This is a genomic window from Pannonibacter sp. XCT-53, from assembly GCF_009915765.1.
GTDB lineage: Bacteria > Pseudomonadota > Alphaproteobacteria > Rhizobiales > Stappiaceae > Pannonibacter > Pannonibacter tanglangensis.
Genome location: NZ_JAABLQ010000001.1, coordinates 2945817 through 3003487, shown reverse-complemented (window position 1 = coordinate 3003487; position 57671 = coordinate 2945817). Strand labels below are relative to the sequence as shown.

The 57671-nt window shown below is 67.6% G+C and carries 48 protein-coding genes and 1 pseudogene (1 of these 49 only partly in view); 26 read left to right on the top strand and 23 right to left on the bottom strand.

Features of this window, described 5'->3' with window-relative positions; genetic code table 11:
• Positions 1-20: 20 nt before the first annotated feature.
• The gene (locus tag GWI72_RS13330) at positions 21-1079 is read right to left on the bottom strand and encodes a Rieske 2Fe-2S domain-containing protein (RefSeq protein WP_161676677.1); all 1059 of its coding nucleotides are present in this window, start codon (positions 1077-1079) and stop codon (positions 21-23) included.
• A 140-nt stretch (positions 1080-1219) separates the two neighbouring features.
• Complete coding sequence (locus GWI72_RS13325) at positions 1220-1864, bottom strand: hypothetical protein (RefSeq protein ID WP_161708891.1); 645 nt, start codon at positions 1862-1864, stop codon at positions 1220-1222.
• Positions 1865-2274: 410 nt separating this feature from the next.
• Here GWI72_RS13325 and GWI72_RS13320 point away from each other — a divergent pair, with 410 nt between their 5' ends.
• The 5 genes from GWI72_RS13320 to mepA all read left to right on the top strand — a co-directional run bounded on the left by GWI72_RS13320 (position 2275) and on the right by mepA (position 6863).
• Positions 2275-3072 carry a class II glutamine amidotransferase gene (locus GWI72_RS13320; RefSeq protein ID WP_161708890.1) on the top strand — a complete coding sequence of 266 codons (798 nt, stop codon included), beginning with the start codon at positions 2275-2277 and terminating at the stop codon, positions 3070-3072.
• A gap of 32 nt (positions 3073-3104) precedes the next feature.
• Positions 3105-3677 carry a helix-turn-helix domain-containing protein gene (locus tag GWI72_RS13315; RefSeq protein WP_161708889.1) on the top strand — a complete coding sequence of 191 codons (573 nt, stop codon included), beginning with the start codon at positions 3105-3107 and terminating at the stop codon, positions 3675-3677.
• A 148-nt stretch (positions 3678-3825) separates the two neighbouring features.
• Positions 3826-4380: a GNAT family N-acetyltransferase gene (locus GWI72_RS13310; protein ID WP_161708888.1), complete on the top strand. Its 555-nt coding sequence runs from the start codon at positions 3826-3828 to the stop codon at positions 4378-4380.
• A 161-nt stretch (positions 4381-4541) separates the two neighbouring features.
• The gene (locus GWI72_RS13305) at positions 4542-5618 is read left to right on the top strand and encodes a patatin-like phospholipase family protein (RefSeq protein WP_161676672.1); all 1077 of its coding nucleotides are present in this window, start codon (positions 4542-4544) and stop codon (positions 5616-5618) included.
• A gap of 267 nt (positions 5619-5885) precedes the next feature.
• Positions 5886-6863, top strand: a complete 978-nt coding sequence (gene mepA, locus GWI72_RS13300) for a penicillin-insensitive murein endopeptidase (RefSeq protein ID WP_179956072.1) — start codon at positions 5886-5888, stop codon at positions 6861-6863.
• 5 nt (positions 6864-6868) lie between these two features.
• Here mepA and GWI72_RS13295 read toward each other — a convergent pair whose 3' ends face one another.
• Entirely contained in the window at positions 6869-7396 is a 528-nt protein-coding gene (locus GWI72_RS13295) for a GNAT family N-acetyltransferase (protein ID WP_161676671.1), read from the bottom strand.
• A gap of 168 nt (positions 7397-7564) precedes the next feature.
• Between GWI72_RS13295 and lepA the strand changes: the two genes are divergently transcribed.
• The gene (lepA, locus tag GWI72_RS13290) at positions 7565-9370 is read left to right on the top strand and encodes a translation elongation factor 4 (protein WP_161676670.1); all 1806 of its coding nucleotides are present in this window, start codon (positions 7565-7567) and stop codon (positions 9368-9370) included.
• Between the two features lie 106 nt (positions 9371-9476).
• On the opposite strand, the gene GWI72_RS13285 is transcribed toward lepA, so the two are convergent.
• Positions 9477-9677, bottom strand: a complete 201-nt coding sequence (locus tag GWI72_RS13285; protein WP_161676669.1) for a cold-shock protein — start codon at positions 9675-9677, stop codon at positions 9477-9479.
• Between the two features lie 352 nt (positions 9678-10029).
• Here GWI72_RS13285 and GWI72_RS13280 point away from each other — a divergent pair, with 352 nt between their 5' ends.
• Positions 10030-10665, top strand: coding sequence for a peroxiredoxin (locus GWI72_RS13280; RefSeq protein ID WP_161676668.1), 636 nt, complete (start codon positions 10030-10032; stop codon positions 10663-10665).
• A 20-nt stretch (positions 10666-10685) separates the two neighbouring features.
• On the opposite strand, the gene GWI72_RS13275 is transcribed toward GWI72_RS13280, so the two are convergent.
• From GWI72_RS13275 to GWI72_RS13265, 3 genes are read right to left on the bottom strand one after another with little or no spacing between them, the layout of a single operon-like run.
• Positions 10686-11552, bottom strand: coding sequence for an SDR family oxidoreductase (locus GWI72_RS13275; RefSeq protein WP_161708887.1), 867 nt, complete (start codon positions 11550-11552; stop codon positions 10686-10688).
• Positions 11553-11591: 39 nt separating this feature from the next.
• Complete coding sequence (locus GWI72_RS13270; RefSeq protein ID WP_161676666.1) at positions 11592-12428, bottom strand: TrmH family RNA methyltransferase; 837 nt, start codon at positions 12426-12428, stop codon at positions 11592-11594.
• The gene (locus GWI72_RS13265; RefSeq protein WP_348272675.1) at positions 12425-13393 is read right to left on the bottom strand and encodes a class I SAM-dependent methyltransferase; all 969 of its coding nucleotides are present in this window, start codon (positions 13391-13393) and stop codon (positions 12425-12427) included. Before GWI72_RS13265 ends, GWI72_RS13270 begins: the two co-directional genes overlap by 4 nt.
• A 221-nt stretch (positions 13394-13614) precedes the next feature.
• Here GWI72_RS13265 and GWI72_RS13260 point away from each other — a divergent pair, with 221 nt between their 5' ends.
• The 5 genes and pseudogenes from GWI72_RS13260 (at position 13615) to GWI72_RS13240 (ending at position 19661) form a co-directional block, all read left to right on the top strand.
• Positions 13615-14577: a GAF domain-containing protein gene (locus tag GWI72_RS13260; protein ID WP_161676665.1), complete on the top strand. Its 963-nt coding sequence runs from the start codon at positions 13615-13617 to the stop codon at positions 14575-14577.
• A 436-nt stretch (positions 14578-15013) separates the two neighbouring features.
• Positions 15014-15450: pseudogene (locus GWI72_RS20185) on the top strand (SRPBCC family protein); the annotation flags it as partial.
• Positions 15451-15793: 343 nt separating this feature from the next.
• Positions 15794-16282 carry a (2Fe-2S)-binding protein gene (locus GWI72_RS13250; protein ID WP_161708886.1) on the top strand — a complete coding sequence of 163 codons (489 nt, stop codon included), beginning with the start codon at positions 15794-15796 and terminating at the stop codon, positions 16280-16282.
• A gap of 132 nt (positions 16283-16414) precedes the next feature.
• Positions 16415-18778, top strand: coding sequence for a xanthine dehydrogenase family protein molybdopterin-binding subunit (locus GWI72_RS13245; protein WP_161676662.1), 2364 nt, complete (start codon positions 16415-16417; stop codon positions 18776-18778).
• Positions 18779-18863: 85 nt separating this feature from the next.
• Positions 18864-19661, top strand: coding sequence for an FAD binding domain-containing protein (locus GWI72_RS13240; protein ID WP_161676661.1), 798 nt, complete (start codon positions 18864-18866; stop codon positions 19659-19661).
• 253 nt (positions 19662-19914) lie between these two features.
• Here GWI72_RS13240 and GWI72_RS13235 read toward each other — a convergent pair whose 3' ends face one another.
• The 5 genes from GWI72_RS13235 to GWI72_RS13215 all read right to left on the bottom strand — a co-directional run bounded on the left by GWI72_RS13235 (position 19915) and on the right by GWI72_RS13215 (position 29213).
• Complete coding sequence (locus tag GWI72_RS13235) at positions 19915-22344, bottom strand: methyl-accepting chemotaxis protein (RefSeq protein WP_161708885.1); 2430 nt, start codon at positions 22342-22344, stop codon at positions 19915-19917.
• Between the two features lie 287 nt (positions 22345-22631).
• On the bottom strand, positions 22632-24329 hold the full coding sequence (locus GWI72_RS13230) for a cache domain-containing protein (protein WP_161708884.1): 1698 nt from the start codon (positions 24327-24329) through the stop codon (positions 22632-22634).
• A gap of 212 nt (positions 24330-24541) precedes the next feature.
• Complete coding sequence (locus tag GWI72_RS13225; protein ID WP_161708883.1) at positions 24542-26257, bottom strand: methyl-accepting chemotaxis protein; 1716 nt, start codon at positions 26255-26257, stop codon at positions 24542-24544.
• A gap of 287 nt (positions 26258-26544) precedes the next feature.
• Positions 26545-28260, bottom strand: coding sequence for a methyl-accepting chemotaxis protein (locus tag GWI72_RS13220; protein WP_161708882.1), 1716 nt, complete (start codon positions 28258-28260; stop codon positions 26545-26547).
• A 176-nt stretch (positions 28261-28436) separates the two neighbouring features.
• Entirely contained in the window at positions 28437-29213 is a 777-nt protein-coding gene (locus GWI72_RS13215) for an SDR family NAD(P)-dependent oxidoreductase (protein ID WP_161676656.1), read from the bottom strand.
• A gap of 151 nt (positions 29214-29364) precedes the next feature.
• On the opposite strand from GWI72_RS13215, the gene GWI72_RS13210 reads away from it, so the two are divergent.
• Together GWI72_RS13210 and bfr are read left to right on the top strand one after the other, a co-directional pair.
• On the top strand, positions 29365-29562 hold the full coding sequence (locus GWI72_RS13210; protein ID WP_161676655.1) for a (2Fe-2S)-binding protein: 198 nt from the start codon (positions 29365-29367) through the stop codon (positions 29560-29562).
• A gap of 71 nt (positions 29563-29633) precedes the next feature.
• Positions 29634-30119 carry a bacterioferritin gene (gene bfr, locus GWI72_RS13205; protein ID WP_161676654.1) on the top strand — a complete coding sequence of 162 codons (486 nt, stop codon included), beginning with the start codon at positions 29634-29636 and terminating at the stop codon, positions 30117-30119.
• A gap of 3 nt (positions 30120-30122) precedes the next feature.
• Here the strand turns inward: bfr and GWI72_RS13200 are convergent, their stop codons facing one another.
• The 4 genes from GWI72_RS13200 to GWI72_RS13185 form a co-directional block, all read right to left on the bottom strand.
• Complete coding sequence (locus GWI72_RS13200; RefSeq protein ID WP_161708881.1) at positions 30123-30821, bottom strand: ATP-binding cassette domain-containing protein; 699 nt, start codon at positions 30819-30821, stop codon at positions 30123-30125.
• Positions 30821-32536, bottom strand: a complete 1716-nt coding sequence (locus GWI72_RS13195; protein ID WP_161708880.1) for an ABC transporter permease subunit — start codon at positions 32534-32536, stop codon at positions 30821-30823. The genes GWI72_RS13200 and GWI72_RS13195 overlap by 1 nt, the downstream gene beginning before the upstream one ends.
• Positions 32533-33762 carry an ABC transporter substrate-binding protein gene (locus GWI72_RS13190; RefSeq protein WP_244314240.1) on the bottom strand — a complete coding sequence of 410 codons (1230 nt, stop codon included), beginning with the start codon at positions 33760-33762 and terminating at the stop codon, positions 32533-32535. Before GWI72_RS13190 ends, GWI72_RS13195 begins: the two co-directional genes overlap by 4 nt.
• Positions 33763-33865: 103 nt before the next feature.
• Positions 33866-34339 (bottom strand): Lrp/AsnC ligand binding domain-containing protein, encoded by a 474-nt coding sequence (locus GWI72_RS13185; RefSeq protein ID WP_161676650.1) that lies wholly within the window; start codon positions 34337-34339, stop codon positions 33866-33868.
• Between the two features lie 129 nt (positions 34340-34468).
• On the opposite strand from GWI72_RS13185, the gene putA reads away from it, so the two are divergent.
• Positions 34469-37597: a bifunctional proline dehydrogenase/L-glutamate gamma-semialdehyde dehydrogenase PutA gene (gene putA, locus GWI72_RS13180; protein ID WP_161708878.1), complete on the top strand. Its 3129-nt coding sequence runs from the start codon at positions 34469-34471 to the stop codon at positions 37595-37597.
• A gap of 232 nt (positions 37598-37829) precedes the next feature.
• Here putA and GWI72_RS13175 read toward each other — a convergent pair whose 3' ends face one another.
• The 6 genes from GWI72_RS13175 to GWI72_RS13150 all read right to left on the bottom strand — a co-directional run bounded on the left by GWI72_RS13175 (position 37830) and on the right by GWI72_RS13150 (position 44908).
• Positions 37830-38684, bottom strand: a complete 855-nt coding sequence (locus GWI72_RS13175) for a DUF1186 domain-containing protein (RefSeq protein ID WP_161708877.1) — start codon at positions 38682-38684, stop codon at positions 37830-37832.
• Positions 38685-38937: 253 nt separating this feature from the next.
• Positions 38938-41409, bottom strand: coding sequence for an ATP-dependent helicase HrpB (gene hrpB, locus GWI72_RS13170; RefSeq protein WP_161708876.1), 2472 nt, complete (start codon positions 41407-41409; stop codon positions 38938-38940).
• Between the two features lie 30 nt (positions 41410-41439).
• Entirely contained in the window at positions 41440-42486 is a 1047-nt protein-coding gene (gene glk, locus GWI72_RS13165; protein WP_161708875.1) for a glucokinase, read from the bottom strand.
• Positions 42483-42953 carry a methylglyoxal synthase gene (locus GWI72_RS13160; protein ID WP_161676645.1) on the bottom strand — a complete coding sequence of 157 codons (471 nt, stop codon included), beginning with the start codon at positions 42951-42953 and terminating at the stop codon, positions 42483-42485. The genes glk and GWI72_RS13160 overlap by 4 nt, the downstream gene beginning before the upstream one ends.
• A gap of 140 nt (positions 42954-43093) precedes the next feature.
• Complete coding sequence (locus tag GWI72_RS13155; protein ID WP_244314239.1) at positions 43094-43981, bottom strand: DUF1194 domain-containing protein; 888 nt, start codon at positions 43979-43981, stop codon at positions 43094-43096.
• A 93-nt stretch (positions 43982-44074) separates the two neighbouring features.
• The gene (locus GWI72_RS13150; protein WP_208995849.1) at positions 44075-44908 is read right to left on the bottom strand and encodes a DUF1194 domain-containing protein; all 834 of its coding nucleotides are present in this window, start codon (positions 44906-44908) and stop codon (positions 44075-44077) included.
• A 558-nt stretch (positions 44909-45466) separates the two neighbouring features.
• Here GWI72_RS13150 and GWI72_RS13145 point away from each other — a divergent pair.
• The 11 genes from GWI72_RS13145 (at position 45467) to GWI72_RS13095 (ending at position 57400) form a co-directional block, all read left to right on the top strand.
• Positions 45467-46423 (top strand): sugar-binding transcriptional regulator, encoded by a 957-nt coding sequence (locus tag GWI72_RS13145; RefSeq protein ID WP_208995848.1) that lies wholly within the window; start codon positions 45467-45469, stop codon positions 46421-46423.
• Between the two features lie 115 nt (positions 46424-46538).
• Positions 46539-47522, top strand: a complete 984-nt coding sequence (locus GWI72_RS13140) for a BMP family lipoprotein (RefSeq protein ID WP_179956184.1) — start codon at positions 46539-46541, stop codon at positions 47520-47522.
• Positions 47523-47664: 142 nt separating this feature from the next.
• Positions 47665-49203 carry an ABC transporter ATP-binding protein gene (locus tag GWI72_RS13135; protein ID WP_161708874.1) on the top strand — a complete coding sequence of 513 codons (1539 nt, stop codon included), beginning with the start codon at positions 47665-47667 and terminating at the stop codon, positions 49201-49203.
• Between the two features lie 14 nt (positions 49204-49217).
• Positions 49218-50339: an ABC transporter permease gene (locus GWI72_RS13130; RefSeq protein WP_161676642.1), complete on the top strand. Its 1122-nt coding sequence runs from the start codon at positions 49218-49220 to the stop codon at positions 50337-50339.
• A 10-nt stretch (positions 50340-50349) separates the two neighbouring features.
• Positions 50350-51324: an ABC transporter permease gene (locus GWI72_RS13125; RefSeq protein WP_161676641.1), complete on the top strand. Its 975-nt coding sequence runs from the start codon at positions 50350-50352 to the stop codon at positions 51322-51324.
• Positions 51321-51710, top strand: coding sequence for a cytidine deaminase (cdd, locus tag GWI72_RS13120; RefSeq protein ID WP_161676640.1), 390 nt, complete (start codon positions 51321-51323; stop codon positions 51708-51710). Before GWI72_RS13125 ends, cdd begins: the two co-directional genes overlap by 4 nt.
• Before the next feature lie 45 nt (positions 51711-51755).
• On the top strand, positions 51756-52568 hold the full coding sequence (locus GWI72_RS13115) for a purine-nucleoside phosphorylase (protein WP_161708873.1): 813 nt from the start codon (positions 51756-51758) through the stop codon (positions 52566-52568).
• Entirely contained in the window at positions 52561-53343 is a 783-nt protein-coding gene (gene deoC / locus GWI72_RS13110) for a deoxyribose-phosphate aldolase (protein ID WP_161676638.1), read from the top strand. Before GWI72_RS13115 ends, deoC begins: the two co-directional genes overlap by 8 nt.
• A gap of 1 nt (position 53344) precedes the next feature.
• The gene (deoA, locus tag GWI72_RS13105) at positions 53345-54661 is read left to right on the top strand and encodes a thymidine phosphorylase (RefSeq protein ID WP_161708872.1); all 1317 of its coding nucleotides are present in this window, start codon (positions 53345-53347) and stop codon (positions 54659-54661) included.
• A gap of 384 nt (positions 54662-55045) precedes the next feature.
• Positions 55046-56272 (top strand): phosphopentomutase, encoded by a 1227-nt coding sequence (locus GWI72_RS13100; RefSeq protein ID WP_161676636.1) that lies wholly within the window; start codon positions 55046-55048, stop codon positions 56270-56272.
• A 135-nt stretch (positions 56273-56407) separates the two neighbouring features.
• On the top strand, positions 56408-57400 hold the full coding sequence (locus GWI72_RS13095) for an adenosine deaminase (protein ID WP_161708871.1): 993 nt from the start codon (positions 56408-56410) through the stop codon (positions 57398-57400).
• Between the two features lie 3 nt (positions 57401-57403).
• On the opposite strand, the gene GWI72_RS13090 is transcribed toward GWI72_RS13095, so the two are convergent.
• A protein-coding gene (locus GWI72_RS13090; RefSeq protein WP_161676634.1) for an MFS transporter crosses the window boundary here: on the bottom strand, positions 57404-57671 show its final stretch. The gene runs 977 nt beyond the window's last position; 268 of the gene's 1245 nt are visible here — the last part of the coding sequence; its start codon lies beyond the right edge, outside the window — the gene reads right to left on this strand; the stop codon is at positions 57404-57406.

The window sequence follows — 57671 nt, the reverse complement described above, 5'->3', positions numbered from 1 at the left end:
CCGCGAGCAGGACTGGCGTGTCAGCTCATCCAGCGCAGGACCCGGGCGCGGACCGGGTTCTGGAACGCGCGACCCTCAGCCTGCGAATCCGCCCATTCCCGCTTCAGCTGCATCCACCAGCGGCCCTGCGTGTCCGCGTCGTTGATCAGCATCAGCCTCGGATTGTACTCCAGTCCCTCGCGCTGCTGGATCACCACGCGCCGGTCCTGGCCGAGGAAGGTGTTCATGAGATGCCGCACCAGCGGCTTGAACGGCCGGATCCAGCCCATGCTGGCCCAGAACATCTGCCGGACCTCGGTCTCGTCCTCCGTCACCGGGGTGATGGTGGTGAGGCCGACGACGGAATGCCGGGAGCCCTTGATGTGTTCGATGCGCAAGCCGGGCAGGGCATAGCGGATTTCGGTGGTCACGTCGTCGCCCAGCAGCCGGTAGGCAATGTTCTGCGGCGGCAGCTTGTGGCGCACCATGGCCCAGCCAAGCTCCGAGGGCTCGAATTCCTTGCGCTTCGGGCGCAGCTTCGTGGCGTTCTTCTTGAACCACCATGAGGTGTGCACGAAGGCGGCGTGGGTCGGATCCATCAGGCCGAGTGCGGCATGGTCCACGGAACAGACGAAGGGCTGCATGATGTGCACGGCCGGACCCGTGTCGGCGGCAAAGTCTGGCAGCATCGGCGGACGCGGCTGGCGGCCCTCGTCGGGGCGTTCGCCGGCGGCGGAGAAATAGATCCACACCAGGCCCTGCTGCTCGATCGCCGGATAGGCACCGCAGGTGATCTTGGAATAGTCGATCACCTGATCCTCATGGGTGGAGGGGATGTCGACACAGACGCCTTCGGTGTTGAAGCGCCAGCCGTGATAGCAGCACTGCACCGTCTCGCCGTCGAAGGTGCCGTGGCGCAGCGGGATGCCGCGGTGCGGACAGATGTCGCGCAGCGCGAAGATCCGGCCCGCCTTGTCGCGGCCGATCAGCACCATGTCGCCCATCAGCTTGCGGCCGGTCATGGCGCCAGGCTTGATCTCCGACCCCAGGCAGGCGACGTACCAGAGCCCGCGCAAGAGTTCCGCCTTCAACTTGTCCACGCAGTGTTCTCCAGGACTGGCATGAGGATGGCCGATGCCGTCCGGCGCGCGTTGCGGCCGGTTGCTGCGGATTTAGCCCGTCAGGCGGGGGCGCTCAAGGGGGCAGTCCCTCCGGGTGAACCCGGAGGCGGGGCAATGCCTCAGGCGAAGCCGGAAATCAGGTTGCCGAGCTGCTTGTCGGTGCCGGCGTAAAGCGAGGACACGGACGCGCTCTGATAGCTGGAGGACACGCTGTTGCCGCTCACTTCGACGGTCATCGCGCTGGCGGAACGGGACGTCAGGCCGGTCTGGCTGTTGTAGGAGACCCGGTCGAAGGAGACGAAGGACGCGGAGATCTTCTGTCCGCCGATCTCGCCCTCGATGACGGTTTCGGTGATCGTCGCGCTTTCGTAGGCCGCCGAGGCGCCGCTGGCCCCGTCCTCCCCGAGCGCGCCGCGGATCTTGTCGGCCGTCTGCAGGTAATCCTCGATGGTGGCGAGCTTGCCGGAGCCGTCGTCCTCGTCGGTCTTCTCGCTCTTGCCCTTCTCGACCGCCTCCTGCAGCGCCGCGATCACCACCGCATCTTCCTCTGCCTTCTTGGCGGCAAGGTCGAGGATGTTGGCAGCCGGTGCTGCCGGCGCAGCGCCCCTGTCCAGAGCGCCCCTGTCCTGTGCGCCCCTGTCCAGCGCGCCCTTGCCCGTCGCGCCCGCGTCCAGCGCCCCGCCCGCCAGCTGTCCCGAAAGCGGGCCGGACTGGGCTGCAAAGAGGCTGGCGGTGGTCGTCTTGGACTGGATGGAGAGCTGCATGGGAGGGCTCCACGTCCCGCTTGCGCACCGGCTGGGGCAAATCTGGGCAGGTTCACCCTTGCCCGAATTGGTTAAGATCCCGTTAACCCTTGCCCCGCCGCGCGACAGGCGGTGACCGGGCGATGACCGGGCGGTGACGGGGGCGGTGGCCGGGCCGCGGCCGGAATGCCGGCAGTTCGCGCGCCCGGGTGTGGCCCTTCACGCGTCCACTGCGTCGCGGCGGCCGTTGCAGCTTGGGAAAAGTATCGAAGCGTTAACGATGTGATGGGACAGTTTCCGGGTATGATCCGGGATTGGCCGTGAAAACCGGATTCCATCCCATCCCGCTGTCCTTAATCTCGCCGGGATTGGAAGGATCTTTCGTCTGGAGCCTTCCGGAGGCAAGTGTCTGTCGCAGGTCTGAGTGTTCCATGTGCCGTCTGGCTGCCTATCTCGGGACTGAAATCCCGCTCGAAAACATCATCGCCAAGCCGAAGCACTCCCTGCTGGTGCAGAGCCTCGACGCGCAGGAGGCCAAGCTTCGCGTCAATGGGGACGGCTTCGGGATTGCCTGGTACGGCCACCAGACCGAGCCGGGCCTGTTCAAGGACGTCCTGCCGGCCTGGGCGGACACCAACCTGCAGAGCATCTGCCGTCTGGTGAAGGCAAGGCTGTTCTTGGCCCATGTCCGCGCCGCCACGACGGGCGCCACGTCGCGGGACAATTGCCATCCCTTCTCCTGCGGCCGCTGGGCCTTCATGCACAACGGCAACATCGGCGACTTCTGCCGCATCCGCCGCGAGATGGAGATGCTGGTGTCCGAGGACTACTACGCCTGTCGCAAGGGCACGACCGACAGCGAGCTGTTCTTCCTCCTCATGCTGACCAACGGGCTCGATGTGGATCCGCAGGCTGCCCTGCACCGCACCCTGTCCCAGGTCATCGACATCGCCCGTCGCCGCACCACGGGCGAGAAGCCGATCCGTCTCACCTGCGTCTTTACCGAGGGGACCCGGATCTTTGCCTTCCGTTTCGCCGATGACGCCCAGGCCCCGACACTCTACCTGTCGGAATGCCTCGACCACGGCGGCCGCGCCTTTGCCTCCGAGCCGCTGGAAGGGGCCTGCGCCCGCTGGCGTCCCGTGGAGCCCGACCGGCTCTACGTGCTCTCCTGCGAGGGCGCCGAGGTGCATCCCCTGAAGCTTGAGCAGCCCGTGTTTGCCGCTTGACGTTTTTCCATATCTGGGATTTATTCTCGGATATGGAAAACAAGGCATCGTCCGAGACGGCTCTCGACCACCAGATCGCCCAACGTCTGCGCCAGCTCCGCCAGGACCGTGGCTGGTCGCTCGACGAGCTGGCCCGCCAGAGTGGCGTCAGCCGCGCCACCCTGTCCCGGCTCGAGAATGCCGAGGTCAGCCCGACCGCACAGGTCCTCTCCCGCCTCTGCACGGCTCATGGCCTCACCCTGTCCCGGTTGATGCAGCTGGTCGAGGACGAGGTCGCAGCGCTCGTGTCGCGATCCTCCCAGTCCCTGTGGACCGATCCGGACAGCGGCTATCAGCGCCGGATCGTGTCTCCGCCCGCTCCGGCGCTGGCCGGCGAAGTGCTGGAGGCAAGCCTCCCGCCCGGAACGCGCATCGCCTATGACGCCCCGCCGCGTCCCGGTCTTGAGCATCACCTGGTGCTGCTGGACGGTGCGCTGTCGGTGACCGTCGACGGGCGGACCCATCCGCTCCGCCCCGGCGACTGCCTGCGCTTCCAGCTCCGGGGCCCAAACGCCTACGAGACCCCGCCGGACGCCGGCGCCCGTTACCTCTTGTTTCTCGTCTGAGCCGGTCAGCCCGGACCCGGGCCCGGGTCCCTGGTGCCGCATCCGGGCCTGACCCTGCTTGCCCGCCAGTGCCGGTCCCGACTTGCCGGTCCCGACTTGCCTGCTCCCTGCCTGCTCCCTGTCTCCCCTTGCCTGAAGGATCCTGCCCATGCCGCACCCCGCTGCAACCACCAATGCCGACGTGACCCTTGTCCAGCTGACGGAGGCGACCTTCGAGGACCATGTCGTGGGCCTCGCCGAGGTGCTGACCGCCTGTGTCGCGGACGGCGCCAGCGTGAGCTTCGTCGATCCCTTCGGCGTTGCCGACGCCTTGCGCTTCTGGCGCGGCAAGGTCTTCCCCGGCGTGGCGAGCGGCGAGGTCGACCTGCTCGTGGGTCTCTGCGCGGGCGAGGTCGCCGGTACGGTCCAGCTCGCCTGCGACACCCCGGCCAACCAGCCCCAGCGGGCGGATGTGCGCAAGCTGCTCGTGCATCCGCGGTTTCGCCGGCGTGGCCTTGCCCGCCGGCTCATGCAGGCGGTCGAGCTCCAGGCCCGCGCCCGCAACCGCACGCTCCTGACCCTCGACACCCGCACCGGTGATGCGGGCGAGCAGCTCTATCTCGATCTCGGCTACCAGGTGCTCGGGCGCATCCCGGCCTATGCGCTCGACCCGCGTCAGCAGCGGTTCGAGGATTGCACCTTTCTCTACAAGCGCCTGGCCTGACCGGCCTCCCGCCCCTGCAGGCCGGTCGCGGCGCGGGCCGTTTGCCAATCCCTAACCCTGTTCGCAGGTTCCTGCCGCCGAGGCTTGTGCCTGCCATGCCCTCGTCTCATTCCTGAAGGATGGTGCGGCCCCTTGGGCGGGGGCGATGCAGGAGGCAGGGCATGGCAACGGCAAAGCGGTTCATTCTCTCCATCGACGGCGGCGGCATGCGCGGGTTGATCCCGCTCCGGGTGCTGGAGGCGCTGGAAGGGCGTCTGGCACGGCTGGGCGTCGAGCTGCCCATGCACCGGGTCTTCGACCTGATGTGCGGCAGTTCCTCGGGCGGGCTGATCGTTGCCGGCCTGGCCGCACCCAAGGCGACCGGCGGCCACGGCGAGGCCGCCGCGACAGTCGCCGAACTGCGCCGTTTCTTCGAGGAAGAGGCCCGTGCGCTGTTCACCCACAGCCTGCGCAAGCGCCTCTCCCGGTTTGTCACCAATCCGTTCGGCGTGTTCGACGAGCGCTACGACGGCCGTCTGCTCGACCAGCTGCTGAAGGACCGCTTCGGCTGGACCTCCCTGCAGAGCGCGCTGACCCATCTCGTCGTCACCGGCTACGACATCGAGCATCGCCGGCCCCTGCTGATGGGGACGGCCCCGGCCGATGGGGGCGCCCGTCCCGACGATTACTATATCTGGCAGGCGGTCCGGGCGGCCCTCGCCGCGCCCTCCTTCTTCGAGCCGGCGCGCATCGACAACCTCTCGCTCGGTCGCCAGGAGGCGGTGATCGACGGCAGTGTGGTCCACGCCGACCCGGTGCTTGTGGCCTATGCCGAGGCGCGCAAGCTCGGCTTTGCCCCGCGTGACATCGTCATCGTCTCGCTTGGCGTCGGCCGGGCACCCGACCGGGCGATCAATCCGCAGGCGGCCGAGAACTGGGGCGCGCATGGCTGGATGCTGCCCTCCAACGGTGCGCCGATCTGGTCTGTCCTGACCAGCGCCCAGGCCCAGGGCGTCGCCGATGCGGCGGCCCTGCTGTTCACCGAGATGGACGGACCGAGCTACATCCGCATCGACGGTCTCGTGCCGGCCGAGGCGGAGGACTGGGACAACGCCCGGCCCGGCAACCTGCTGCTGCTTAACGGCGCAGCCGATCGCATCATCCGCGACCACACGCTGGTGCTCGACCGTCTGGCCGCCGTCATCGCGGCCGCACTCTCGGCTCCCGAAGCTGACCGGGTTGCACCCGCCGCTGCCTGAGGCAGCGGCAAACCTGACATGTGCGCTGCCTGAGGCAGCGGCAAACCTGACCTGGGCGCTGCCTGAGGCAGCGGCAAACCTGACATGTGCGCTGCCTGAGGCGGCGGCAGATCTCAGCCAGAGGCCGCCCGAGGCGGTGCGCCTTGCCCGGTGGCTGCTTGACCGCGGCGCGTGCATGATTAAGGAAACCTAAACGCCTGCGGCGCAGGATTCGGACCGGGAGCAACCCCGACCGGCCGGTGCCGCTGCCGCGTGGAGACCTTGATCATGACCGCCGCCCGCCTCCGCCGCCTTCCGTCGACCGCCGCGCCGTGCCGGGCCGGCCGTCTTGCCCCCAGTGCCGCGCTCGCCGTCGCCATCGCCGCCGCCATCACCGCCAGCAGTGCCGCCATGGCCTCGTCCAGCCTGCAGCCCGACGCCGCGGCCAAGGACTATTTCGGATCCATGCAGGAGCCCGCGCCGCTCGCCGCCCGGGCCATCGGCTCCTATGCGCGTGGCTGTCTGGCGGGGGCCAATGCCCTGCCGATCAACGGGCCGTCGTGGCAGGTGATGCGCCTGTCGCGCAACCGCAACTGGGGCCATCCGGATCTCATAGCCTATCTGCAGGATCTCGCCCGCGCCTCGCCCGGTGTCGGCTGGAACGGCCTGCTGGTCGGCGACCTCGCCCAGCCGCGTGGCGGACCGATGACCTCCGGCCATTCCAGCCACCAGATCGGTCTGGATGCCGACATCTGGCTGACGCCGATGCCGAACCGCGTCCTGACGGCCGACGAGCGGGAGACCATGTCCGCGATCTCGATGGTCAAGCAGCCGCAGGACCGGGCCGGCGTCGACCGCAGCGTCGATCCCGCCCGCTGGACCGACACGCATGCCGCGCTCATCCGGGTGGCCGCGCGGGACAAGCGCGTTGCCCGCATCTTCGTCAATCCGGCGATCAAGAAGGCCCTGTGCGCGTTCGAGACCGGCGACCGGGCCTGGCTGAACAAGGTCCGGCCCTGGTGGGGGCATGACTACCATTTCCATGTCCGCATCGCCTGCCCGGCCGGCAGCATCGGCTGCTCCGATCAGGACCCGCCGCCGCCGGGCGACGGCTGCGGCGCCGATCTCGCCTGGTGGCTGTCGGATGAACCCTGGGTGCCCAAGCTCGATCCGGTCACGGGCAAGCCGCCCCCGGTGGAGAAGAAGCGGCCGATGGCCCTCTCGGCCTTGCCGAAGGACTGCACCAGCGTGCTCACCGCACGCTGAAGCGGTCAGACGGCCGTTCCGGCGGCTGGCGCAGGGGCCGCGTCCAGGATCAGGGTCATCAGCACGAGATCAAGCCAGCGGCCAAACTTGAAGCCCACCTGCGGCAGGCGCCCGGTCGTCTCGAACCCCAGCCGCGCGTGCAGGGCGATCGAGGTCGCATTCTCGGCATCGATCGCGCCGACCAGCACATGCACGCCGGACGCCTTCGCCTCGTCGATGAGCCGCTGCAGCAGCGCCTTGCCGACGCCCTGGCCCTGCGCAGCGTCCGTGACATAGACGGAATGCTCCATGGTCAGCCGGTAGCCCTCCTTGGCGCGGAACGGACCATAGCTGCCGTACCCGAGGATCGTTCCGGCAGTATCCACGGCCACGATCACCGGCAGGCCCGCCCCGGTCCGGCCATGGAACCAGGCCTGACGCTCGGCCAGTGTTTCCTGCTTGTCCGTCCAGATCGCGGCAAGCCGCCGGACGGCATCATTGTGAATGTCGAGAAGGGCGGGGACGTCATCGGCTGTGGCGGGTCGAAGAAGCATGGCGGCATCCTGTGAGGTCGTGTCCGCATTCCGCCTAGCCTGTTTGCCCGGTGCTGGGAATACGCCAGGTGCCGCGGTCGCCAGTTCGTCCGCAAAAGCTCAAATTCTCCGCGTCTTCGCTCCGCAATCCCCTTTGCGCAGATCGAAGGGAGTGGTAAACGCTCGACCATGACGAGCCAGCCCATTTCCAATATTCGCAACTTCTCCATCGTGGCCCATATCGACCACGGCAAGTCCACCCTCGCCGACCGTCTGATCCAGATGACGGGCACGATGACGGACCGGGAGATGACCGATCAGGTTCTCGACTCGATGGACATCGAGCGCGAACGCGGCATCACGATCAAGGCGCAGACCGTGCGTCTGATCTATGCGGCCAAGGACGGCAAGCAGTACACGCTGAACCTCATCGACACGCCGGGTCACGTGGACTTCGCCTACGAGGTCTCGCGCTCGCTGGCCGCCTGCGAAGGCTCGCTGCTGGTGGTCGACGCCAGCCAGGGCGTGGAAGCGCAGACGCTGGCCAACGTCTACCAGGCGATCGACAACAACCACGAGATCGTCACGGTCCTCAACAAGATCGACCTGCCCGCCGCCGAACCGGACCGGGTCAAGGAACAGATCGAGGAAGTGATCGGCATCGATGCCTCGGAGGCCGTGATGATCTCGGCCAAGACCGGCCTTGGCATCGAGGACGTGCTGGAAGCGATCGTGCACAAGCTGCCTGCGCCGAAGGGCGACCGCGACGCGCCGCTGAAGGCCATGCTGGTCGACAGCTGGTACGACGCCTATCTCGGCGTGATGGTGCTCGTGCGCATCATCGACGGCACGCTGAAGCGCGGCCAGCGCGTGCGCATGATGGGCACCAACGCGGCCTATGAAGTGGACCGCATCGGCGTCATGACGCCGAAGTTCATGCCCATCGACGAGCTTGGGCCCGGCGAGATCGGCGTGCTCACCGCCTCGATCAAGGAAGTGGCCGACACCCGCGTCGGTGACACGATCACCGACGAGCGCAAGCCCTGCGACGCGGCCCTGCCGGGCTTCAAGCCGGCCCAGCCGGTGGTGTTCTGCGGCCTGTTCCCGGTGGATGCGGCCGAGTTCGAGGATCTGCGCGCCGCTGTCGGCAAGCTGCGCCTCAACGACGCCAGCTTCTCCTTCGAGATGGAGACCTCGGCGGCACTCGGCTTCGGCTTCCGCTGCGGCTTCCTTGGCCTGCTGCATCTGGAGATCATCCAGGAACGCCTGTCGCGCGAGTTCGATCTGGACCTCATCGCCACCGCCCCGTCGGTGGTCTACCAGATGACCCTCACCGACGGCACCGAGATCGACCTGCACAATCCGGCCGACATGCCGGACGTGGTCAAGATCAAGGAGATCCGCGAGCCGTGGATCCGCGCCAACATCATGACGCCGGACGAGTATCTCGGCTCGATCCTCAAGCTGTGCCAGGACCGGCGCGGCGTGCAGGTGGATCTGGCCTATGTCGGCTCGCGCGCCATGGTCACCTATGACCTGCCGCTGAACGAGGTCGTCTTCGACTTCTATGACCGGCTCAAGTCGATCTCCAAGGGCTATGCCTCGTTCGACTACAATCTCTCGGACTACCGCGAAGGCGACCTCGTCAAGATGTCGATCCTCGTCAACGAGGAGCCGGTCGACGCGCTCTCCGTGCTGGTTCACCGCTCCCAGGCGGAGCGTCGCGGCCGTGCCATGTGCGAGAAGCTGAAGGACCTGATCCCGCGGCACATGTTCAAGATCCCGATCCAGGCCGCCATCGGCGCCCGCGTGATCGCCCGCGAGACCCTTGCCGCCCTGCGCAAGGACGTGACCGCCAAGTGCTACGGCGGCGACGCCACCCGCAAGCGCAAGCTTCTGGAAAAGCAGAAGGAAGGCAAGAAGCGGATGCGTCAGTTCGGCAAGGTCGAGATCCCGCAGGAAGCCTTCATCAAGGCCCTGAAGATGGACGAGTGATCCGGCACGGCCGGGACAGGACATCGGACAACAAAAAAGGGCGGAGTGATCCGCCCTTCGTCGTTTGCGGCTGCGGCCGGTCCGGCGCGCCGCGGGGGGAGGGGGCTCAGAGCACCTTCACATGCTCGGCGAGATGGCGCCCGGCGCGATACGCCAGATCGAAGGCGACCAGCTGGCCCTCCTTCAGCGTCTCGATCCCGGACCGGCGCAGGCTGTCGATCTCGACCAGCACATCGTCGCCTTCCTGCGGTTCGATCGCACCGACACCGCGGTGCATGTCGAACCATTTTACGTTTCCATGATCCATGGACTTACTTCCGTTAATACTCACTACGTCTAGAACACCGGCCGTATAACCGGATTTTGAAACGTCTTGATGACAGTTTTGATTGAAACGGCAGCACGTTTTGCCTGATGAGGCTTGTGCCTACCTTACGCGAGTGTCCCATCCTTATGGTAAACGGATGGTAAACCGTTTGCAGTTTGCCATCGCGCCACAGCCCATACGGGATGCGGCAAACCCGCGCATCCTCAAGGTGGTGTCTGTCGCCGCGCTTTTCAAGAGGCAATCGGGGATCGGCCTGTGCTAAGCACCTGGCGGCCTGTCCGCAGGTCCCTGCGCCCGCCGGCATCTCCGCCGCATCCTGGAGGTTTTTCCCATGTCCGCCCTTCTGCTTGGCGATCTTGCCCCCGATTTTGAAGTCGACACCACATCCGGTCCGCTGCGCTTCCACGAGGCGATCGACGGCCACTGGGCCGTGCTGTTTTCCCATCCGAAGGATTTCACGCCGGTCTGCACGACCGAGCTTGGCATGACCGCCAGACTGAAGGATGAATTCGACAAGCGCGGCGTCAAGGTTTTCGGCGTGTCGGTCGATCCGATCGAGGATCACCACGCCTGGATCGGCGACATCGCGGAGACCCAGGGCGTTGCCCTCAACTTCCCGCTGATCGCCGACCCTGCGCGCACGGTCGCGAGCCTCTATGGCATGATCCATCCGAACGCCAGCGACACCTTCACGGTCCGCTCGCTGTTCGTCATCGGCCCGGACAAGAAGATCAAGCTGAAGATCGAATACCCGGCCTCCACGGGCCGCAACTTCGACGAGGTGCTGCGTGTCATCGACTCGCTGCAGCTCACCGCCAAGCACCAGGTCGCGACCCCGGCCAACTGGACCTCGGGCGATGACGTCATCATCGTTCCGTCGCTGAACGACGAAGCGGCGAAGGCAAAGTTTCCCGATGGCTGGAAGACGCTGAAGCCCTACCTGCGCCTGGTGCCCCAGCCGAAGTGAAGCCCTGGCCGGCCGGCGGATCAGTCCGCCTCGCCGGCCGCCTTCAGCGCCGCGAGCGCGACCCGGTAGTTCGGGAACTGGAACCGGTAGCCCAGTTCCTCCTTCACGCGCGCGTTCGCGACGCGCTTGTTCTCGCCGTAGAACGAGCGCGCCATGGGCGACAGCTCCGCGGTGGCGAAGTCCTGCTCCGGCGGCGGCGTCACGCCCATCAGTTCGGCCGCATGGGTGACCACGTCCTGCGGCGGGCAGGGCTCGTCGTCGGTGACGTTGAAGATGCGCGTGCGTGGCCGGGCCATCGAGGCTTCCAGTGCGCCGGCGATGTCGGCGACATGGATGCGGTTGAACACCTGCCCCGGCTTGATCAGCCGTTTCGCCGTGCCCTTCTTGAGGTTCTCGAAGGCGTTGCGCCCGGGGCCGTAGATGCCTGACAGGCGGAAGATCTGCACCGGCAGGTCCGCTTCCCGGCCGAAGGCAAGCCAGGCGTTCTCCGCCTCGACGCGCTGCACCGAGCGCGTCGACACCGGCTTGCACGGGGTCTCCTCGTCGACCCAGGCCCCGTCGTGGTCGCCATAGACGCCGACGGTCGACAGATAGCCGATCCACTCGGGCCGGCCGGCGGCGATGTCGCGGCCATGGTGCACGAGCGCCGGATCGCCGGCCTCGTCCGGCCCGATCGACAACAGCACATGGGTGGCGCTTGCCAGCGCGGCGGCAATGCCGGCGCCCGGCGCGGTGCCGTCAAACAGGAAAGGCTCGACGCCCATGGCCCGCAACCGCTCGGCCTTGTCCTGCGACCGCGTCGTGCCGCCAATCCACTCGAACCGGGGCTTCACCCGTTCGATGAAGGCGCGGGACGAAAACCCGACGCCGAAGACGAAAAGACGCATGCCAAGGCTCCTGCTGCGAAAGTCTGATCACTGACCCCGTTATAGGGCGAGATGCTTGCGGCGGATTTCATAAAGCGCAATGCCCGTGGCGACAGCGAGATTGAGGCTGTCGGCCTGCCCGGCCTGCGGGATGCGCACCAGCGTCTTGCAGGCAGCGGCGAGGTCTGCTGACAGGCCCTGCTGCTCGTTGCCCATCACCAGCAGCGCCGGCTCGGTGTAGTCGACGGTCCGGTAGTCGACCGAGCCTTCCAGATGCGTCGCCACCACGGTGCCCGGCCAGCGGGTGACGAAGGCCTTGAAGGCCTCCGGGCTCGTCTTGACCAGCGGCACATGGAACAGCGAGCCCATGGTCGCGCGCACCGCTTCCACCGCGAAGGGATCGGTGCAGTCACCGATGAGGATGACGCCCGACGCGCCCACGGCATCGGCGGTCCGGATGATCGTGCCGAGGTTGCCGGGATCCCGCACCCGGTCGAGGGCGATCCAGACGGTCGATGCGCGCGGATCGATGGCCTCGAGCGGCGTCATCTGCTGCTCGTAGACGCCGACCACCATCTGCGGATTGTCCTTGCGCGTGATCGCCTCGAGGATCGGCGTGTTGACCTCGAGGATCAGCGCCCCGCGTGCCTTGGCCGTAGCGGCGGCTTTCTGCGCCACCGGGTTGTCGCGCGCCTCTGGACCGATGGCGAGATAGCGCACCGTCCAGCCGGCGGCGAGCGCGTCGGTGGCCAGCTTCAGCCCCTCGGCCACGAACAGGCCGGTCTGGGTCCGGTGCTTGCGCAGCGCCACCAGGCCCTTGATGTCCTTGATGATCGGGTTGGAGTGGCTGGTGATCTGCTTCACCGCGCCGGCGCGCGGACGGGAGGTTTCGCTCATGCGCCGCTCCAGCGGGAAAAGAGGGAGGTGGAGAGGGCGCGCGGGCCGTTCTCCTCGCGGATGACCAGTTCGCCCGATTCCAGCAGGCCGCCCTGCCTGGACAGCGTCTCGGCCATCAGCTCATGCACGGACAGGAACGAGGCGCGGATGGCATAGGCGGTCAGGATCATGAACAGCGCGTTGGGCGACAGCAGCTGGCGCAGCATGTCCAGCATCTCGGGCAAGTTCACGAACAGGTCCCACACCTCGCCCTTCGGGCCGCGGCCATACTTCGGCGGATCAAGGATGATGCCGTCATAGGTGCTGCCGCGGCGCACTTCCCGGGCCACGAACTTGCTCGCGTCCTCGAGGATCCAGCGGATCGGCAGATCGTTCAGGCCCGAGAGGTCCTGGTTTTCGCGGGCATAGGCAATGGCCTTCTTGGAGGCATCGACATGGGTCACCTGCGCCCCGGCCGCGGCCGGAAGCAACGAGGCAAGGCCGGTGTAGCCGAACAGGTTGAGCACCTTGACCGGACGGTCCGGCTCGGCGGCCTTGGCCGCACGCACCTGGTCCATCACCCAGTCCCAGTGCGGAGCCTGTTCGGGGAACACGCCGACATGGCGGAAGGACATGAAGCGGCCTAGGTAGCGCGCCGGCCCATAGGCCATTTCCCAGGTCTCGGGCACGCTGCCGGCAAACTTCCAGCGGCCGGGGCCTTCCTCGTCCACGTCGCCGGTGAAGACCGCGTCGGCCCGCTCCCAGACGGCCGGCTTCAGGCGCGGTGTTCCCATCGCCTGCGGCTCCGGGCGCACCACGGTGAAACGGCCATAGCGTTCCAGCTTCTGGCCGCGGCCCATGTCGAGCAGCGCGTAGTCCTTCCAGCCCCGTGTCTCCAGGACCAGCGGCCAGCGCTGCAGGGGAGGCGTGCCGGGCTTCGGCAGGGGGCAGGATGGGGAAACGGCGGAAGCCGGCGTGTCTGGCACGGTGCGACCTTTTCAATCGACGGAGGAAACCTGAAGGACAGCCATTAGGACGGGCCGCCGCGCCGGTCAATCGGCCGACCGCGTTTCCGCTGTCCACGCGCTTGTGAATGGCATCTTCGTGCGGACATGCGAAAGGTTTTGACAATCCCGACCGGATTTGTTCGCCTAGCATATAAGGCGAGAGAAGCGGGGGACAAACCCTGCGTCGGGAGGAGAGGCGCATGCTTGGCAGTCCATCACGTGGACGCAGCCACGCCGAACGCGTGGCCGAGGCGGTCAACAGCAAGGTCTGTGCAGCGACATCGGGAATAGCAGCCTCCTGGCGGCGCTCGATGGTCTACCATGGTCTTGATCCGGCCAGCCGCCGGTCGGCGCACCGCGTCGAGGAGGCTTCGCTGCGCCAGGCCCGGGAGCGCTCGGAGGCGCTGATCCGCGTCGCCCTGCCCACACTCGAGCGGCTCTACACCACGCTCGGCACCACCGGCTGCTCCGTGGTGCTCACCGATGCCGACGGCCTGATCCTCGAAGGCCGCCGCGCCGCCGGCGATGCGCGGGACTTCGACAGCTGGGGCCTGACCGCCGGTGCGGTCTGGAGCGAGGCGATGGAAGGCACCAACGGCATCGGCACCTGTGCGGCCGAGCGCCGGCCGGTTGTCATCCACCAGGACCAGCATTTCCGCGCCGACAACACCTCGATGAGCTGCATGGGGGCGCCGATCTTCGATCCGCATGGCCAGATGGCCGGCGTGCTCGATCTCTCCAGCTGCCGCCGTGATCTCGAGCTGCCCTTTGCCCAGATGCTCGGGCTGATCGTTGCCGAAGGCGCAAGGGCGGTCGAGAGCGACCTGTTCCGCGCCGCCTATGCCGGCTGTCGCATCGTCGTTGCCGACGGCCACGGTGCCGCCGGCGTTTCGCTGCTGGCGCTCGATGCCGACGACATCATCGTCGGTGCGACCCGGCACGCCCGCCGCGCTCTCGACCTGACGGATGCCGTTCTGTCCAGCGCGCCTGCGGCGGCACCCTATCTGGGAGAACGCGAGGGCGAGGGGCGCGGATCCGACCGCGCCGCCCTGCGCCGGGCGCTTGCCCGGGCCCGGGGCAACGTGTCGGCCGCCGCCCGCGATCTCGGCATCAGCCGGGCCACCATGTATCGCAAGATGGCCGCGCTGGGCGTCGAGGGCTGACCCGGCCGGCGCGGGCGCCCGATCGGGTTGCGACCCTGGTCCCAGTCTTGGCCAAGTCTGCTCCCAGTCTGGGCGCAGTCTGGGGCCAGTCAGAGGCTCTGTCTCACGGGTGAGACATAAGGCCGTCATGCTGCGGCATGCGGGCGTTGCGCCTGCAGGCCGTTGCGGCACAGTCTGGCTCGTCGGATCTGGTGTGAGGGCAGGAGGAGGCCCGCGGCAGTCAGGCGAGGGACGCAGTCCGGCTCCGGATCGGAGGGAGCCGACCGCCCGTCATCAGGCTTGTCAGACGCATCAGGCTTCGACAATCTGGCGGTGATCCACCGCCGTCGCACACGCCTGCGGCGATCGTCTCTGTCCGGCCCGGCCGGAGAAACGATCCTTCGGCCTGTGCGTGCCCCGGTCGTGCCGGGGCCAAACGAGGGAGGCCGAGCACGCCATGGACATGTCGGGCGAATACCGCATTCCGGCGCCACGCAACGATGTGTGGAACGCCCTCAACGATCCCGAGGTGCTGAAGGCCTGCATTCCCGGCTGCGAAAGCCTCGAGATGACCTCGCCGACAGAGATGACGGCGGCCGTCACCTCGAAGATCGGTCCGGTCAAGGCCCGCTTCACCGGGGTCGTCACCCTCGAGAACATGAACCCGCCCGAGAGCTACACGATTTCGGGCGAAGGCAAGGGCGGCGTGGCCGGCTTTGCCAAGGGGGGGCGGATGTGCGTCTGGTCGAGGACGGCGACGGCACGATCCTGACCTACACGGCCCGGGCCCAGGTCGGCGGCAAGCTCGCGCAGCTCGGCAGCCGGCTGATTGATTCCACCGCCCGAAAGATGGCCGACGACTTCTTCGGCAAGTTCTCAGAACTCGTTGCCGGCGCCTCTGCCGCGGCCCGCTCCAGGGTCGAGGAGAACGACGATCCGGATTTCGCCGTGCTGCAGGAGGCCGGCACCCTGGCCATGACCCGGGCGGGCGAGGCGGTCGTGCATGCGGCCTCGGATGTCGAGCAGCGCATCGAGAAGGCGGTGGTCGATGCCGAGGAGAAGGTGGAGGTCGCTGCGGCGAAAGGAAGTTTCGGAGGCCCCGTGATGTGGGGCCTTCTCGCGCTGGCGGCGGTGATTGCCCTGCTCGCCCTGGGCAGCTGACCGGCGCAAGCTGATGACGGACAATCCTGCCCGGCGGCGACGCGATCCGCACGGGCAGACGTGAGGGAGGAACATGATGGCAAGAGTGACCATGACCGTGAACGGCAAGAAGGTCTCGGCGGATGTCGAGCACCGGACCCTGCTCGTTCACTACCTGCGCGAGGCGCAGGGCCTGACCGGCACCCATGTCGGGTGCGACACGTCGCAATGCGGCGCCTGCGTGGTGCATGTGAACGGCAAGGCAGTGAAGTCCTGCACCATGCTCGCGGCCCAGGCCGACGGTGCCACGGTGACGACGATCGAGGGGCTGGCCAACGGTCCGGAGCTGCACCCGGTACAGGCCGCCTTCCGCGAGCACCATGGCCTGCAGTGCGGCTTCTGCACCCCCGGCATGATCATGGCCGCCGTCGACATGATCCAGCGCCATGGCGCCAATCTGGACGAGGCGACCATCCGCCACGAGCTGGAAGGCAACATCTGCCGCTGCACCGGCTACCACAACATCGTCAAGGCCATCAAGGCAGCGGCCGACCAGATGGCCGGCCTGCGCACGGCGGCCGAGTAACGCGGACGATCCGCCCGGTCCGCGCACCGCGCGGGCCCGTGACTTCAGAGCCGGAAGGTCGGACCAGCGCCGTGAGGAGGCGGCCCCGACCGGACCGGATCGGCACAAGATGTTGCCTGAGGGAGACCATCCATGGGAGTTCAAGGCATCGGGGCTCGCGCCCTGCGCAAGGAAGACAAGCGCTTCATCACCGGCAAGGGCCGGTACACGGATGACATGACCGCGCCGCGCATGACCTATGCGGCCTTCGTCCGCTCGCCGCATGCCCATGCCCGCGTCACCGGCATCGACGCCAGCGCCGCGCTGGAGATGCCGGGCGTCGAGGCCGTGCTCACCGGCGAGCAGATCGTGGGTGACGGCGTCGGCAACCTGATCTGCGGCTGGATGATCCATTCGCGGGATGGCTCGCCGATGAAGATGGGCGCCTGGCGTGCGCTCGAGCCGGAGACCGTGCGCTATGCCGGCCAGGCCGTGGCCGTGGTCATTGCCGAGACCCAGGGCCAGGCGCGCGATGCCGCGGAGGCGGTGGTCGTGTCCTACGAGGAGTTGCCGGTCGTCGTCGATCCGGTCGCGGCGCTGCAGCCGGGCGCGCCGCAGCTGCACCCGGAGGCCCCGGGCAACCTGATCTATGACTGGGTCATCGGCGACGAGGCGGCCACCAACGCTGCCTTTGCCAGGGCAGCCCATGTCACCAGGCTCGACATCACCAACAACCGTCTGGTGCCCAACCCGATGGAACCGCGTGCGGCGCTGGCTGACTATGACGCGGCCGAGGAGCACTTCACGCTCCACACCACCTCGCAGAACCCGCATGTGGCCCGCCTCGTGCTGTCGGCCTTCTACAACATCGCGCCCGAGCACAAGCTGCGCGTCATCGCCCCGGACGTGGGCGGCGGCTTCGGATCCAAGATCTACATCTACCCGGAAGAGATGGTCTGCCTGTGGGCCTCCAAGCGGGTCGGCCGTCCGGTGAAGTGGGTCTGTGACCGCACCGAGGCCTTCCTCACCGACGCCCATGGCCGTGACCACCGCTCCGAGGCCGAGCTGGCGCTGGACGCCAACCACCGGATCATCGGCCTGCGCGTCAACACGGTGGCGAACCTCGGCGCCTACATGTCGCTGTTCTCGTCGTCCGTGCCGACCTATCTCTACGCCACCCTGCTGTCGGGCCAGTACGACATCCCGTCGATCTTCTGCAACGTGAAGGCGGTCTACACCAACACCACGCCGGTTGATGCCTATCGCGGTGCCGGCCGTCCGGAGGCGACCTACCTGATCGAGCGCATCATGGAGACGGCGGCACGCGAGGTCGGGCTCGACCCGGCCGAGTTCCGCCGTCGCAACTTCATCCGCTCCTTCCCGCACCAGACCCCGGTGATCATGTGCTATGACGCCGGCGACTATGATGCGACGCTGGATGCGGCCCTGAAGGCGGTCGATTACGCCGGCTTCCCGGCCCGCAAGGCCGAGGCTGCCCGCCGGGGCAAGCTGCGCGGCATCGGCTTCTCCTGCTACATCGAGGCCTGCGGCATCGCGCCGTCGGCGGCGGTGGGCTCGCTGGGGGCCGGCGTCGGTCTCTGGGAATCGGCCGAGGTGCGCGTCAATCCGGTTGGCACCATCGAGGTCCTGACCGGCTCGCACAGCCATGGCCAGGGTCACGAGACCACCTTCGCCCAGCTGGTGGCGGACCGCTTCGGTGTCGACACCGACACCGTCTCGATCGTCCACGGCGATACCGACAAGGTGCAGTTCGGCATGGGCACCTACGGCTCGCGCTCCGGCGCGGTCGGCATGTCGGCCATCGTCAAGGCCCTCGACAAGGTCGAGGCCAAGGCCAAGAAGATCGCCGCCCATCTGATGGAGGCGGCCGAAGGGGACGTCGTGTTCGAGGGCGGTCAGCTGAAGGTGGCCGGCACCGACAAGGCGCTGCCGTTCTTCCAGGTGGCGCTCGCCGCCTACACGGCCCACAACCTGCCGGCCGGCATGGAGCCGGGCCTCAAGGAAGGCGCCTTCTACGATCCGTCCAACTTCACCTTCCCGGCCGGGACCTATGTCTGCGAGGTCGAGGTCGATCCGGAAACCGGCAAGACCGAGATCATCAACTTCGTCGCGGCTGACGACTTCGGCAAGATCATCAACCCGATGATCGTCGAGGGCCAGGTGCACGGTGGCCTCACCCAGGGCATCGGCCAGGCGCTGCTCGAAAACGCGGCCTATGACGAGGGCGGCCAGCTGCTGACGGGCTCCTTCATGGACTACGCCATGCCGCGTGCCGACGACGTACCGTCCTACACGCTGATGACGACGGAGACCATCTGCCCGGGCAACCCGCTCGGCATGAAGGGCTGCGGCGAGGCCGGGGCCATCGGGTCGCCGCCTGCGGTCATCAACGCCATCACCGACGCACTCGGCATCCGTGACCTCGCCATGCCCGCCACGCCCGAGCGGGTGTGGCAGGCGATCCAGGCCAACCGCCGCGCGATGGCGGCCGAGTGATCCGAGACGGGGACCGGGGCGCCGCCAGGGTGGCGGTGCCCGGTCCCTGCGTCCTTCACGCTTTCCTTCAGGGAGCACCAACACGATGTACGAGACCACCTATCACCGCGCCGCGACGGTCGCCGAGGCCGCCAGCCTCATGGCGGGGGCGGACGACGGCAAGTATCTGGCCGGGGGCCAGACCCTGATCCCGACCATGAAGCAGCGCCTCGCTGCGCCAAGCGATGTCATCGACCTCGGCCAGGTGGCCGAGATGCAGGGCATCTCCGAGACCGGTGGCCACCTGCGTATCGGGGCAGGGACCAGGCATGCCGACGTGGCAGCCTCCGCGCTGGTCCAGCGGCTGATCCCCGGCCTTGCCCGGCTTGCCGGTGGCATCGGCGATCCGCATGTGCGCCACATGGGCACCATCGGTGGCTCCGTTGCCAACAATGACCCGGCGGCAGACTATCCGTCGGCCGTTCTGGCCCTGGGGGCCACGATCCACACCAACCGCCGCGAGATCGCTGCCGACGACTATTTCACCGGGATGTTCGACACCGCCCTGGAGGAACACGAGATCATCACGGCGATCAGCTTCCCGGTGCCGGAGAAGTCGGCCTATGCCAAGTATCCGAACCCGGCCTCGCGCTATGCCATGGCTGGCGTCTTCGTCGCCCGCTTCAAGGATGGTTCCGTCCGCGTCGCGGCCACCGGAGCCGGCCAGAACGGCGTCTTCCGCGTCGAGGCCATGGAGCGCGCACTGGCGGCCAACTGGTCGGCCGACGCGGTGGCCGGCATCTCCGTCGATGCCGGCGAGATGCTCTCCGACATCCATGGTTCGGCCGAGTATCGCGCCAATCTGGTGACGGTGATGGCCAAGCGGGCGGTTGCTGCCGCCTGAACCGGCTGTCTGACGTGAACGCCTGATCCGGCTCACCGAGCCGATCGCATCGGACGACCGACCCCGATGACAGGCGCAGGCCCGGGTCCCGCTCGCGCAGGCCCGGGCCTTTTTTCTGTCCGGATCTCGTCGGGGACGGCCCCCGGAGGACGGCCGAGAGGCGCAGACGGAGCGGGGAGGCCCGGCAAGGAGCCGGAGGGCCGAAGTGCCCGCGTGCCCCGCTCCGGGTGCCCGGCCCTCGCGCCCTCTTGTCTCAGGCTGCGGCCACGGCGGAGAGGAACCGGTCCACCTCCTGCCGCAGGTGCTGGGTCTTGCCATTCAGGTCGCTGGAGGCCGACAGCACCATTTCGGCCGACCGGGCCGTCTCGTCCACGGCCTTGGCCAGCACGCTGACGTTGCTCGAGACCGAGGTGGTGCCTGCAGCCGCCACCCGCACGTTCTGCGAGATGTTGGAGGTTGCCGCGCTCTGCTCGGTCACGGCCGAGGCAATCGACCCGGTGTAGTCGTTGACCTGATCCATCACCCGCGTGATCTCGCCGATGGCATGGGCGGAGTCCTCCGTCGCCTGCTGGATGGCCGAGATCTGTGTCGAGATGTCCTCGGTGGCGCGCGAGGTCTGGTTGGCCAGTTCCTTCACCTCGGCAGCGACCACGGCAAAGCCGCGGCCCGCCTCGCCGGCGCGTGCCGCCTCGATCGTGGCGTTGAGCGCAAGCAGGTTCGTCTGGGCCGCGATGCTCTGGATCAGGGTGACCACCTCACCGATCTTCTCGGCTGCGGCTGCAAGGCTCGCGACCTTGGCATTCGTCTCGCGGGTGCCGACCGTCGCCTCGTTGACGATCCGGGTCGTGCGCGACACCTGCTCGCCGATCTCGTTGATCGAGGCGGCGAGCTGCTCGGCCGCTCCGGCCACGCTGTCCACGCTGCCCGTGGCCGCGCCGGCAGCGGTCTCGGCCTCGTCGGCCCGCACGGCGCTGGTCTTGGCGATGTCGGTCAGTGACCGGGCCGTCGAGCCGAGCCCCTGCGCGGTCCCCTCGACCGAGCCGATCAGGTCGCGGGCCGTGGTGCGGAATTCCGCGATCAGCCGCTCGATGGTTTCCTGACGCCGGCGCTGCGCCTCCGTTTCGGTCTGGGTGCGGGCCTCGAGGCGCATGCGTTCCAGCGCATTGTCCTTGAACACCTGCACGGCCCGGCCCATGTCGCCGATCTCGTCGGCGCGGTCGAGCCCCTGCACCTCCGTCGCCGTGTCCCCGGTCGCCAGCCGGCGCATGGTGGCGGTCATGGAGCGGATCGGTCGGGTGATCGCGAGGTTGAGGCTGAAGGCGAGGCCCAGACCGAGCAGGCCGGCCGCCACCACGGCGACCGCGATGGTGGTCACCGCCATCTCGCCGGCTGCCCGGTTTGCGGCCGACTGGCCGCGCGCGAGGCCGGTCGCCGTGTCCTGCAGCGCCAGCGTCAGCCGGTCGAGTTCGGCCCGGTTGGTTTCGAGGTCCGCCTTCGCGGTGCGGATGGCGGCAAAGGCAGCGGCATAGGTGTCCAGCGCCTGCGGCATCGCGACAATCGCGTCGGCGGCAGCCGGCACGTGCTGGCTGGCGCCGTCAAGCTGCATGGCATGCATGCCCAGCATGTCGATCTCGGCTTCCACTGCGTCCGGGGCCACGTCGCCCATGCCGGTGAGGAAGCTGGTGGTGCCGTTCTTCACCGTCGAGATGGAACTGGCGATCTCCAGCGCCTGCTGGCCGATCGTCGTCAGGTCCGCCAGCTTCTGCTGCATCAGGTTCGACGCGTTCAGGGCTTCGTCCAGTGCGGCATAGATCTTGAAACGGGCATCCGTCGTCTGGGTCGCCAGGCTGGCCAGCCGGTCGGCCACGTCCTTCTTCTGGCCCATGCGGTTGAACAGGTTGGTCTCGTCCAGCATGGCCGGCAGCAGCGTGCCCAGCGTCTCCGCAGTCCGGGTCATCGCCACGCCGTCTGCCTCCGGCAGCACCTTCAGACGCGAGCCGGCGAGGCGCGCAGTGTCCGCGTTGATCTTTGCAAGCGAGGCCTCGATCTGCGCCCGAAGCTCTGGCGTGATGTCGCCGAGCTTGAACTCGGAACCCCGGCCGAACATCGGCAGCAGCAGGTCGATCTGGGCCTGCAGCTCGGCACCGGTCCGCCCCAGCTTGCGCAGGTCGTTCTGCGCGGCCTCGGCAAGGACAGAGGCATCGGCGGCATCGCGCTGCTGGCGCTGCAGCTCGTTGCCGATGGTCCGGGTCAGGCTGTCGAGCTGTGCGGTCGCCTGGTCCACGACCTTGAGCTTGTCGGCCACGGCCTGGCTGTCGGCCTGCACGGCGGCGAAAGTCGTGCCGAAGGCGGCAACCTTGGTCCGGGCGGCTTCAACGCTGGCGAGCGCGTCCGGATCGCCCGCAAGCTTTGCCGCAAGGCCGGACAAGGTGGTCTCCAGCGCCCCGAGGCTGGCCGTGACGTCTGCAGCGGCTTGCGTGCCCGGCTGGCGCAGGAAGGCCTCCCGGTCCGCCGACAGGCTCTGCAGGTCGGTGATCGAGGTCAGGGCCCGATCCGAGATTTCGCTGCGCTGCGAAAGACTGGCCAGCGTGTAGATCGCCGTTACACCAATGGCGCCCATCAGAAGCAAAATCGAGAAGAATCCGCCGGAGACCTTGTAAAACAGGCGAATGTTGTTAAACATCCGAACGAATCTAGTCATACTTGCCTCGTATAAAGTAGAGATGACACGTTAACTCTGATTCTTTCTCCCATGAATGGCTTAACAGGTTGTATCTTGCTGCCGTTACGGAGTTGTCACATTTGAAAGCTTAGCAAGTTAAGAGAAATATTGTCATTGGCATAAATGACCATTTCCGTAGCGTCCGCGGACGTGTCCGGCTTTCCGGTTCGGCAACGAGATTTTTTGCGTTGCACAAAAAAGAAAGGGCCCCGAAGGGCCCTGTCCGCGTCATGTTCGGTCGAAAGGTCTCAGGCGGCAGACACTGACCCGACGAATCGGTCGAAGGCTGCCCGCAGGCGGTCGGTCTGCTCGCTGACCCGGCTGGAGGCGGTCAGGACCTGTCCTGCCGCTTCACTGGTCTGGTTGACCGATGCGGCCAGACGATGGATGTCCTGCGACACGTCCATCGTGCCCTGGGTGGCCTGCTGGACATTGTGGCTGATCTCGTTCGTGGCCGCGCCCTGCTGCTCGACGGATGCCGCGATCTCGGCCGTGTACCCGTCGACGGTCTGCATGGTCTGGGCGATCTCCTGGATTGCCTGCACCGCCTCGCCGGTCGAGGCCTGGATGGCGGAGATCTGCGAGCCGATCTCTTCGGTTGCCTTCGAGGTCTGGTTGGCCAGTTCCTTCACCTCCGCCGCGACGACCGCGAAGCCGCGTCCCGCATCGCCGGCGCGGGCAGCCTCGATCGTGGCATTGAGGGCGAGCAGGTTGGTCTGCTCCGCGATGGCCTGGATCAGTGTCACGACCTCGCCGATCTTGTTGGCGGCCTGGGCAAGCGAGGAGACCTTCTGGTTTGTCACCAGCGTGCTCTGGGTCGCCTTGGCCACGATCTGGCTGGTGCGTGCCACCTGGCCGCTGATCTCGGCGATCGACGCGGACAGTTCCTCGGCGGCACTGGCCACCGACTGGACGTTGCTGGACGCCTCGGTCGAGGCGCTGGCGGCGGTGGTGGTGCGCTCGGAGGACTCGCGCGCGATGCCGGTCAGGGTGCCGGCGGTCGCCTCCATGTCCCGCGTGCTTTCGCCGACGGCCGACAGCAGCTGATCGACGGTGCTGCGGAAGTCGCGGATGGCTGCCTCGACGCGGGCCTGCCGCTCCAGCTGCGCCGTCTGCTCGCCGGCCTGGGCTGCCTGCAGCTGGTTGCGTTCCCGGGCGTTGGCCTGGAACACGGCCACGGTCCGGCTCATGTCGCCGATCTCGTCACCGCGGTCGAGGCCCGGCACGGTGATGTCCACGCCGCCATCGGCCAGGGCCTGCATGCTCTGCTGCAGTGCTTGCAGCGGCCGGGTGATCGAGCGCACGATCAGGAAGGCGACGCCGGCGAGGACGGTCAGCAGGGCCACGTCGAGGCCGAGCCGGGTGCGGAAGTCGGCCCAGAAGATCGCCGACAGGTCATCCATGTAGACGCCGGTCAGCACGAACATGTTCCAGGGGCGGAAGGCTTCGAAATAGGAGATCTTGCCGACCGGCGTGTCGCTGCCGGCCTTCGGCCAGACATACTCCACCGTGCCCTTGCCGACGCGTTGCGCCAGATCGCCCATCTCCTTGGCAAACAGCTTGCCGTTCGCGTCGGCCAGCTTCGTCTGGTCCGTGCCGACCAGGTCCGGCCGGGCCGGGTGCATCACCACCGGATAGCCCGGCCCCATGCTCTGCACGACGAAGTAGTTGCCGCCGCCGTAGCGCATGGCGCGCAGGACGTCGAAGGCGCGCTCGCGCGCCTCGTCGGTGCTGAGCTTGCCCTCCTGCGCCATCTTGTAATGATCTGCCAGCACGCCGATGGCCGTTTCGGTCAGGCTCTGCAGCTCGGCCTGCTTCAGCTCGGTCAGGCTCTGCGACTGACGCCAGGATTCGACGCCCATCAGGCCGGCAAGGCCGAGGGCAAACAGGAAAAGCAATCCATAAAGACGATAGCCGATTGAAATCTTACGCTGGGTGATATTCACGTGCCGATCCCCCGTTGAAAACATGGAAGGATCTTGCCGCCCGCACCGGTTAAGCGAACACTAAACCGGTTTCACATGTCGCATTTCGTTGAAAAAAAGTAATCCTGCGCTGCAGGCATCGCCCCTACAATCTGGAAGTGTTTCCTTGCAGTGAAATTCCGCAAAGGTAGAACAGACGGCAGGGCGCGCCGCCGTCTGTCGATCTGATTCGGTCAGGCGGCGGCCACCTGGGCAAGGAAGTCGTCGATTTCTTCCCGCAGGGTCTTGGAGCGGTCGGACAGGGTCCCGGCGGCATCGAGCACGAGTTCTGCCGACCTTGCGGTCTTGTCCACCGCCTTCGACAGGACGGCCGTGTTCTCGGAAGCTGCGTTGGTTCCCTTTGCCGCTTCCTGCACGTTGCGGGTGATCTCGTCGGTGGCCGCGCCCTGCTGCTGCACGGCGACCGCAATGGCGTTGGTGTATTCGTTCACGTTGTCGATCGTGCGCGTGATCGCGGAAATTGCGGTGACGGCCTCGTTGGTCGCGCCCTGGATCGCGGAGATCTGCGTGCCGATCTCCTCGGTGGCCCGCGCCGTCTGGTTGGCCAGCTCCTTCACTTCCGCAGCCACGACCGCGAAGCCCTTGCCGGCCTCGCCGGCGCGGGCTGCCTCGATGGTGGCATTCAGCGCCAGCAGGTTGGTCTGGGCGGCAATCGCCTGGATGAGGGTCACCACCTCGCCGATCTTGCTGGCGGAGGCAGCCAGACCGGACACCTTCTCGTTCGTAACCCGCGTGCCTTCGCTGGCCTGGGCGACGATCGTCGCCGTCTGGGTCACCTGCCGCCGGATTTCCCCGATCGAGGCGGCCAGTTCTTCCGAGGCGCTAGCCACGTTCTGCACGTTGGTGCTGGATTCCTCGGAGGCCGACATGGTCTCCAGCGCCCGCCGCGAGCTGTCGCCGGCGATTTCGGTCAGCGTCTGCGCCGTCTCCATCATGCTCTTGCCGGTATCGGCGACCGCGCCCAGCATCGTCTGCACGGTCGAGCGGAAGCCGTCAACGAGGGCCTGGATCCGGGCCTGGCGCTGCTGCTCGACCGCGGTGGCGCGTTGCTGCTCGGCCGCCAGCCGGTGACGTTCCATGGCCCGTTCGCGCAGGGTCTGTACAGCCTTGGCCAGCACGCCGATCTGGTCGCTGCGCTCGGTGAAGGGGATGGACTGTTCCAGCCGGTCGGCCGCGATCTCGCCGGTGACATTCGCCAGCTGCGTGACCGGACGCAACAGGATGCGGGTCAGGGCCACCGTGACGCACAGGACCACAGCGACAAGCGGCAGCAGCGTCAGGGCCAGGGTCTGCAGCGTCTCGTAGACCGTCGCGGTCAGCTTGTGCTTGGCCGTTGCCACGGCGACAAGTCCCACGGGCATGCCGTTGGACGCGGTGAGGGGAAAGTAGTTGGCAAGGTAGTCCGTGCCGAGGATCGTCACCTCGCCGGAGAACGGTTCGCCCCGTGCGACGCTGGCATAGGCGTCGCTGTTGCGTCCCAGCGGCGTGCCGACGGCCCGGCGCCCGCTCGCGTCGACCACGCTGGTGGCCACGCGGATGAAGTCCGCAGCGGTCGGGTCCCATTTGAAGATCGTCATCGTACCACCAGTGATCCGGCTGAGGTCATCAACCAGTCCGCTGGAGGACATGTCCGGCAGGGTGTCAACCGCGATCCGCGCCAGACTGCCGTCCGCCGTCCAGGTGATCTGAATGGCCGGATGGTCGCGTGCCATCAGCAAGGCGGCTGCGGCGAGATCCTTGGCCTTCTCGTCCTCGGCGCGCTGCTCGGCGGCGGCCGATACGATCCGGTACATGATGCCGCCCACCGTGAGCAGCGACAGGACGAGCAGAAGCGAGCTTGCTGCAGAAATGACGGTAACAATGCCTAGTCGGTTCAGTGCCGTTGTCATCGGACCTTCCTCCGTGAAGTATCCGACGCTATGAAAATTATGGTTAATGGATTGTGAACCAAATTAATAAATTGGAAATAAGTATTTTACCGTACGATTTTTTCTATCAGAAATGATGTTTTTTGCTTCAACTATATTTTATTATAGTCAAATTTGACGTTGCTGTCTCTGCGGTAGTCCTGACAGAAATGGCATGTCCGTCGGGGTCATACGTTCGGCACGGCTCCATACGAAAAGGCCGGCCGGCGCGGGGCGCCGACCGGCCTTTGCCGATTCGGTTGGGCAGGTCAGGCGGCCGCCACATCCTGGAGGAAGCCGTCAATCTCCTGCCGCAGGTCACTCGTCCGGCGGGACAGTGTGTCGGACGCCGTCAGAACCTGTTCCGCGGACCGCGCCGTATCGTCCACCGCCTTGCCGAGCTGCTGCACACTGCCCGAGACCGCAGTTGTTCCGCGGGCAGCCTGCTGCACGTTGCGCGAGATTTCCGTCGTTGCGGCGCCCTGCTGCTCGACGGCGGAGGCGATCGCGTTCGTGTAGCTGTTCACCTCCTCCATCGTGCGCGTGATGGCGGCGATGGCGCTGACGGAATCCTCCGTCGCAGACTGGATCGCCGAGATCTGGGCCGAGATCTCTTCGGTGGCCTTGGAGGTCTGGTTGGCCAGTTCCTTGACCTCCGCCGCGACCACGGCGAAGCCCTTGCCGGCCTCGCCCGCGCGGGCGGCCTCGATGGTGGCGTTCAGCGCGAGCAGGTTGGTCTGTTCGGCAATGGCCTGGATGAGGGTCACCACCTCGCCGATCTTGGCAGCGGAGGCCGCAAGCCCCTCGACCTTCTCGTTGGTGATGCGGGTGCCCTGGGTTGCCTTCTCCACGACCGTGGCGGTCTGGGACACCTGACGGCGGATCTCGCCGATCGACGCGGCCAGTTCCTCTGCGGCGCTGGCCACGGTCTGGACATTGCCGGACGCCTCGCTGGTTGCCTGCTGCGTTTCCGTCGCGTGCCCGGCGCTGCCGCGGGCGATCTCGGTCAGGGCCTGTGCCGTGGTTGTCAGGCTGCCGGCGGTCTCGGCCACGCTTGCAAGCTGCGTGCGGATGCTGGCCCGGAATTCGCCGATCAGTGCCATGGTCCGGTTCTGCCGGTCTGTCCGCTCGGCCTCGGCGGCCTCCTGGGCGGTTGCCAGGTCCCGACGTTCCATCGACTTGATCTTCAGGGTGGCCACGGCCTTCGCCATCACGCCGACCTGGTCGTTGCGCTCGACGTAGGGGATCGTGACTTCCAGCATGTCGTCCGCGATCTGCTCGGTCGTCCGCGCCAGCTCCGTGACCGGGCGCAGCAGGCGACGCGTCAGCAGGGCTGTGACGCCGATGACGACCAGGATCACCGGCACGGTTGCCATCGCAAGGCCAGACATCGTCTCGTTCACGCCCGCCATGATGCTGCCGCGCTCGACCCCGGCATAAAGCAGGCCGATCGGCTGGTTGCTCGCGGACACGATCGGCTGGTAGATCGCGAAATAGGGCTTGCCGAGGATCACGGCCTCACCCTGGAACGTCTGCCCGCGGACAACAACCGGATAGACCGCGCCGGTCTTGCCGAGCGGCGTGCCCACCGCGCGGGTGCCGTCCGGCTTGACGATGTTCGTGGTCTTGCGCACGTAGTCCTGCTGGGCCGGATCCCAGGCGAACAGGGTCGCCGTGTCGCCGGTCATGCGTCCCACCGTGTCGATCATCGTGTGGTTGTCGAAGGCAGGGAGGCTTTCTGCCTCGATGCGCTCGACCGAGCCGTCGCGGCCCCAGCGGACCTTCAGCCCCGGCACGTCGCGCTCCAGGATGGTGGCGGCGACGCGCAGGCTCGTGTTCTGCTCGTGCACCGCCATCCGCAGCGCCTTCTCCGTCATGAAGAAGTGGACGATCACGCCCACAACCAGCAGCGACAGGATCACGAGTGTCGCCGAAGTCGCTGACATGACGGAGGCAATCGACAGGCGGGAGAACAGGGATTTCATGGCGCAACTCATCAATGAGATCGGTTGTACCGTATGGTGAGCCGATCAAATTAATGTCAGGTGAATCACTTAATTCCTGATCACAGCGCCGTGAATTCCTTCATCTCCGTCGCTTGCGGCGGCCTGAAAACGCGAATGCGATCAATCAATACTGTCAAAAATGACGATCATGATTGCTACACATGCTGGCCGCCGTTGATGTGGATCTCCGCGCCGGTGACATAGGCCGAAGGCGCGCTGCACAGGAAGTGGATTGTGTCCGCCACTTCGCTCGGCTGTCCGAGCCGGCGCAGCGGAATGTCGCTGATCAGCTTCTCGGTCCCCGGCGACAGGATCGAGGTGTCGATCTCGCCGGGGGCGATGGCATTCACGCGGATGCCGTGCGGGCCGAAGTCGGCCGCCATTTCCCGCGTCAGCGCCGCGAGCGCCGCCTTCGACGTGGCATAGGCGGTGCCGGCGAAGGGGTGGACGCGCATGCCGGCGATCGAGGTCACGTTGACGATGGAGCCCCGGGCGGCCTCCAGCTCCTTGAACAGGCCGCGTGCCAGCATGATGGGTGCGAAGAAATTCACCTGGAACACGTGCCGCCAGATGTGCATCGGCGTGGACAGGCTGTCGAGCCGCTTGCCGCCGTCGTCCTTGGGGCTGATGCCGGCGTTGTTGACCAGCGCCTGCAGCCTGGAGCCGTTGGCCTCCAGCCGGCGGCGGATTTCCTGCACCGCGTAGCCGAGGTTTTCCGGATCGGAAAGATCTATCTGGATATGATCCTCGGGTCCGGATGGCCAGGGGCATTTGGTCGAGAAGGCATGGCGCGAGCAGGTGATGACGCGCCAGCCTTCGGCGGAGAACTTCTTCACGGTTGCATGGCCGATGCCACGGCTCGCACCGGTCAACACGATGGCGGGACGCGGGTCCTGGGCGGGAGTGGAGGCAGGCGCATGGGGATCGGACATCGGGCGGTCTCTTGCAGGAGGAGGGGCGGGGAGGCTCAGATAAAGTTGACTCGGAGACGAAACTTTAGTTTATGCCGCGCGGTCATTCTATGACAGACTTGGCAGCGGACAGGGGCCGGTGCAAGGGCGCTGCGGATAACAAGACCAGGCAATGATCATCTGTTCGTGCAACGTACTCTCCGACAAGCAGCTGCGCGAGGCTGCGGAGGAAATGCGCTCCGACCCCGATGCGCGGCTGCCCACGCCGGGCGCCGTGTTCCGCAAGCTTGGCTGCCGGCCGCGCTGTGGCGGCTGTTTCCCCAATGTCATCGACATCATCCACCAGAAGCCGTGTGACAAGACGCCCTGAGGCCGGCGGGGCTCTGGAACAAACGCGTCGCCGGCGCTATGTCGTCGGAACAGGATCAGGGAGAGACAGGCATGAAGGGCGACGTCAAGGTCATCGAATATCTCAACCGCGCGCTGCGCCACGAGCTGACCGCCGTCAACCAGTACTGGCTGCACAACCGCCTTCTCGACGACTGGGGCTTTTCCCGGCTGGCCCGCAAGGAGCGCGAGGAATCCATCGAGGAGATGCAGCACGCGGACCGGCTGATCGAGCGGATCATCTTCCTCGAGGGCCTGCCCAACCTGCAGACGCTGGACCCCCTGCGCATCGGCCAGTCGCTGAAGGAAGTCGTGGAATGTGATCTCGCCGGCGAATATGCCGCCCGTGCGCTCTACCGCGAAGCCCGCGAGGTCTGCCGGGATGCGGCGGATTACGTCACCCAGAAGCTGTTCGAGGACCTTCTGGCCGACGAGGAAGCCCATATCGATTTCCTCGAGAGCCAGCTCGAACTGATCTCGCGCATCGGCATCGAGCAGTATGGCCTGCTGCAGGCCGAGCCGGCGGACGCCGCCGACTAGCAGTCAGCCCTCCAGCGTGATCACCGGTCCGCCGGCGGCGGCCGCATCCTGCGGATCATGCGTCACCAGCACCACCGGCAGCCCGGCCGACCGGGCGGCCGTGAACACCAGGCGCCGGATGCCGTCCCGGGTCCCGGCGTCGAGGGCCGAGAAGGGTTCGTCCAGCAGCAGGGCCTGCGGCTGCGACAGCAGCACCCGGAGCAGCGCGACGCGCGACTGCTGCCCTCCCGACAGCGTGTCGGGCGACCGGTCCGCAAAGCCCTCCAGGCCGGCGTCCGCAAGGGCCGCCTCCACCTGCCGGCGCCGGTCGGCGCGGCTGCCGCCGCCGGTCAGCCCGAACAGCAGGTTCTCGCCGACGCTCATGTGCGGAAACAGCAGCGGCGCCTGAAACATCAGGCCCATCCGCCGCTCCTGCGGCGGCGCGCCCGTCAGGTCCCGCGCGCCGAGCAGGATCCGTCCGGCCAGCGCGAAGGGCGGCCGCACGAAACCCGCCAGGGCGAGCAGCAGGCTCGACTTTCCGCTGCCCGATGCGCCCATGACCGTCAGCACCTCGCCGCTTGCGATCTCCCGGTCCAGCCGCACCAGCGGCCGTCCGGCCAGCGTCAGGCAGACATCCTGCAAGCGGAGCGGGCCGGGCCGGGCAGGAGCGGCAGCGCCAGTGGGGGCAGCGCCAGCGGAGGCAGCAATGGGGGCGTGCGGCATCAGGTCGGTCTCCGGCCATGAAGACGGGGCAGCAGCAGGCGCGGGGCCAGCGCGGCGGCGGCAAAGGCAAGGCAGGGCAGCAGCAGCTGCATCAGCGCATGCACGGCGATGAGAGGCCGGTTGCCGCCGCTGGCCAGCGCCACGGCCTCGGTCGTCAGGGTCACCACCCGCCCCCCGCCGATCAGCAGGGTCGGCAGATAGAGGCTCACCGACACGGCCAGTCCAAGCGCCAGCGCCGTCGCCAGTGCCGGCAGCATCAGCGGCAGCCGGATCCGCCAGAACACGCGTGCGCGACTGGCGCCAAGGCTCGTGGCGACCTGCTCGAACCGCGGGTCGAGCGCCGACCAGGGATCGCGCAGCGACAGGAAGACATAAGGCAGCACGAAGACCAGATGCGCAAGCATCACCGCCGGCAGGCTGCCGTCGAGGCCGATGTCGAGGAACAGCACCTGCAGCCCGAACAGGAACGCGACCTGCGGCACCAGAAGCGGCAGGAACATCAGCCGGTCCAGCCAGCGGGACGCGCGGCCATCCGCCCGCTCTGCGTCGTGGCCCGCGTCCTTTTCTTCCCCCTGCCGGTCCTGCAGCAGCGCAACGACCAGGACGCCCGCCACAAGGCTTGCAGCGAGGCCGGCGGCCAGCGTGGTGCTGATGGCCGTGCCAAGGTCGGGGGCTGCCTGCAGCCAATGGGTGGCGACGATCCGGGACGGCAGGAGGTCGGGATAGCGCCAGCCGGCGGCGACCGACCACAGGACGAGAGCCGCAAGCCCTGCCAGCGCCAACAGGGCGAGCGCGGCCACCAGGACCAGCACCGTGCCCCGCACGATCCCGTCCTTGCGGGCCCGCACGCCCCGGCTGCCCAGGGTCCGCCAGAGGCGTGCGGCAAGGCGTTCCCCTGCGATACAGACCGCGATGGCGGCAAGGCTGACCCCGAGCTGCAGCACCGCGCCGGCGGCTCCCTTCAGGCGCAAGGCCAGGTCCGGATCACCCATCCAGCGTGTCACCTGCACCGCCAGCGTCGGCGGCAAGGTGGGGCCCAGGATGAGCGCCATGTCGACGACCGATGTCGAGAAGGCGAGCACGGCCAGCACGGGCAGCCGCATCTGGCGATAGAGCGGCGGTGCGACCGCGAGGCAGAAGCCGGCAACCCGGCCATAGCCAAGGCTCTGTGCCAGCCGCATCCGGGGCTGTGCGTCGATCTGGTTGAGACCGGCCAGGGCCATCAGCAGAAGGAAGGGCACTTCCTTCAGCACCAGCCCGAGCACCAGCGAGAGGCCGAGCGGGTCTTGCAGGATCAGCCAGTCCGGCGGTCGGGCCAGATCTGCATCGAAGGGGGCTGCCAGACGGATCAGCAGGCCCGAGGGCGCGATGACCAGCGCCAGGCCGAGGGCGGCAGCGGCATGCGGCACCGCCAGAAGCGGCGACAGCAGCCGGCGCAGGCCGGTGAACGGCGCGCTGTCCAGCCATCCGGCGAGGAGCACGAGCACCAGCGCCAGCGACAGGGCCGTGGCCGCGAGCCCGGTGCCGAGGCTGAGGAGGACGGAGCGTGCCAGCCCCGGGGTCTCCAGCAACTGTGCGAAGGGCGCAAGCGACGGGCCGGTGGCACCGGCCGCCGGCAGGATGCCGAGCGCTGGCAGGCCCGTCCAGACCAGGCCGAGCGCGATCGGACCCGCCAGGACCAGGGCAACGAGACCGGGAACCGGCCGCAGCCTCACTGCACGCCGTAACGCTTGGCCCAGGCCGCCTCGAGCGCGTCCATCCAGCTCGGATGCGGCTCCGGCAGCGTCGGTCCGAGCGCTTCGGGGCCAAGACCGGCTGCGCCCCGGTCGATGGCGGCAAACCGGGCCCTGTCGGCGTCCGGCAGGGCCGCCACGTCCAGCACGGTCGGGTCGCCCCAGACTGCCGGATCCTCCTTGCGCGCCTGGGCCTCGGGCGACAGCAGGAAATTCGCCACCACCTTGGCCCCGGCCGAGGCCGAGCTGTTGAAGGGAATGGCGACGAAATGGGTGTTGCCGATGGTGCCGCCCTCCAGCACGAAGCTGCGCACCGTGTCCGGCAGTTCGCCGGCTGCAATCGCGGCCGAGGCATCGCCCGGATTGAAGCTGAAGGCGATGTCGATCTCGCCATCGGCAAGCAGCTGGCGCAGTGCGGCTGCCGAGGCCGGGAAGGCCCGTCCGCTGCGCCACAGATGCGGGTGCAGCGCGTCCAGCCAGGCGAAGAGCTTGGCCGTATCGGCGTCGAACCGTGCCGGATCAACCGGCTGCTGCAGACGTGCAGGATCGTCGATCAGGGTGGCCAGCGCCTGTTTCAGGAAGGTCGAGCCATGGAAGTTCGGCGGCTGCGGATAGGTGAAGCGTCCCGGGTTCGCCTTGGCAAACTCGGCCAGCGCCTGCAGCGAGGCCGGGGCTTCGGCCAGTCTTGCGCTGTCATGCATGAACACCAGCTTCGCCATGCCCCAGGGGCTTTCCAGCCCGTCGGTCGGCACGCCGAAGTCGCGCCGCACGGTCGGCTTGCCCTCGACATCGACCAGCGCCCAGTTCGGCAGGCGTTCGGCCCAGGCCCCGGCCTGCAGCAGGCCTTCCCGCTTCATGGCCGCGAAGTTCTCGCCGTTGATCCAGACGAGATCCACCGCGCCGCCACTGGTCTTGCCGGCGGTCTTCTCGGCCAGCACCCGCGCGACCACATTGGCGGTGTCATCGACCTTCACGTGTTCCAGCGTCACGCCATACTGCTCTTTCAGCTCGCCGGCGACCCAGTCGATATAGGCGTTGATGCGCGGCTCGCCGCCCCAGGCGTGGAAATAGACGGTCTGGCCCTTTGCGTCCTCCTTGATGCCGGCCCAGTCGTCCGGCCCGGCCGCGAGGGTGGGGCCCGTCGCCAGGACCGCCACGAGGGAGACGGCGGCAAGGCCCTGCAAGAACCGGCGGCGGATCACCTGCATCGAAACAACTCCCTGAACCTGCATCATCTTTGCTGAAAGACTTGGTGCCGTGCCGCCTCGATGACGGTCAACACACAGCTCCGTGACGCTGGCACGCGCCGGCTCAGATGGGAAGCACATGCGTGTCCTTCACGTCCTCCATCACCGCATAGGTGTGGGTTTCGCGCACGCCGGGCAGGTTGAGGATCACCTCGGCGAGAAACTGCCGGTAATGCGTCATGTCCCGCACCCTACTCTTCACCAGATAATCGAAGCCGCCGGCCACCATATGGCATTCCAGCACCTCCGGAGACCGCGAAACGGCGGCGGCGAAGGCGTCGAAGACGTCCGCCGTCGTCTTGTCCAGCTTCACCTCGACAAAGACCAGCAGCGACAGGTTCAGCTTCTGCGGGTTCAGCTCCGCCGTGAAGCGCAGGATGTAGCCGTCGCGGATCAGGCGCTTCATCCGGTCGGCGGTGGCAGTGGGCGAAAGCCCCACCTTGTCGGCCAGATCGGTGGTGGTGATGCGACCGTCGGTCTGCAGCACGCCGAGGATCTTTCGGTCGATCCGGTCAAGATCCGGGGAATTGTCGGTCATGACGCCCTTCAAAATTTGTTTTTTCGGAGAATAGGCCCAAAATACCCGGAAAAGAAGGCATAACCGCTGGTATCTTCGCGGAAAATCAGGTTGCCGCCGGTTTTTCGGCGGTGAAAGCGGAGAATCCCCGTGCAGTCGGTCAACGCCCTCAACGCCCTCGAATCCACCGCTCCCTTCCGGTCCGACTTCGCGCCGGAGGATGCCGATCTCGTCAAGCGCATGCTGGCCGAAACGCGGCTGTCGCCGGATGCGGAATCCCGCATCGACGCCAAGGCCACCGACTACATCCAGACCATGCGCGCCACGCGCTCGGGCCTTGGCGGTGTCGAGGACTTCATGCGCGAGTTTGGTCTGACCACCCGCGAAGGCCTTGCCATGATGGTGCTGGCCGAGGCGCTGCTGCGCGTGCCGGATGCGGCGACCGCCGACAAGCTGATCGAGGACAAGCTGGCTGCTGCCAAGTTTGGCGAAGGCGACGGCATGAAGTCCGACACCTGGCTGGTGTCCGCCTCGTCCTGGGCGCTGGGCATCACCTCGCGCCTGCTGCACCCGGGCGATACGCCGGACACCATCCTGGCCTCGCTGGTCAAGCGCCTCGGCATGCCGGCGGTGCGCACCGCCACCAAGCAGGCGATGCGCCTGCTCGGCCACCAGTTCGTTCTGGGCGAGACCATTTCCAAGGCCCTGTCGCGCGCCAGCGGCCAGGAGCCGAAGGGCTACCGTTTCTCCTATGACATGCTCGGCGAAGGCGCGCGTACCCAGGACGACGCCGACCGCTATTTCCGCTCCTATGCCGACGCCATCGAGGCCATCGGCAAGGCCGCCGGCGACAAGCCGCTGCCGGACCGTCCGGGCATCTCCGTCAAGCTGTCGGCCCTGCATCCGCGCTACGAGGCGACCAAGGGCAAGCGCGTCGAGACCGAGCTGCTGCCGAAGGTCCTCGACCTCGTGAAGATGGCCCGCGGCTACAATCTCAACTTCACCATCGACGCGGAAGAGGCCGACCGGCTCGAGATCTCGCTCGACCTCATCGCCGCCATCGTCGCGCATCCCGTGCTGGACGGCTGGGACGGCTTCGGCCTTGCGGTGCAGGCCTACCAGAAGCGCGGCCGCGAGGTCATCGACTGGCTGATTGACCTGGCCCGCCTGCACAACCGCCGCCTGATGGTGCGCCTCGTCAAGGGCGCCTACTGGGATACGGAAGTGAAGCGCGCGCAGGAGCGCGGCCTTGCCGACTATCCGGTCTTCTCCCGCAAGGCGGCGACGGACCTGTCCTATCTCGCCTGCGCCCGCCGCATGCTGGCCGCGCGCGATGTGCTCTACCCGCAGTTTGCCACGCACAACGCCCTTACCGTTGCCCAGATCCAGGAAATGGCCGGCAACCAGGGCGGCTACGAGTTCCAGCGCCTGCATGGCATGGGCGAGAGCCTCTACAAGTCCGTGGTCGAGCGCGACGGCTTCCCCTGCCGCGTCTATGCGCCGGTCGGCGGCCACAAGGATCTCCTCGCCTATCTCGTCCGGCGCCTGCTCGAGAACGGCGCCAATTCTTCCTTCGTCTCCATCGTCGGAGACGCTTCCATCCCGGTGGGTCAGATGCTGCAACGTCCTGGTGATATCCTCGAAGGGGGCGACCGCGCCCGCAACAGCTCCATTCCGCGCCCCGAAGGCCTTTACGGCAGCTCGCGCGCCAACTCTGCCGGTCTCGAGCTTGGCCATGCTGCCGAGCGGCAGCAGCTCCTGGCCGGCATGGCGGCCGTCGGCCTGCCGGCCGGCACGGCCCGCCCGCTGGTTCCCGGCCACGAGGCCACCGGCGCTGCCCGTCCGCTGCGCTCGCCCATCGACGGCAGCCTGGTCGTCGGGGAAGTGATCGAGGCGGACGTATCCCTCGCCTCTGCCGCGATGGTCGTTGCCGCCAAGGGCTTTGAGGGCTGGTCGCGCACCCCGGTCGAGACCCGCGCCGCCGCGCTGGAAAAGATGGCTGACCTCATGGAAGCCAGGCGCGACCGCCTGATGACGCTGCTGGCCGTGGAAGCCGGCAAGACGCTCTCGGACGGTATTGCCGAGATCCGCGAGGCGGTCGACTTCTGCCGCTATTACGCCGCCGAGGCCCGGGGCCTGTTCGGTGAAGGCCGGCTGATGCCGGGGCCGACCGGTGAGGAAAACCGCTACCGCCTGCGCGGCCGCGGCGTCTTCGTCTGCATCTCGCCCTGGAACTTCCCGCTGGCCATCTTCCTTGGTCAGGTGGCCGCAGCGCTCGTCGCCGGCAACGCCGTGGTCGCCAAGCCGGCCGAGCAGACGCCGCTCGTCGCCTTCGAGGCGGTGAAGATGCTGCATGAGGCCGGCGTGCCGGAAGAGGCGCTCGTGTTCGTGCCCGGCGATGGCCGTGTCGGCGCCGCGCTCACCGGTCACCCGCATGTCGGCGGTGTCGCCTTCACCGGTTCGACCGAGACCGCCTGGGCGATCAATGGCGCGCTTGCCACCAAGCGTGGGCCCATCGTGCCGCTGATCGCCGAGACCGGCGGCATCAACGCCATGCTGGTGGACGCGACGGCCCTGCCGGAACAGGTCTGCGACGACGTCATCACCTCGGCCTTCCGCTCGGCCGGCCAGCGCTGCTCGGCCCTGCGTCTCGTCTATCTGCAGGAAGATGTTGCCGATCACCTGATCGAGATGATCGAGGGGGCGGCCAGGGAGCTGGAGCTGGGCGATCCGCGCCTGACGACCACGGACATCGGTCCGGTGATCGACGCCGAGGCGCGCGACAACATCCTGTCGCACCTTGCCCAGATGGACAAGCTCGGCCGCATCAAGTTTGCCGGCAAGGTTCCCGGCGGCGCGCTGTCCGGCGGCACCTATGTCGCCCCGCATATCGTGATGCTCGACCGTCCGGAAGACCTCACCCGCGAGGTCTTCGGCCCGGTGCTGCATGTGGTGCGCTACAAGGCCAAGGACTTTGACGCGATGCTCGACAGCATTGCGGCCACCGGCTACGGCCTGACCCTCGGCGTGCACAGCCGCATCGACGCGACGGTGAAGCGCGTCGTCGACCGCCTGTCGGTCGGCAACGTCTACGTCAACCGCAACACCATCGGCGCGGTCGTCGGCACGCAGCCCTTCGGCGGCTCGGGGCTCTCCGGCACCGGCCCGAAGGCAGGCGGCCCGGCCTATCTGCAGCGCTTTGCGCTGGAGCAGGTGGTGTCGATCAACACCGCAGCCTCCGGCGGCAACGCCTCGCTGCTCGCCCATTCGGGCGAGTAAGCGTCCCTCCGTTTGTCCCGGACCCGGCAAGAGGTCCGGACAAGTCAGGCCCCGGCCCGTCGGACCGGGGCTTGGTGCACCTGCGCCCCATCGCAGACCAAAAGAACAAGCCGCCGTGGGTCTCTCACGGCGGCTTGCGCATTTCGGGCCGGGCGAGGCGACCGGTCCGGGCTGGGGGCTGGGGGCTGGGGCTGGTGCTGGTGCTGGGGCTGGGGTCGGCAGCGGCCCCGGATCAGTCCTTCTCGAACGGCGTCTCGTCCTCGGCAGCCGCGAGGAAGGGAACCTCCTCCCACTCGGCCTCGTCGCCATCCCAGGACCAGTCGCGCAGCGTGTCCAGTGTGTGCTCGAACGGATAGAAGCGGTTCGACGCCAGCCAGGCCGCGTGGTTCGCCTCGTTTTCCGCGCCCAGCCGGGCAGCCTTGAGGTGATGTCCGAAATCCTCCGGATCGGCCGGGCGGAAGCCGCCCTCGTCCATGGCGATTGCCCCCGAGGTGAACAGCGGGTCGATCACCGGTGCCAGATCGGCAAAGCCCAGATCGCCGGCAATCGCCACATAGGTGCCCCAGAGAAAGCTGTCCGGCTCGGGCCGGACCGTGTCCGGGAAACTTGCGAGGAACCCGCGCGCATGCTCGCGCGACACGGCGCCGGCCAGCACGCCATGGGCCCAGGCCACCATCATGGCGTCGCGGGCAAAGGCGTCGGCGGCCCGGTTGGCGATGCCGGCTTCCAGAGCCGCAAAGTCGCCGGGGTTCAGGGCGATCAGGATTGGTCCCATGGTCTCGGTCATGGCGTCGCCGAACAGCGATTCCAGGTCCTGCGTCTCGCTCTGCAACAGCCGCAGCAGCGGCTGGAAGGCCTCGGTCGCGCGCTGCTCGGCCAGGATGTGCAGGGCGACGAAGCAGGCATCGCCCTTGGTGTCGTGCTGGCTCAGCGCGCCGGTGCCGCCATTGGCCCGGTCCTCGACGATTGCCATCAGTCCGGGTCGTGCCGCGTCCGGTGTGGCAAGGCAGGCGGCAATCGCGGCTTCGGGGAAGCCTTCGCCAGCGGTGAAGGCATCGATCAGGCTGGCTGCGTCGAGCGCGGTCATGGGGGCAGATCCTGTCAGTTGGAACGGGTCGTCTGGAATGGGTCGGGAGGAACGGTCGGCCGGGGGAGGCCGGCGAGACGGTCCGGGTTGCGGGCGTCGCACGGGGCGCCCGGTTGGAATGCGGCCCGGACGCAGCCCTGATCCGTCCCGGATCGGGGCGGCCGGGCGTCGGCAGGCCGGCGCATGCCGCTGTCTTATCACGCCGCTGCCGCCGTGGCGATGACGGTTGCACCAGCACAAATTGACCGGAGCGTCACGTTCCCCTAGGTTTTGCCCGGCGCGTTGCCTCGGCATTCAGCGGATCGTCCGGCCAGGGATGCTTGGGATAACGGCCCTTCATCTCGCTCTTCACATCCGCCCAGGAGCCTGACCAGAAACCGGGGAGATCGCGGGTGATCTGGATCGGCCGGTGCGCGGGCGACAGCAGCTCCAGCGTCAGCGGAATGCGGCCATTGGCGACCGAGGGATGCTGCGCCAGGCCGAACAGCTCCTGCACCCGGATCGAGATTGTCGGTCCGGCCTCCGAGCCGTAGTCGATCGGCACGCTGGAGCCGGTCGGCGCGGTGAAATGCGAGGGCGCCAGCCGGTCCAGCTCCGCCGCGCCGCCATAGCCCAGAAGCCCCGCCAGCGCGTTGCCCAGCACCTCGGCCGAGACATCGCCGACCCGGCTGCGGCCGGCGAGATAGGGGGCCAGCCACGCCTGCATCGTCGCCCCCAGCGCCGCGTCCGACAGGTCGGGCAGGGTGGTCTCGCCGGCGGCCCGGACAAAGCCGGCCCGGGCGCGCAGCCGCAGCTGGTCGTTGCTCCAGGGCAGGCGCGCGACGCCCCGGCGCGCCAGTTCCTCCACCAGCGCGGCGGTGACCAGCGCCGGGTCCGGGGCACTGATCTGGCGGCTCGCCAGCTCCAGCGCCCGCATCCGCCGCACCCGGCGCGCCCGCACGGCGCCGGAGGGCTCCAGCTTCACCTCGTCTTCCTCGGTGATGTCGGCGACAAACAGCGTCTCGATATCATCAAGGCCGAGCGGGGCGGCCAGCAGGATGCGTCCGCTCGCAGCCTTGCCCTGGATGTCGGCCACGGCCAGGAAGGGCTCGGCGGCCAGCGCCAGCTCTTCCGGCATGTCGGCGCCGCGCCCGTTGGCAAGACGGAAGCGGCCGCGCTGGCCGCGCTGCTGTGCGACGCGCTCGGGATAGGCCAGCGCCAGCACCTCGCCGGCCTGTTCGGGCAGATCCGCATCCTGGCTTCCCCGGCTCCGCCCGGCCAGATCGCGCCAGCGGGTGGCCAGCGCCCGGGCGTCGCGGGCGCGCGGGCTTCCGTCGGCCCTGAGGCGCCGCACCCGCTCGCGCAGGTCCACATCCTGCCCGCCGAGGCCCGGCTCGCTCAGGATCGCGGCGACATCGGCCGCCAGCCGGCCGAGGCCCAGTCCTTCGGCCTCCACCAGCATGTGCGCCAGTCGCGGTGCAAGCGGCAGCCGGGCGAGGCGCTTGCCATGCGGCGTCAGGCGACCGGCGCCGTCCAGAGCGTGACAGCCTTGCAGCAGGCTGCGTGCTTCCTGCAGGGCGGCGGCGGGAGGCTGGTCGGGAAAGCTCAGGCTGGCCGGATCGCTGGTGCCCCAGGCGGCCAGGTCCAGCAGCAGCGAGGAGAGGTCGGCCTCGAGGATCTCGGGCCGCTCGGCGGCGGCCAGCGCCTGTGTCTGCGCCTCGTCCCACAGCCGGTAGCAGACGCCCGGTTCGGTTCGCCCGGCGCGGCCGCGCCGCTGATCGGCGGTGGCGCGTGCGACGCGCACCGTTTCCAGTCGCGTCAGCCCGGTCTGCGGCTCATAGCGCGGCACCCGTGACAGCCCGCTGTCGATGACGACGCGCACCCCCTCGATGGTCAGCGAGGTCTGGGCGATGGAAGTGGCCAGCACCACCTTGCGCAGGCCCGGTCCGGCGGGCCGGATCGCCAGATCCTGCGCCTTGCCGTCGAGCGCGCCATAGAGCGGGGCAATCTGGACCGTGGGGCCGACCTGGCCCTCCAGCATCTCCGCCACCCGGCGGATCTCGCCCTGTCCGGGCAGGAAGACGAGCAGCGACCCGCTTTCCTCGGCCAGCGCCTTGCGGATGGCGCGAACCACTTGCGGCTCGATGCGCTCGTCCGGACTGCGGCCGAGGTAGCGCGTCTCCACGGGGAAGCTGCGGCCCTTGCTCTCGATCACCGGCGCATCGCCGAGCAGCCGCGCGACGGAGGCCGCATCCAGCGTCGCCGACATCGGCACCAGTCGCAGGTCGTCGCGCAGCGCGCCCTGCACGTCGAGCGCCAGCGCGAGGCCAAGGTCGCCGTCCAGCGAGCGTTCGTGGAATTCGTCGAAGAGGACGCAGGCGATGCCGGGCAGTTCCGGCTCGTCGAGGATCATGCGGGTGAAGACACCCTCGGTCACCACCTCGATGCGCGTGCGGGCCGAAACCTTGGCATCCATGCGCACCCGGTAACCGACCGTCTCGCCGACAGGCTCTCCCAGCGTCTCCGCCATGCGCCGCGCCGCCGCACGCGCGGCCAGCCGCCGGGGTTCCAGAACGAGGATCCGGCGGCCGTCGGTCCAGTCGGCGGTAAGAAGCGCCAGCGGCACGCGCGTCGTCTTGCCGGCACCGGGCTCGGCGACGAGCACGGCCGAGGAGCTGCGCTGCAGCACGGAGAGCAGCTCCGGCAGCACCGCATCAATCGGCAGGGGAGCAGGAGCCTCGGCCAACGGAGAAGGGCCTTTCCGGCTTGCGCCCGCTCAGTGCGGCACGGTCAGGGCCCCGGCCCGGGTCCATTGCCGGCCGGCGGTGCCGACCGCGAACAGGGCCGGCGTGCGGGCAAAGGCCGCAAGCCCTTCCAGCGCCGGGTTCGGATGCCGGATCAGGAAGGTCGGGATCGAGGCCATCAGGCCCGCATGCGGGGCCTTGGCCTCGAAGGCCGCCCGGAACCCGCCGTCACGCAGGTAGTCGGCAATGTAGGACGTCACGCCCCCGGTGATGTAGACGCCGCCGCGCGCCAGCACGGTCAGGGCGAAATCGCCGGCGACACGGCCGAGGCAGCGGGCAAAGACCTGCAGCGTTTCCACCGCCACCGGATCGCCGTCGCTGGCGGCACGGGTGATCTCGGCCCCCTTGCGGAAGTCGCGGTCGGCCTTGCGCGCGGTGGCCACGGCCCGGGCCAGCATCGGCAGGCCGGTGCCGGAGAGAAGCTGTTCGGCGCCGACGCGCCCGCCGGCGCGCTCCACATGCGGCCAGATCAGGAAGTCGTCGTCGGTGACGGGGCCAAGCTCCACATGGCCGCCTTCGCCCGGAACCGGGATCCAGGTGTCGGCCGCATGGATCATGGCGGCCGCACCGAGCCCCGTGCCCGGTCCGAGCACGAACTTGGACGCCCCGGCCAGAGCCGTGCCGCTGCCGATCTGCTCGATGTCGGCGCCTGCCAGACCCGGCAGCGCCAGCGCCTGCGCCTCGAAGTCGTTGAGGATCACCACGTCTTCCAGCATCAGGCTGTCGATCATCTGCAGCGGCTCGACCACCCAGTGGGCGTTGGTCAGCGGGATCCGGTCACCGGTGACCGGCCCGGCCACGGCGATGATCGCGCTGCGGGGCTGCGGCGCGCGGGCCTCGGCGATCGAGGCCTGGATCGCGGCGGTGATGTCCGGATAGTCGGCGGTGGCGACCGCCGGCAGCGGCAGCGCCGGCTGCGTGGCGTCCATCACCAGCGCGAAGCGGGCATTGGTCCCGCCCACGTCGCCGACCAGGACGGGAAAACGGAAACCGCGCGGGCGCGAGGAGGAAAGGCTCATGGGCGGAGATCCGCAATCTGGGGCGTGGTCGAAGTGGACGAAAGGCCTGTCAGCCGGGCCGAGCGCAGCAGGATCTCGGCGGTGGACAGGTTGAGAGCCATCGGGATGTCATAGACGAGGGCGAGGCGCATCAGCGCCTTCACGTCGACATCATGCGGCATGGGCGAGAGCGGATCGACGAAGAACATCAGCCCGTCGAGCTGGCCTTCGGCGATCATGGCGCCGATCTGCTGGTCGCCGCCGAGCGGACCGCTCTTCAGCCGGGTGACGTCAAGCTCCGGGCAGGCATCCTTGATGCGGCCGCCGGTCGTGCCGGTGGCGACCAGGCGAAACCCGGACAGCTTGTCGCGGTTGCGCTCGGCAAAGGCGACAATCACGTCCTTCTTGGCGTCATGCGCGACGAGCGCCAGAACCGGCCTGTCAACATCCGAGCCGTCAACAGGGTGTTCCGAGCCGTTTGCCTGCATGCCGTCGTCTCCCGTCCCAGGGGGCACCTTGCCCCCGTTCCGTCTGGTTCGGGACAGCTTTAGCGATTTCAGCCGGCAAACGCAAAGCAGGAGCGTACATCATCCCAAAGGAGGGCTTGCTAAGCTGGGGAGGAGGGGGCTCAGGGCTCGTTGTTGCGGTTGCGCTGTTCCCATCGCCGTTCGCCTTCCAGACAGAGCGGGTTGACCGCCGTTGAGGCCCGCAGGACCTTCACCGCTTCCGGCGCGCCGGCCGGCAAGGTCGGTCCGGCGATCTCCAGCACCAGCTTGCGCCGGATCGCCTCGGCGAAACGCTCGGCCCCGCGCACCGGCACCACGAACGCGCCCGGGCCGCCGATCACGCAGGTTTCGTAGTAGACGTCGAGGTTTTCCATGTCGCCCCAGCCATCGGCGCGCAGCTTCAGCTTGAGCGGCAGCCCATTGATGACGATGCCCTTGGCGACCACCTCGTCGCGGGCGACCGGGGCCAGGGTGCCCTGGTTGTTGGGGCCGTCGCCGGAGATGTCGATGACCTTCTTCATCGCCGTCACGGGCAAGGTGTCGAACTGTCTTGCGGAGAACAGCAGGGCATCGCCGATGGCTGTCCGGTAGGCACGCCGGATCGGAGCCTCTCCCAGGATGCTGGCGAAGTTTTCGGCATCCTCGGGCGAGGCGATGATCTGCCAGTCGATGAGCACCGACTGCGAGGCGGAGCCGGCCCATTCGAGATAGCTGACCGCGATCCTGCCCGTCAGTCCGCCGCGGATCGCGGCCATCACCTCGGGCGAGGTGATGGCGGCCATGTAGCCGCTGCGCTGGACCTGCTGTTCGTCGGTGTCCATCGAGTGGGAGATGTCGACGGCCAGCACCAGCGCCACATCCACCTCCTCGCGCGTCTGCGCGGCCACCGGCGGCGAGGCCAGCAGCGCGCAAAGCCAGAGGAAGCCGAGGATCAGGCCGGCCGGCCCGCGCCCTGCTGCCGACCACATGCCGGTGGTCCCGTCGCTGCCGTGAGAGGATCTGCCCGCCATGCCGCCCTCCTGCAGGTGCCGCGCAAGGGGGACACCTGCAGGGGAGTGTCACGCGGTCGGGCGGGCGCGCCAAATCGCGTTTGCGTGACCGGTTCAGTCGAACATGGCGCAGCTGACGGGCTTGCGGGCCTGCGCGGGCACGACCATGCTCTGGTTCTCCATCAGTCCGGCGATTTCCAGCACCAGCTTCATGCGGATCGCATCCGCGAAGCCCTCCTTGGAGCGCACCGGGATGGCGAAGGCGCCCGGTCCGCCGATGACGCAATCCTCGTAATAGTGATCGAGATGCAGCATCGCCTGCCAGGCCGAGGATTCCGACTTCATCATCAGCGGCAGGCCGTTGATGGTGAAACCGGCGGCGATCACCTTGTCGCGCATTTCCGTCACGGCGCCGCCCTGGTTGTTGGGCCCGTCGCCGGAAATGTCGATCACCTTGCGCATGCCTTCGTACTTGTTCTCCGTGACCAGCATCGCGGCACGTTCCAGCGCGGAGAAAATGGAGGTGCGCTGCACCTGACGCAGCGGGGCTTCGGCAATCCGGGCCGCGAAGGCGGCCGCCGTGGCCTCGTCCTCGATCACCATCCAGTCGGCGACGGTGAAGTGCTCGCCGACCCCGCCCCACTCGAAATAGGTGATGGCGATGCGGCCGGTCGGGCCATAGCGGATTGCATCCATCACCTCCTGCGACGTGATGGCAGCGACATAGCCGGCCCGCTGGACCTGCTGTTCGTCCTCATCCATGGATTGGGAAATGTCGACTGCAAGCACAAGCTCGACGTCCACCTCGTTGGCGGGATCATAGGCCGCGACCGAGGGAGGCAGCAGTCTGTCGAATGCCGCAGCGGTAAGGGTGCTCAAGCCAAGCATCACCGCCGAAACCATGGCGGTGGCAAGGGCCTTTGGTTCTGTGCACAGCGCGAGACGCATGGTTCTTCTCCTTCATCAGCCGAAGCCGGACCCACGCCTCCCCCAAGAGTTATTTTTGTTGTTACGGCTAAAAGTCGGGTTAATTCCTTTCCTCACCGAAAAGTGACGCAGTTCCGCCGGCAACCGTGAGCCGGGAAACATGAAAAAGACTAGCAAGACGCATGCCATAAGGTTAGCCGGCTGGAAAGCGACGGCAAAACAATGAGCGCACGCATTGCGCTTTTTCCGGAGATAGGCAAAATTTGCCGGGCGTCTCGGCAATTTCTGCCGCCTGCGCGCCGCCCGCGCTGATCCTGGCGGCAATTCCTGCCTACCCCTGCGGCAGGGTGACAATTTTGCGGGCAAACCATCCGGGCGCCTGCGAACACGGCAAAAAGAGTCGAAATTCCGCGCGTTCCTTCGCGTTACCCGCTTGACGTTGCCGGCTCCTGAAGGCAATCTCCGTGAAAGAATTCACAGCCGGTGAAGAAATTTTCACGTTGAGGAGCGTGTCCGGCCGTGGGCCGGGCGACCGGCAGGGAGAGACGGCCCGGCAAGGGCCGCAGACGGGGAAAGGTCGTGCAGGACGAGGACTGGACCACCTATCTGTCGATCCGGGCGGCCTGGCTGTCCTTCGTCGGCGGATGCACGCAGGGCGACATTGCTGCCCGGCTGGGGGTGTCTCCGGCCAAGGTCCACCGACTCATCGCCCACGCCCAGAAGGAAGGCCTGATCCGGTTCCAGATCGACGGCCGGCCGATCGAATGCCTCGAGCTCGAGGAGCAGATTTCCCGCGCCTTTGGCCTGTCGACCTGCATCATCGCCCCGGATCTCGGCGCGTCGGATCCGTCCATGTCCATTCGCGCGGTGGCAACCGTTGCCGGTCCGTATCTGGCCTCGGTGCTGTCCGCGCCGGAGGTCACGGGCGTCGGGGTCGGCATGGGGCGCACGCTGAAGGCGGCCGTTGGCGCCATGCCGCGCATTCACCGCCCCAATCTCTCGGTCATCTCCATTTCCGGCTCGCTGATGCGCAAGCTGTCGGCCAACCCGTTCGACGTGGTGCAGCAGCTCGCCGAACGGACGGGCGGAGAAGGCTATTTCCTGCCGGTGCCCTATTTTGCCGAGAGCGTCGAGGAACGCGACACGTTCCTGGGGCAGCGCAGCGTGCAGGATCTGCTCGAGCGGGCGCGCCGCTCGGATGTCTTCGTCGTGGGCATCGGGTCGATCGACAACGAGGGTCACCTGGTGCAGCGCGGCATGATCAACAAGGCGGACCAGGATGGCCTGCGGCGCTCGCGCGCCGTCAGCGACCTGATGGGCCGTTTCGTGTCCCTCGATGGAAAACCCGCTCCCAATCCCCTTGAGGAGGTGGCGGTAGGGCTCCATTACGAGGAGGTGCGCGGTTCGCGCGTGATTGCGCTCGTGGGCGGTGAAAGCAAGGCGGAAGCCACGCTTGCTGCATTGCGCACCGGCGTCATTACCGATCTGGTCGCGGACGAGACCCTGGCAAGGGCTCTGCGGGACCGGATGGGCTGAAGGGCCGGTTTCCGGCGGCGTGCCGCCGGGAAGAGGCTGCCAGAGGGGTAGTAACCGGGACCAGCCGTGGTGGCTGGCCCATCTGTCGGAGGATTGAAGCGTGAAGAAGTTTCTGATGATCAGCGCGGCCTTCGCTGGCCTGGCCATGTCCAGCGCAGTGCAGGCGGCCGATATCAAGCCGGCGGTGCTTTACGATCTGGGCGGCAAGTTCGACAAGTCGTTCAACGAGGCGGCTTACACGGGTGCCGAGGAGTTCAAGAAGGCGACCGGCATCGAGTACCGCGATTTCGAGATCCAGAACGACGCCCAGCGCGAGCAGGCCCTGCGCAACTTCGCCAAGCGCGGCCAGAGCCCGATCGTCGCCATCGGCTTCTCCCAGGCCAATGCCGTCGAGAAGGTCGCCAAGGAGTTCCCGGACATCCAGTTCGCCATCGTCGACATGGTCGTCGACCTGCCGAACGTCCGCTCGATCGTCTTCAAGGAGCATGAAGGCTCCTACCTCGTCGGCGTCCTGGCGGCCATGGCCTCCAAGACCGGCAAGGTCGGCTTCGTCGGCGGCATGGACATCCCGCTGATCTCCAAGTTCTCCTGCGGCTACAAGCAGGGCGTCAAGGCTGCCAACCCGAATGCCGAAGTGTTCGAGAACATGACCGGCACCACCGGCGCGGCCTGGAACGACCCGGTCAAGGGCGGCGAGCTCGCCAAGTCCCAGTTCGACCGCGGTGCGGACGTCGTCTACCACGCAGCCGGTGCCACCGGCATCGGTGTGCTGCAGGCTGCGGCCGACGCCGGCAAGCTCGGCATCGGCGTGGACAGCAACCAGAACGGCCTGCATCCGGGCAAGGTCCTCACCTCGATGCTGAAGCGCGTCGACGTGGCCGTGAACAAGGCCTTCACCGACTCCAAGAACGACAAGTGGTCGTCGGGCGTGGAAGTCCTCGGTCTGGCCGAAGGTGGCGTGGACTGGGCGCTGGACGACAACAACAAGGCCCTGGTCACCGCCGAGATGAAGGCTGCCGTCGACAAGGCGAAGGCCGACATCATCTCCGGCACCATCAAGGTCCACGACTACATGTCCGACAAGTCCTGCCCGTTCTGATCGGACAGGCACTGACCGGGCGCGCCGATCCCTCGGCGCGCCCCCTTTCTCGCGCCGTCGTCCCGCCGCCGCAGCCCCTTGCCGCCGGCAGGCCCGACATCCAGCCGGACCGGCGCCTGGCGCCTGACGCCCGGGAGCACCCATGACCGCTGCAATCGAGCTTCGCAAGATCAACAAGTCTTTCGGGGCCGTTCACGCCAACAAGAACATTGATCTCGTGGTGGGCAAGGGCTCCATCCACGGCATCATCGGCGAGAACGGGGCCGGCAAGTCGACCCTCATGTCCATCCTGTACGGCTTCTACACGGCCGACAGCGGCGACATCCTGATCGACGGCAAGGTCGTGACTGTCTCCGATTCCCGGACCGCGATCTCGCTCGGCATCGGCATGGTGCATCAGCACTTCATGCTGGTGGACACGTTCAGCGTGCTGGAAAACATCATCCTGGGCGCCGAGGGCGGCGGCCTGCTGTCGGGCGGGACCGACAAGGCCCGCAAGGAACTCGCCCGCCTTGATGCCGAGTACGGGCTGAAGGTCGATCCCGACGCCCTGATCGGGGATCTGCCCGTCGGCCTGCAGCAGCGGGTCGAGATCCTCAAGGCGCTCTATCGCGGCGCCGAGGTCCTGATCCTTGACGAGCCGACCGGCGTGCTCACCCCGTCGGAGGCCGATCACCTGTTCCGCATCCTCGAGGTGCTGAAGAACCAGGGCAAGACCGTGCTCCTGATCACGCACAAGCTGCGCGAGATCATGGCCATCACCGACACCGTCTCCGTCATGCGCCGCGGCGAGATCGTCGCCACGCGCAAGACGTCCGAGACCAGCATGGAAGAGCTGGCCGAGCTGATGGTCGGCCGGCGGGTGCTGCTCACGGTCGACAAGGGCACCGCGGCGCCGGGTGCGCCCGTGCTCAAGGTCGAGAACCTGACCGTCACCGACGCGCGCGGCGTCACGGTCGTGAAGGACGTCTCCTTCGAGGTCCGCGCCGGCGAGATCGTCGGCATTGCCGGCGTGTCCGGCAACGGCCAGTCGGAGCTTCTGGAGACGCTGGCCGGCATCCGCCGTCCGAAGTCCGGCACCGTCACCATCGGCAGCGAGGTGCTGGATCTGGCGCATCATCCCGTCGATGCCGCCGGCATGCGTGCCAAGAGCGTCGGCCATGTGCCGGAGGACCGCCATCGCATGGGTCTCGTCACCTCCTTCGCCGAATACGAGAACGCCATTCTCGGGTACCACGACGATCCGGCCTACTCGAAGGGCCTGTTCCTGAACATTGCCGCCATCAAGGAGGCGGCCAGGGGCGAGATCGCCAAGTATGACATCCGGCCGCCCAACCCGATGCTGAAGACCGCCAATTTCTCCGGTGGCAACCAGCAGAAGATCGTGCTCGCCCGCGAGATCGAGCGCGACCCGTCCGTGCTGCTGATCGGCCAGCCGACGCGGGGCGTCGACATCGGTGCCATCGAGTTCATTCACAAGCGCATCATCGAGCTGCGCGATGCCGGCAAGGCCATCCTGCTCGTGTCGGTGGAGCTGGACGAGATCCGCTCCCTGTCCGACCGCGTGCTGGTGATGTTCGACGGCCGCATCGTCGGCGAGCGCCTGCCGACGGCGGACGAAGGCGAGATCGGCCTGCTCATGGCCGGTGTCGACGACGCCCGCTCCGCCGCCCAACACTGACAGGGAGACGCCGCATGAGTGCCGGACAACTGCCGCGCTGGGCCGATCTCGGCCTCATTCCACTGCTGAACCTGACTGCCGCCTTCCTGGTCTCGGGTCTCGTCGTTCTCATCATCGGCGAGAACCCGGTCGAGGTCGTGAAGATCCTGCTCTGGGGCTCGCTCGGCTTCGGCGAGGGCATCGGCTTCACGCTGTTCTACGCCACCAACTTCATCTTCACCGGCCTGGCGGTTGCCGTTGCCTTCCATGCGGGGCTGTTCAACATCGGTGGTGAGGGTCAGGCCTATGTCGGCGGCCTTGGCGTGGCTGCGGCCTGCCTGATGCTGGACACCCTTGTCCCCTGGTGGGTGACGCTGCCCTTCGTGATCCTTTGCGCGGCCGCCGCGGGCGCGGCCTGGGCCTTCATCCCGGCCTGGCTGCAGGCGCACCGCGGCAGCCACGTGGTCATCACCACGATCATGTTCAACTTCATCGCCGCCTCGATGATGGTCTACCTGCTGGTCAACGTCATCGGCGAGGCCGGGTCGATGCAGCCGGAGACGCGCACCTTCGAGGCCGGCGGGCATCTGCCGATGCTGAACGACATCTTCCCGTTCCTCGACTTCGGCACGGCACCGGTCAACCTGTCGCTGATCCTGGCCCTGCTGTCGGCCTTCGGCGTCTGGCTGCTGATCTGGCGCACCCGCCTCGGCTACGCCATCCGCACCCTCGGGGCCAATGCGACCGCAGCGGTCTATGCCGGCATCTCTCCCGCCCGCATCATCATCATCGCCATGATGATTTCCGGTGCCCTCGCCGGCATGATGGCGATCAACGAGATCATGGGCTCGCAGCATCGCCTGCTGATCGAGTTCGTGTCGGGCTACGGCTTCGTCGGCATTGCGGTGGCGTTGATGGGCCGCGGTCATCCCGTCGGCATCGTGCTGGCCGCCGTCCTGTTCGGCATGCTCTACCAGGGTGGCGCCGAGCTGGCCTTCGAGATCCCGGCCATCACCCGCGACATGATCCTGGTCATCCAGGGTCTGGTGATCCTCTTCGCCGGGGCGCTCGAGTACATGTTCCGCCCCACGCTGGTGCGGATCTTCACCTTCGCCCGCACGCCGGCCTCCGCCGCGTCCGCCACCCCGGCCAAGTGAGGAGACGGTCATGGTCGATATCTTCTTCTCCTACGCAACCTTCGACAGCATGGCCCGGCTGGCGACCCCGCTGCTGTTTGCCTGTCTGGCGGGTCTCTATTCCGAGCGCTCCGGCGTCGTCGACATCGGGCTTGAGGGCAAGATGCTGGGCGCGGCCTTCGGGGCCGCCTGCGTCGCCTTCCTGACCGCCAATGCCTGGCTCGGCCTGCTGACCGGCATCGGCGTGGCCGTCGGCCTGTCGCTCCTGCACGGCTTTGCCTCGATCACCAACCGCGGCAACCAGATCGTCTCGGGCGTTGCGATCAACTTCCTCGCGGCGGGGCTCACGGCCCTGCTGGGGCAGGCCTGGTTCGGCCAGGGCGGGCGCACGCCGTCGCTGCCCGAGGGCGGCCGCTTCCTCGAGATCACGCTGCCCTTCGCCGAGGAGATGGCCAGCGTGCCGGTCATCGGCCGCTTCTATTCGGAGTTTCTCTCCGGGCACAACATCCTGCTGTATCTGGCCTTCCTCGCCGTGCCGCTGACCTGGTGGGTGCTGTTCCGCACCCGCTTCGGCCTGCGGCTGCGCGCCGTGGGCGAAAATCCGGCCGCCGTCGACACCGCCGGCATCTCGGTGACGTTCCTGCGCTACCGCGCGGTCATCATCTGCGGCATCCTCTGCGGCTTTGCCGGCGCCTATCTCGCCATTGCCCAGTCGTCCGGCTTCATCAAGGACATGACGGCCGGCAAGGGCTTCATCGCGCTTGCCGCGCTGATCTTTGCCAAGTGGAAGCCGCTCAACGCCATGCTCGCCTGCCTGCTGTTCGGCTATCTCGATGCGGTGGCGATCCGCATGCAGGGCCAGCCGCTGCCCGGCATCGGCGAGGTTCCGGTGCAGGTGTTCCAGGCGCTGCCTTATGTCCTCACCGTCATCCTGCTCGCCGGCTTCATCGGCAAGGCGATCCCGCCGAAGGCCAGCGGCATTCCCTACCTGAAGGAACGCACATGAGCCGCGTTGATGAACTCTTCGCCGCCGCCCGGGCCGCGCGCGAAAACGCCTACGCCCCCTATTCCAACTTCAAGGTCGGTGCCGCGCTCCTGACCGAAGGCGGCCGCATCGTGCCCGGCTGCAACGTCGAGAACGCGGCCTATCCGGAGGGTGTCTGCGCCGAGGCCGGGGCGATTTCCGCCATGGTCCTCGCCGGCGAGCAGCGCATTGCCGAGGTGGTCGTGGTCGCCGACGCGGCGCTCTGCACCCCGTGCGGCGGCTGCCGCCAGAAGCTGAAGGAATTCGGCGCCGGCTCGGTCAAGGTCCATATCGCCAACCTCGACGGCATCCGCCGCACCTTCACCATCGACGAACTTCTGCCGGCCGGCTTCGCGCTTCACGACTGAGGCGGCCGGCGGCCTGATCCCTTGAGCATAAGGACGATGAGACCCATGAGCGGCTCTGGTCACGATTGCGCGGCGATTGTCCGCGCCGCCCGCCCGGGCACCTATCGCATCGGCATGATCCTCGGCTCCGGCCTCGGCGAGCTCGCCGGGGAGCTGGAGGACGCCGTGCGCATTCCCTATTCGCAGCTGCCGGGTTTCCCGGTCTCCACCGTGTCCTCGCATGGCAGCGAACTGGTGGCTGGCACCATGCACGGCGTTCCGGTCGTCATCCTGTCGGGGCGGGCGCATTACTACGAGAGCGGCAACCCCTCGATCATGCGCACTCCGGTCGAGACGCTGAAGGCGCTCGGCTGCGAGATCCTGTTTGCCACCAACGCGGCCGGCTCCCTGCGCGAGGAGGTCGCCCCCGGCCATCCGATGCTGATCACCGATCACATCAACTGGTCCGGTCTCAATCCGCTCATTGGCGAGGAAGACGAGAAGCGCTTCCTCGACATGACCACCGCCTATGACCTGGAACTGCGGGCCGCCATGCACCGCGCGGCCAAGCACGAGGGCGAGCACCTCGCCGAAGGCATCTACATGTGGTTCTCCGGCCCGTCCTTCGAGACGCCGGCCGAAATCCGCATGGCCCGCATGCTGGGCGCTGATGCGGTCGGCATGTCCACCGTGCCGGAGGTGATCCTGGGGCGCTTCCTCGGGATGCGCGTGGCTGCCATGTCGATCATCACCAATCTCGGCGCCGGCATGCAGGCCCATGGCCTGTCGCATGACGAGACCAAGTCCGTCGCCAAGCTCGGCATGGAGCGCATGAAGCGTCTGGTGCGCGGTTTCGTGAAGGAGATCGCCCATGGCTGACCAGTCCGCGTCTGCCGCGCTGGCCGCCCGCGCCCTGGCGCTGGTTGACCTGACCAACCTCAACGACGGCTGCACGGATGCCGACATCGACGCGCTTTGCGCCCGCGCCGTGACGCCGCAGGGTCAGGTCGCCGCCGTCTGCGTCTACCCGGCCTTCGTTGCCCGCTCCAAGGCGCGCCTCGCCGGCACCGGCGTGAAGGTCGCCACGGTGGTGAACTTCCCCGCCGGCGGCGATGACACCGCCGCTGTCGTCCGCGAGACGCAGCAGGCCATCGCCGATGGGGCCGACGAGATCGACCTCGTCATGCCCTACCGCGCCTTCGTGGCCGGCCGCCGCGGCTTTGCCGAGGAGCAGATCATCCGCGTCAAGGCGGCCATCCCGGCCCCCGCCCAGCTCAAGGTGATCCTGGAGACCGGCGAGATCGGCGATCCGCTGCTCATCCATCAGGCCTCGCAGGTGGCGATTGCTGCCGGGGCCGATTTCATCAAGACCTCCACCGGCAAGGTGAAGGTCAATGCCACGCTCGAGGCGGCGGAGATCATGCTCACCGTCATCGAGGAGACCCGCCGCGATCACGGCCGGCCGGTCGGCTTCAAGCCCGCCGGCGGCATCCGCACGCTGGACGATGCCGCCGCCTATCTGGCGCTGGCCGACCGCATCCTAGGGCCCGACTGGGCCACGGCCGCGACCTTCCGCTTCGGCGCCAGCGGCCTGCTCGATGCGCTTCTCGACGTGATCAAGGGCGGAACAGGTTCCGCACGCGAAGGATACTGACATGCTCGCCCAGGAAATCATCCGCAAGAAGCGAGACGGCGGCCAGCTCAGCCGCGAGGAAATCGGGTTTTTCGTCAAGGGTCTGGCCAGCGGTGGCGTCACCGAGGGGCAGGTCTCGGCGCTGGCCATGGCGATCTTCTTCCGTGGCCTCACCATCGACGAGCGCGTGTCGCTAACGCTGGCGATGCGTGACAGCGGCACCGTGCTGGACTGGTCCGATGTCGATGCGCCCGTGCTGGACAAGCACTCGACCGGCGGCGTCGGCGACAATGTCTCGCTGATGCTGGCACCGGCGCTGGCCGCCTGTGGCGCGGCCGTGCCGATGATCTCCGGCCGTGGCCTTGGCCACACCGGCGGCACGCTGGACAAGTTCGACAGCATCCCGGGCTACAAGACCCAGCCGGACAACGAGCTGTTCCGCAAGGTGGTGAAAGACGTCGGCTGCGCCGTCATCGGCCAGACCAGCGACCTCGCCCCGGCGGACAAGCGGTTCTATGCCATCCGTGACGTGACAGGCACGGTGGAAAGCATCGACCTCATCACCGCCTCGATCCTGTCGAAGAAGCTCTCGGCGGGTCTGCAGGGCCTGGTGCTCGACGTGAAATGGGGCACGGGCGCCTTCATGGCGACGCTTGACGATGCCCGCAAGCTTGCGGAAAGCCTCGTGCTCGTTGCCAATGGCGCAGGTCTCAAGACCACCGCGCTGCTCACCGACATGAACGAGCCGCTGGCCTCCGCCGCCGGCAATGCCGTCGAGATGCAGAACGCCGTCGACTTCCTGAAGGGCACGGCCATCGACAGCCGCCTGTGGGATGTCACCGTCGCCCAGGGCGGCGAGCTGCTTGCAACTGGTGGTCTGGCTGCCTCAGCCGAAGAGGGCTGCGAGCGGATGCGCGCTGCCTTCGAGAGCGGGCGTGCGGCCGAAAAGTTCGCCGAGATGGTCACTGCGCTGGGTGGCCCGGCCGATTTCCTGGAGAAGTCGGAACTCTATCTCGCCAAGGCCCCGGTGGTCGCGCCGGTCTATGCCGAGCGTCCCGGCACGGTCATCGGCATTGATGCCCGCGCCGTCGGCGTGGCGGTCGTGGAGCTGGGCGGCGGCCGCCGCACTGCTGCCGACATCATCGACCCGTCTGTCGGCTTCACCGAGCTGGCCGGGATCGGCCATACGGTCGATGCCGACAGCCCGATTGCCATCGTCCATGCGGCCAGCGAGGACGCGGCCCGCAAGGCAGCCGCTGCCCTCAACGCCGCCTATGTCACCGGCGACGCCCATGCGGTCCCGGACAACCGGATCGTGGCTGCCCGCATTGCGCCATAGGCGCAATGCAAACAGAGCTGCCATTGCGCCATAGGCGCAATGCAAACAGAGCTGCCATTGCGCCATAGGCGCAATGCAAACAGAGATGCCATTGCGCCGTAGGCGCAATGCAACGCGGAGATGCCATTGCGCCGTAGGCGCAATGCAAATTGAAAGTGCGATTGCGCTGTCGGCGCTGTGCCGGGGTCTCCCCCCAACGCCTAACCCCTCCCGACGAGGGGGAGGGGAACAGGCTGCGGTGAGTGGCTTTGCAATCAACCCTCGCACCGGAAGTCCCCCTCCCCCTCGTGGGGAGGGGTTAGGGGTGGGGGGAACTGTGCAAGCAGCAGCGCAAGGACGCCAGACCGTCCGAGGCCAACGCCTCACGATGAAAGGACTAAGGAAATGCCCCGCGCCATACTCGTTGTGCTCGATAGTTTCGGCATCGGCGGCGCAGAAGATGCCGACCGTTTTGGCGATGCAGGCTCCGACACGCTGGGTCACATTGCGGCCCGCTGCGCTGCCGGAGAAGGGGACAAGGCAGGCGTGCGCTCCGGACCGCTGACCCTGCCCAACATGTCGCGTCTCGGCCTCGGCGCAGCAGCAAGGCTGTCGACGGGCCAGCCGGTTCCCGGCCTCACGACGGACGTGATCCCGGAGGCCCTGTGGGGCTATGCGGCGGAAGTCTCCAACGGCAAGGACACCCCGTCCGGTCACTGGGAGATTGCCGGCGTGCCCGTGCGCTTCGACTGGGGCTATTTCCCCGAGACCATCCCGACCTTCCCGGCCGACGTGATTGCCCGGATCGTCGCCGAGGCCGGCCTGCCGGGCATCATCGGCGACAAGCATGCCTCCGGCACCGAGATCATCGCCGAGCTTGGCGAGGAGCACATCCGCACGGGCAAGCCGATCTTCTACACCTCGGCGGATTCCGTGGTGCAGATCGCCGCCCACGAGACGCATTTCGGTCTTGAGCGCCTGTACCAGGTCTGCGAGATCACCCGCCGGCTGATCGACCCGTACAACATCGGCCGCGTCATCGCCCGGCCGTTCCTGGGCGAGACCTCGGCGACGTTCGAGCGCACGGCCAACCGGCGCGACTATTCGGTGCTGCCGCCCGAGCCGACCCTTCTCGACCGTCTGACGGCGGCCGGGCGCACGGTGATCGGCGTCGGCAAGATCTCAGACATCTTCGCCCATCAGGGCGTGGCCAGGGTGCTGAAGGGCGCCGGCAACGACCAGCTCGTCGACAAGACGCTGGTGGCGATGGACGAGGCGAAGGACGGCGATCTGGTCTTCACCAACCTGATCGACTTCGATTCCCTTTATGGCCACCGCCGCGACGTGCCGGGCTATGCGGCCGCGCTCGAGCATTTTGATGCCCGCCTGCCGGAGATCATGGCGAAGATGCTGCCGGGCGATCTCCTGATCCTCACCGCCGACCACGGCTGCGACCCGACCTGGCGTGGCACCGACCACACCCGCGAGCACGTGCCCGTGCTCTGCTGGCGGCCGGGCGTTGCCGGCCATGCCATCGGCGGCCGCAAGACCTATGCGGATATCGGCGAGACCGTGGCGGACCATCTCGGCATCGCCGTCGGGCCAAACGGGGTCAGCTTCCTGCGGGCCTGACCGGTCCACCGTCACCGCTCCGCGCGCCCGCCCTTGACGGATCGCGGGCGAGGGCAGATGAACGAGGCGCGGCATCCGGTGCGGCTGCCGCCCTGAGTCGGGGTTTTCCTCCACAGCGCGGGGTTGAGGCAGGGCATGGCCGGTGAGGTGAACGTCCCCAAGGCGGAACTGCATTGCCACATCGAGGGCGCGGCGATGCCGGCGCTCGTGCAGAAGATCGCAAAGCGGGAAGGGATCGACGTCTCCGCGATCATCGACGCGCGCGGCCAGTATGTCTGGTCCGACTTCACCACCTTCCTCGCCGCCTATGATCTGGCCAGTTCCGTCTTCCGCCGGCCGGGCGATTACGCGCAGCTGTCGGAGACCTATTTCCGCATGCTGGCGGCGGAAGGGGCGATCTACGGCGAGATCTTCATCTCGCCCGACCATGCCACCGCTGCCGGGCTGTCCTACAAGGCCTATGTCGAGGGACTTGCGGCCGGCATCGAGCGGGCGAAGGCCGAGACCGGCATCGAGGGGCGCATGATCGCCATCGGCGTCCGCCATTTCGGCACAGCCGCCGTCGAGCGCGTGGCCCGCGAGGTGATCGCCAATCCGCATCCGCTGGTCACCGGCTTCGGTCTGGCCGGCGACGAGCGGGAAGGCCATCCGGCCAATTTCGCCAAGGCCTTCCGCATGGCGGGCGAGGCAGGTCTCGGGCTGACGGCGCACGCGGGCGAAATCGGCGGTCCGGAAAGCATCATGGCGGCGCTCGATTTCCTGCGTGTCCGGCGCATCGGGCACGGCGTGCGCGCGATCGAGAACAAGGCGCTGGTGGAGCGTCTGGCCGAGGAACGCATCGTGCTTGAAGTCTGTCCGGGGTCCAACGTCGCGCTCGGCGTCTACCCGGTGCTTCGCTTCCATCCGGTCAATCTGCTGCGTCGCGCCGGCGTGCGCGTCACGCTCAATTCCGATGATCCGCCGTTCTTCCACACCACGCTGGGGCGGGAATATGCCCAGGTGTCCAGGACCTTCGGCTGGACGGACGAGGACCAGCGTGCCGTCACGCGCACGGCCATCGAGGCCGCTTTCTGCGATCGTGGCACCAAGGAGCGCCTGCTCGCCCGCCTCGACAGCGCCCGCGCCTGAGGCTCAGATCCCCCGCTCGTCCGCACGCGGATCAAGCACGGCCGATTCCGGCGTCGAGAACCGCGCCGTGGCGATGACCGGTACGAAGTCGGACTTCTCTTCCACCCGCACGGCCGGCCGGCGCGTCATGCGCCAGGCGGTGAACAGCACCATGGCGAGATGCGCGGCCGCAGTCACATGGAACAGCGCGCCCGGGGTCGAGGCGCTCATCAGCGCCGCCGCCGCCACGGGGCCCACCATGGTTCCGGCACCGAAGATCAGCAGCAATCCG

Bases quoted from the DNA above. Each gene is read 5' to 3' on its own strand.
- GWI72_RS13325 (WP_161708891.1), bottom strand. From the start codon at position 1,864: ATGCAGCTCTCCATCCAGTCCAAGACGACCACCGCCAGCCTCTTTGCA.
- GWI72_RS13125 (WP_161676641.1), top strand. From the start codon at position 50,350: ATGGTCGATATCTTCTTCTCCTACGCAACCTTCGACAGCATGGCCCGG.
- GWI72_RS13305 (WP_161676672.1), top strand. From the start codon at position 4,542: ATGGCAACGGCAAAGCGGTTCATTCTCTCCATCGACGGCGGCGGCATG.
- GWI72_RS13150 (WP_208995849.1), bottom strand. From the start codon at position 44,908: ATGCGTCTCGCGCTGTGCACAGAACCAAAGGCCCTTGCCACCGCCATG.
- lepA (WP_161676670.1), top strand. From the start codon at position 7,565: ATGACGAGCCAGCCCATTTCCAATATTCGCAACTTCTCCATCGTGGCC.
- GWI72_RS13155 (WP_244314239.1), bottom strand. From the start codon at position 43,981: ATGGCGGGCAGATCCTCTCACGGCAGCGACGGGACCACCGGCATGTGG.
- GWI72_RS13275 (WP_161708887.1), bottom strand. From the start codon at position 11,552: ATGCGTCTTTTCGTCTTCGGCGTCGGGTTTTCGTCCCGCGCCTTCATC.
- GWI72_RS13310 (WP_161708888.1), top strand. From the start codon at position 3,826: ATGCCGCACCCCGCTGCAACCACCAATGCCGACGTGACCCTTGTCCAG.
- GWI72_RS13200 (WP_161708881.1), bottom strand. From the start codon at position 30,821: ATGCCGCACGCCCCCATTGCTGCCTCCGCTGGCGCTGCCCCCACTGGC.
- deoA (WP_161708872.1), top strand. From the start codon at position 53,345: ATGCTCGCCCAGGAAATCATCCGCAAGAAGCGAGACGGCGGCCAGCTC.
- GWI72_RS13220 (WP_161708882.1), bottom strand. From the start codon at position 28,260: ATGAAATCCCTGTTCTCCCGCCTGTCGATTGCCTCCGTCATGTCAGCG.
- GWI72_RS13295 (WP_161676671.1), bottom strand. From the start codon at position 7,396: ATGCTTCTTCGACCCGCCACAGCCGATGACGTCCCCGCCCTTCTCGAC.
- cdd (WP_161676640.1), top strand. From the start codon at position 51,321: ATGAGCCGCGTTGATGAACTCTTCGCCGCCGCCCGGGCCGCGCGCGAA.
- GWI72_RS13185 (WP_161676650.1), bottom strand. From the start codon at position 34,339: ATGACCGACAATTCCCCGGATCTTGACCGGATCGACCGAAAGATCCTC.
- GWI72_RS13095 (WP_161708871.1), top strand. From the start codon at position 56,408: ATGGCCGGTGAGGTGAACGTCCCCAAGGCGGAACTGCATTGCCACATC.
- mepA (WP_179956072.1), top strand. From the start codon at position 5,886: ATGACCGCCGCCCGCCTCCGCCGCCTTCCGTCGACCGCCGCGCCGTGC.
- GWI72_RS13175 (WP_161708877.1), bottom strand. From the start codon at position 38,684: ATGACCGCGCTCGACGCAGCCAGCCTGATCGATGCCTTCACCGCTGGC.
- GWI72_RS13135 (WP_161708874.1), top strand. From the start codon at position 47,665: ATGACCGCTGCAATCGAGCTTCGCAAGATCAACAAGTCTTTCGGGGCC.
- GWI72_RS13320 (WP_161708890.1), top strand. From the start codon at position 2,275: ATGTGCCGTCTGGCTGCCTATCTCGGGACTGAAATCCCGCTCGAAAAC.
- GWI72_RS13100 (WP_161676636.1), top strand. From the start codon at position 55,046: ATGCCCCGCGCCATACTCGTTGTGCTCGATAGTTTCGGCATCGGCGGC.
- GWI72_RS13210 (WP_161676655.1), top strand. From the start codon at position 29,365: ATGATCATCTGTTCGTGCAACGTACTCTCCGACAAGCAGCTGCGCGAG.
- GWI72_RS13245 (WP_161676662.1), top strand. From the start codon at position 16,415: ATGGGAGTTCAAGGCATCGGGGCTCGCGCCCTGCGCAAGGAAGACAAG.
- GWI72_RS13280 (WP_161676668.1), top strand. From the start codon at position 10,030: ATGTCCGCCCTTCTGCTTGGCGATCTTGCCCCCGATTTTGAAGTCGAC.
- GWI72_RS13260 (WP_161676665.1), top strand. From the start codon at position 13,615: ATGCTTGGCAGTCCATCACGTGGACGCAGCCACGCCGAACGCGTGGCC.
- GWI72_RS13315 (WP_161708889.1), top strand. From the start codon at position 3,105: ATGGAAAACAAGGCATCGTCCGAGACGGCTCTCGACCACCAGATCGCC.
- GWI72_RS13115 (WP_161708873.1), top strand. From the start codon at position 51,756: ATGAGCGGCTCTGGTCACGATTGCGCGGCGATTGTCCGCGCCGCCCGC.
- GWI72_RS13215 (WP_161676656.1), bottom strand. From the start codon at position 29,213: ATGTCCGATCCCCATGCGCCTGCCTCCACTCCCGCCCAGGACCCGCGT.
- GWI72_RS13240 (WP_161676661.1), top strand. From the start codon at position 18,864: ATGTACGAGACCACCTATCACCGCGCCGCGACGGTCGCCGAGGCCGCC.
- GWI72_RS13190 (WP_244314240.1), bottom strand. From the start codon at position 33,762: ATGCAGGTGATCCGCCGCCGGTTCTTGCAGGGCCTTGCCGCCGTCTCC.
- GWI72_RS13285 (WP_161676669.1), bottom strand. From the start codon at position 9,677: ATGGATCATGGAAACGTAAAATGGTTCGACATGCACCGCGGTGTCGGT.
- GWI72_RS13140 (WP_179956184.1), top strand. From the start codon at position 46,539: ATGATCAGCGCGGCCTTCGCTGGCCTGGCCATGTCCAGCGCAGTGCAG.
- GWI72_RS13130 (WP_161676642.1), top strand. From the start codon at position 49,218: ATGAGTGCCGGACAACTGCCGCGCTGGGCCGATCTCGGCCTCATTCCA.
- glk (WP_161708875.1), bottom strand. From the start codon at position 42,486: ATGAGCCTTTCCTCCTCGCGCCCGCGCGGTTTCCGTTTTCCCGTCCTG.
- GWI72_RS13235 (WP_161708885.1), bottom strand. From the start codon at position 22,344: ATGTTTAACAACATTCGCCTGTTTTACAAGGTCTCCGGCGGATTCTTC.
- deoC (WP_161676638.1), top strand. From the start codon at position 52,561: ATGGCTGACCAGTCCGCGTCTGCCGCGCTGGCCGCCCGCGCCCTGGCG.
- GWI72_RS13270 (WP_161676666.1), bottom strand. From the start codon at position 12,428: ATGAGCGAAACCTCCCGTCCGCGCGCCGGCGCGGTGAAGCAGATCACC.
- GWI72_RS13250 (WP_161708886.1), top strand. From the start codon at position 15,794: ATGGCAAGAGTGACCATGACCGTGAACGGCAAGAAGGTCTCGGCGGAT.
- GWI72_RS13225 (WP_161708883.1), bottom strand. From the start codon at position 26,257: ATGACAACGGCACTGAACCGACTAGGCATTGTTACCGTCATTTCTGCA.
- bfr (WP_161676654.1), top strand. From the start codon at position 29,634: ATGAAGGGCGACGTCAAGGTCATCGAATATCTCAACCGCGCGCTGCGC.
- GWI72_RS13160 (WP_161676645.1), bottom strand. From the start codon at position 42,953: ATGCAGGCAAACGGCTCGGAACACCCTGTTGACGGCTCGGATGTTGAC.